Raw genomic sequence first — 55,727 nt, 5'->3', positions numbered from 1 at the left:
TCGGGAATGAAGCCGGAACTCAGGCGCTGGAAGGATTCCGGGAAAGGCCCCACGGATTGCCCTGCCAGCAGCGCCAGCGCCAGGCCCTTGAAGACCAGCATGCCGGCCAGGGTGACGATGAAGGACGGGATGCGCGAGAAGGCGACGAACCAGCCCTGCAGTCCGCCGATGAGTCCGCCGCACACCAGGCAGACCAGCGTGGCGGGAACGAAATGCCACTGGTACTGCACCATGAGCACGGCCGCCAGCGCACCGATGAAGCCGCTGACCGATCCCACCGACAGGTCGATGTGGCCGGCCACGATCACCAGCAGCATGCCCAGCGCCATGATGACGATGTAGCTGTTCTGCAGCAGCAGGTTGGTGAGGTTGAGCGGCTCCATCAGGGTGCCGTCGGTCATGTACTGGAAGAAGCCCATGATGGCGACCAGCGTGATGAGCATGCCGTACTCGCGCAGGTGGTGGCGGGCGTGCTCCAGGGGCGAGCGGCCGGTGCGCGCGGGCTGGGCGGCGGAGGCGGCAGCGGGCGCAGCCGCGGTGGCGGAGGATTTGGGCGTGGAGGTCATGGAAGACATGTCAGTGGGCTTTCACGATGGCGCTCATGATCTTTTCCTGCGATGCCTGGGCCGTGGGCATCTCGGCGACGAAGCGGCCTTCGTTCATCACGTAGAGGCGGTCGGTGATGCCCAGCAGCTCTGGCATCTCCGAAGAGATCACGATCACGCACTTGCCTTCGGCGGCCAGCTGCGCGATGAGGGTGTAGATCTCGTACTTGGCACCCACGTCGATGCCGCGCGTGGGCTCGTCGAGGATGAGGACTTCGGGGCGGGTGAAGAGCCATTTGCCCAGCACCACCTTCTGCTGGTTGCCGCCCGAGAGGTTGAGCGTCTTCTGGTCCACGCCGGAGGAGCGGATGCGCAGCTGCTCGCGGAAGCCCTGGGCCACCGCGTGCTCGCGGCCGCTGTCGATCACGCCGGCCGAGGAGACGCCCTCCAGGTGGGCCAGCGAGATGTTGAACCGGATGTCCTCGTTCAGCACCAGGCCGTTGCCCTTGCGGTCTTCGGTGACGTAGGCCAGGCCGTGGCGCACGGCCTTCTCCACGGTGCCGACGTCGATGGGCTGCCCGTCCAGCAGCACTTCGCCGCTGATGCGCCGGCCCCAGGAGCGGCCGAAGAGGCTCATGGCCAGCTCGGTGCGGCCGGAACCCATCAAGCCGGCGATGCCGACTATTTCTCCGCGCCGCACCTGCAGGTCGATGCCCTTGAGGAAGGGCGCGTCGGGCCGCTGCGGGTGGTAGGCCTGCCAGCCGCGCACCTCGAAGGCCACCGGGCCGATGTCGGGCGTGCGCGGCGGATAGCGGTCCGCCATCTCGCGGCCGACCATGGCCTGGATCACGCGGTCCTCGCTGACGGGCGCTGCGCGGCAGTCCATGGTTTCCACCGTGCTGCCGTCGCGCAGCACCGTGACGGAGTCGGCCACGCGCGAAATCTCGTTGAGCTTGTGCGAGATCAGGATGCAGGTGATGCCCTGGCTTTTCAGTTCCAGCAGCAGGTCCAGCAGGGCCTGGCTGTCGTTCTCGTTCAGGCTGGCGGTGGGCTCGTCCAGGATCAGCAGGCGCACCTGGCGCGACAGCGCCTTGGCGATCTCCACCAGTTGCTGCTTGCCCACGCCCAGCTGGCCCACCAGGGCCTCGGGCGATTCCTGCAGGCCCACCTTGCGCAGCAGCGCCTGCGTCCTGTCGTGCGCCTCCATCCAGTCGATGACGCCGCGGCGGGCGGTCTCGTTGCCCAGGAAGATGTTCTCGGCGATGGAGAGCAGGGGCACCAGGGCCAGTTCCTGGTGGATGATGATGATGCCCAGGTGCTCGCTATCGCGGATGCCCGCGAAGCGGCGCTCCTCGCCGTCGAAGACGATCTCGCCGCTGTAGCTGCCGTGCGGATACACGCCGGACAGCACTTTCATCAGCGTGGACTTGCCCGCGCCGTTCTCACCCACGATGGCGTGGATCTCTCCGGCCTGCACGCGCAGGTCCACCCGGTCCAGGGCCACCACCCCGGGGAAGGTCTTGCGGATGTTCCGCATCTCTAGAAGCATGGTCTCGGCGTCCGTTGGCATCGCTGGCGTGCCCCCGCACCCGGTCTGCAAGACCCCGGGGCGCGGCACGTGGCACGGGAAGCGCGGCCCGCAGCGGGCCGCGCGCGGCGGATCACTTGATCTGCGATTCCTTGTAGTAGCCGCTGTCCACCAGCACCTTCTTCCAGTTCGACTGGTCCACCAGCACCGGCTTGAGCAGGTAGGAGGGCACGACCTTCACGCCGTTGTTGTAGGTCTTGGTGTCGTTGATCTCGGGCTGCTTGCCCGACAGCACCGCGTCCACCATGTCGGCCGCCACCTTGGCGAGCTCACGCGTGTCCTTGAACACGGTGGAGGTCTGCTCGCCCTTCAGGATGGACTTGACCGAAGGCACCTCGGCGTCCTGGCCGGTCACGATCGGGCAGGGCTGCTGGGCGGTGCAGTAGCCCACGCCCTTGAGCGACGAGAGGATGCCGATGGAGATGCCGTCGTACGGCGAGAGCACGGCGTCCACCTTCTCCTTGCCGTAGTAGGCCGAGAGCAGGTTGTCCATGCGGGCCTGGGCCGTGGCGCCGTCCCAGCGCAGGGTGCCGACCTTGTTCATCCCGGTCTGCTTGCTGCGCACCACCAGCTTGCCGCTGTCGATGTAGGGCTGCAGCACGCTCATCGCGCCGTCGTAGAAGAAGAAGGCGTTGTTGTCGTCGGGCGAGCCGCCGAAGAGCTCGATATTGAAGGGGCCCTTGCCCTGCTTCAGGCCCAGCTTGTCCACGATGGACTGCGCCTGCAGCACGCCGACCTGGAAGTTGTCGAAGGTGGCGTAGTAATCGACGTTCTTCGAGCCCTTGATGAGGCGGTCGTAGGCGATGACCTTCACGCCCTTGTCCGCCGCGCTCTGCAGCACGCGCGAGAGCGTGGTGCCGTCGATGGAGGCTATAACGAGCACCTTCGCGCCCTTGGTCACCATGTTCTCGATCTGGGCGAGCTGGTTGGGGATGTCGTCTTCCGCGTACTGCAGATCGGTCTTGTAGCCGCGCTCCTTGAGCACCTTGGCCATGTTGTCGCCGTCCGCGATCCAGCGGGCCGAGGACTTGGTGGGCATGGAAATGCCGATGCTGCCCTTGTCCGCGGCATGCGCCAGCGGCAGGGAGCCGAGGGCGGCGAGTGCGAGGGCGGCGGCGGTGGTTTTCAGAAAAGTGCGCTTCACGGGAGTCTCCTGGTTGTTATCGGTGTGCGAGAGGGGTTGGGATTCAGTACTTGCGCTTGGGGAATTCCTGGGCGGCGGTTTCCATGGGGAAGATGCCTTCCTCGGTCACGATGCGCTTGGGCACCGTCTTGCCGGCCTTGATGTCCTTGACCGCGGCCATCAGCTGCGGGCCCAGCAGGGGGCTGCATTCCACGGTCACGTTGAGCTTGCCGGCCATCATGGCCTCGAAGGCGCCCTTCACGGCATCGATGGAGATGATGGTGATGTCCTTGCCGGGCTTCATGCCGGCTTCCTCGATGGCCTGGATCGCGCCGATGGCCATGTCGTCGTTGTGCGCGTAGAGCACGTTGATCTTCTTGCCCTCGGCCTTCAGGAAGGCTTCCATCACTTCCTTGCCCTTGGCGCGGGTGAAGTCGCCGGTCTGCGAGCGGATGATCTTGAATTTCGGGTCGGCCTTGACGACTTCCTCGAAGCCCTTCTTGCGGTCGATGGCCGGGGCCGAGCCCACGGTTCCCTGCAGCTCGACGATGTTCACGTCGCCCTTGCTGTCCTTCATCTTCTCGACCAGCCAGCGGCCGGCCTTGCGGCCTTCTTCCACGAAGTCCGAGCCCATGAAGGTGACGTAGAGGGACGTGTCCTTGGTGTTGACGGCGCGGTCGGTGAGCACCACCGGGATCTTCGCGGCCTTGGCCTCGCGCAGCACCGGCTCCCAGCCCGACTCCACGACGGGCGAGAACGCGATCACGTCCACGCGCTGGGCGATGAAGGAGCGGATGGCCTTGATCTGGTTTTCCTGCTTCTGCTGCGCGTCGGAGAACTTCAGCTCGATCCCGGCGTCCTTGGCCGCCGACTTGATCGATTCGGTGTTCGCGGTGCGCCACTCGCTCTCCGCGCCGACCTGGCTGAAGCCCAGCACGATGGGCTTTTGCGCCCAGGCGGCCGCGGGCAGCAGGGCGGCCACGGGTGCGCAGGCCAGGGCCGCGGCCAGCGTGCGTCGGGTCAGTTTCGTCATCGTTGTCTCCTGTCTTTATGGTGATGTGATGAGGGAAGGGGGAAAGGAGGAAGGGGAAGGGCGTGCCTCTCAGCCCAGCATGTAGCCGGTGCGGACCGTGGTGAAGAACTCCGCGGCGTGGCGGCCCCGGTCGCGCGGGCCGTGGCCCGGCTCCCGGCGATCGCCCTGGAAATCCGCGCCGGCGGTCGGCAGGTTCACCATGGTCATGGCCGCCCGGGCGTGCCGCTTGAAGTGCATGGCGTGCTTCAGCGAGGTGGTGCAGATGCCCGCGCACAGGCCGCGCGGCGTGTCGTTGGCGAGCTCCAGGGCGTGTTCGTAGTCGTCCGCGCGCAGCACGCAGGCCACCGGGCCGAAGACCTCCTCGCGGGAGATCCGGTGCTCGGGGCGCGCGGTGAAAAGCGCCGGGCTCAGGTAGTGGCCGGGCGTGGGGCGCTCGATGCGCTCGCCGCCGAAGACGTGCTCCGCGCCTTCCTGGCGTGCGGCCGCGATGTGCTCGATGTTCTGCGCGAGCTGGCGTTCGTCCACCACGGGCCCCATCCCCGTGCCGCGTTCCAGCGCATGGCCCACGGGCAGCGCCGCCAGGCGCTGGCGCAGCCGGGCCACGAAGTCGTCGTGCACGCGGGCCTCGACCACGATGCGGCTGGAGGCCATGCAATGCTGTCCGGCGGAGCCGTAGGCGCCCTGCAGCGCGCAATCCGCGGCCTGGTCCAGGTCGGCGTCGGCCAGTACCACCAGCGGGTTCTTGCCGCCCAGGTCCAGCTGCACCCTGGCGCCGCGCGCCGCGACCGAGCGCAGGATGCGCGCGCCGATCGGTCCCGAGCCGGTGAAGCTCAAGGCATCGACCAGGGGATGGTCCACCAGGGTCTGGCCCACTTCGCGGCCGCTGCCCATGACGAGGTTGAATGCGCCCGCCGGCAGGCCGCTGCGGGCGATGATCTCGGCCAGCGCCCAGCCGCAGGCCGGCACCCGTTCGGCCGGCTTGAACACCACCGTATTGCCGAAGGCCAGGGCCGGCGCGATCTTCCACGCGGGAATGGCGAAGGGAAAGTTCCAGGCTGCGATCACGCCGACCACGCCCACGGGTTCGCGCGTCACCTCCACCTGCACGCCCTGGTGCATCGACGCCATCAGCTCGCCGGGGATGCGCAGCGCCTCGCCCGCGAAGAACTTGAAGATGTGGCCGCTGCGTACCACTTCCGCCACCGCCTCGGGCAGGGGCTTGCCCTCTTCGCGGGCCAGCAGCGTGCCCAGCTCTTCCTTGCGGGCCAGCAGTTCGTTGCCGACGAGGTCCAGCACGTCCGCGCGCCGCTGGGGGGCGCTGCGGCTCCAGTGGCGCAGGGCATCCGCAGCGGCACGCACGGCCTGGCCGGCCTGGTTCCGGTCGGCGCGGGCGTACTCGGCCACCACCTCCCGGGTGTCGGACGGATTGACGCTCACCCCGGTGGTGGTGCCGATCTCCCAGCGCCCATTGATCAGGTGCCGGGGCGTCTGCTGCATGTCGCCAAGCTTCATGAACCCTCTTTGCTACGGTTGCGCTGCAGTCTATGGAGGTTTTTTATATCAATCCAATAGTTTTTTGGGCAAAATACATATCAATCCCGGCATTCAGGAAAACCCCATGAGCACCTACAACCACTGGTTCATCCGCGCGCGTCTCAAGACCCGGCAGTTGCTGCTGCTGGTGGCCCTGGCCGAGGAGGGCAACATCCACCGCGCGGCCCAGGTGCTCAGCATGACGCAGCCGGCCGCCTCCAAGCTGCTCAAGGACCTGGAAGACGTGCTGGAGGTGCCGCTGTTCGAGCGCCTGCCCCGCGGCATGCGGCCCACCTGGTATGGCGAGACCATGATCCGGCATGCGCGCATGGCGCTGGCGAGCCTCAACCAGGCCCATGACGAGATCGGCGCGCTGAAGACGGGGCACTACGGCCAGGTGGGTATCGGCGCCATCACCTCGCCGGGCCTGAGCCTGCTGCCGGCGGCGGTGGCCCTGGTCAAGCAGCAGCACCCGAGCCTGCGCATCACGCTGGACATCGAGACCAGCCCGGTGCTGCTGGAGCGGCTGGAGCAGGGGCGGCTGGACATCATGGTGGGGCGCGTGCTCCCCGGGCCGGAAACCGGCCACCTGCGCTACGAGCCGCTGACGGACGAGCCGATCTGCGCCATCAGCCGCCCCGGCCACCCGCTCTCGGGCATGAGCGGCCTGACGCTGCGGGACGTGCTCTCGGCCAACTGGATCGTGCCGCCCGCCGGCAGCGTGCTGCGGCACCGGTTCGACCTGATGTTCCAGCAGGACGGCCTCGCCCCGCCCACGGACATCGTGGAGACCTCCGCGCTGCTGTTCATCACCCGCATGCTGCAGCAGAGCGAGATGATCGCCGTGGTGGGCGCGGACGTCGCCCACTACTACGCGGCCCACGGCATCGTCGCCGTGCTGCCGATCGCCATGCCCTGCCACATGGACGCCTTCGGCATCGTCACCCGCACCGACCGCCTGCTCTCGCCCGCCGCCAAGGTGATGATGAAGGCGCTCAAGCAGGCCAGCTTCGTGCAGTACGGCCGCAAGCTGGAGGTGGACGAGTAGGCCGCAGCCCCCGATGAGGGCCTACGCGAATGTGCGCTTTGCCACGGCCTCTGCACAGGCACGGCCCCGCCAGCAACCGCCGCGCAAGGGCCGCCCCGCCGCGCCGGCGGTGTCCCCCTTCCCGCCGGGTGCAGCCCGGCGAGAGAAGGGGGAAGGCGCGCAAGCGCCTCAGGGGGTTGCCTCTATCAGACCCAGCCGGCGTCCACCTTGAACTCCTGCGCCGTGCACATCGCGGCGTCGTCGGAGCCCAGGAACAGCACCATGCGCGCGATGTCGCGCGGCTGCAGCTTGCCGGGCAGGCACTGGTTGCGCGCGAGCTCCTTCTCCCCTTCGGCGTCGAGCCAGAGCCGGATCTGGCGCTCGGTCATCACCCAGCCGGGGGACACGGTGTTGATGCGGATGCGGTCCTGGCCCAGCGTGCGCGCCAGGCCCCGGGTGAGCCCGTTCACCGACGACTTGGCGATCGCATAGCAGGGGTAGCCCGATCCCTTGCCCTGCCAGCCGGTGGAGCCCAGGTTGACGATGGAGCCGCCGCCGAGCCGGCGCATGCCCGGCACCACCGACTGGATCGCGAAGAAGGCCGGGCGCTCGTTGATCGCCATGCGCTCGTCGTAGTACTCGGGGGTGACGGACTCCAGCGTGTGGCGGTCGTCGCTGGCCACGTTGTTGACCAGCACGGAAACATCGCCCAGCTCCGCCGCGGCGTCGCGCAGGGCAGCGCGCAGGGCATCGATGTCGCGCACGTCGCACTCGCGCCACCAGGGGCGCGGCAGGCCCGCGGCCTCCATGTCGCTGGCCAGTTGCCCGCTGGCCTCGCGCGCCACGTCCACGAACGCCACGCGCGCACCCTGCTCGGCGAAAGCCGTCACGATGGCGGCGCCGATACCGCTGCCACCACCCGTCACGAACACCACGCGTCCGCGCAGGCTGGGAAACACCGACAGGGCGCCGGACGGCGAGGCGGCGGTGCCGGAAGAAGAAACAGGTGCAACTTGAGACATATAAATTTCGGTATCGATTGATAGAAAAAATAATGGTTACGTGCATCAATTTGCGTTGATAAGATGCGCCGCGTCAAGAGGCCCGCGACAGACGGGCGCTGAAACAACGTCTGGAGATGCGCATGCACCCCCCCGAAATGCCTTCCGACAACCCACCGGCCGTGCCCTGGCCCACCCCCGCGATCGGCGCGGTGCGCTGCGTGCGGCCCATGGCCTCCCAACTGGGCGAGGGCTTGCTGTGGTCCGGGCGCGAACAGGCGCTGTACTGGGTGGACATCCTCGCCCGCGAACTGCACCGCTGCGATCCCGCAGGCGGCGCGCACCGCTGCTGGACCTTCGAGGAAGAGGTCTCCGCGCTGGCCGAGCGCGCCGGGGCACCCGGCCTCGTCGTCACCCTGCGCCGCGGTTTCGCGCTGTTCGACCCGGCCACGGACGCCGCGCCGCGCTACCTGCACCAGCCCGAACCGGATCGCGCCGGCAACCGCTTCAACGACGGCAAGTGCGATGCCCAGGGGCGCTTCTGGGCCGGATCGATGGATTTCGCCTGCGAGGCGCCCACCGGTGCGCTCTACCGCTTCGATCCCGATGGCCGCTGCACGCGGCACGACGACGGCTTCGCGGTGACCAACGGCCCCGCCTGGTCGCATGCCGGCGCTGCAGGCGGTGCGCCGGCCATGTTCTTCAACGCCACCGCCGAAGCCTGCACCTACCGCTACGACTTCGACCCCGGCACGGGCGCGCTGTCGAACAGGACGCTGTGGAAGCAATGGGCCGGCGAGGACGGGCTGCCCGACGGCATGACCACCGACGCGCTGGGGCGGCTGTGGATCGCGCACTGGGGCGGCGCGTGCGTGACCTGCCACGATCCCGTGAGCGCCGCCGAACTGTGCCGCGTTTCGCTGCCGGTGAGCCAGGTCACCACCTGCGCCTTCGGCGGCCCCGACCTGCGAACGCTCTTCATCATCTCGGCCCGCACGGGCCTGTCGGATGCCCGGCTGGTGGCGGAGCCCCTGGCCGGATCGCTCTTCGCCGTCTCCGTGGACGGCCCCGGCCTGCCGGCCCACCGCTTCGGCGGCTGACCTCCTGGAGACGCCCATGAACGACACCCTTCACCCCGTCACCTGGCTGCACCATGCCGGCCAGCACCTGGGCCTCGTGCCTTCGCTGGGCGGCAGCGTCGCGGCCTGGCAGATCGACGGACCGGACGGGCGCCGCGCCGACCTGTGGCGCTCGTGGGACGGCCGCACGGCCGACCTCTACCGCATGGCCTCGTTCGCCATGGTGCCCTGGTCCAACCGCATCAGCTGCGGCGGGTTCTTCCATGCGGGGCGCTTCCATCCGATGCAGCCCAACCGCGCGGGCGAGCCGTACCCCATCCACGGCGACGGCTGGCTGCAGCCCTGGAGCCTGCGCCAGCCGGCGCCGGACACCCTGGAGATGGCCCTGCACTCGGACCGCTTCCAGGGCAATCCCTACCACTACGAATGCGTGCAGACCTTCCGACTGGTGCCGGGCGGGCTGGACCAGAGCGTGCTGGTGCGCCACCTCGGCCCCGAGCCGCTGCCTTACGGGCTGGGCCTGCATCCCTGGTTCCCGCGCACGCCGGACACGCGCATCTCCGCCCCCGTGCAGGGCGTGTGGCTCTGCGGCAGCGATCCGCTGCCCACGCGCCACACCGAGTGGTTCCCCGAGGGCTGGAACCTCAATGGCGGCATATCGGCCCACGGCAACCTGATCGACAACGCCTACACCGGCTGGGGCGGCACGGCGCGCATCGCCTGGCCCGAGCGCGGCCTGCAGCTCACGGCGCGCATGCCGGACTTCGAGCGGGACGGCGGCGCCGGGCGCCACTTCTGCCTGGTGTACCGGCCGCCCGAAGGGCCGGCCTTCTGCTTCGAGCCCATCACCCAGCCCATCGATGCCTTCAACCAGCCGGGGCAGCCGGGCCTGCGCGTGCTGGAGCGGGGGCAGGAATTCACGCTGCGCGTCGAGTGGCGCTACGGCCTGCTGGGCGACGCGGCGCCCGGCGGCGTCCCGCCGTCCGGCCGCGTGGCAGCGTCCGGGCCGGCGCCTGCGGCCGGGACTTCCGCGCCGGCCAGCGCGCCGGGGGCCGCACCAGGCCGCACCGGCGATCCGCGCGCGGTGCGGAAAGAGTCCAGGCTCGCCTCGCTGGCCGTTTCGTAGCGGCTGCTGCCGCCGGCGCCGGACCCTTCCGCGCCGTCCGCCCCTTCCGCACCGTGCGGCGCAGGGGCCGGCTGCTCCCAGGTCCTCGCGGGCTGCAGGCGCTGGCCCGGCTCGCGCCGCGGCACGGGCTCGTAGAGGATCCACTGGCCCACGGTGCGCATCGCTTCCGCACCGCGGTTGTTCTGGTGCTTGAGGAAGAAATCCAGGCCGCGCTCTTCCTGCAGCTTGCCCTTCTCGCGCAGCAGCAGCAGCGTCGGCTCCCACATGGCCTCGTTCTGCAGGAAGGCGTCGAAGGCCGCATCCTCGGCCCGCGCACCGTCCTCGTCGCCGGCCGCACGGGCCAGCGCGGCCAGCGCGCGGTGGGTGTCCAGCAGCGGTGCGGCGGGCGCGCGCATGGCCTTGTCCGCGAACATGGCGGCGAAGCCGTTGCCCTGCGCGAATGTCCGCGTCTGCTCCATGAAATGCGACAGCTGGATGTCCGCCAGCAGGTGGTGCAGCGGCTCTTCCACGTCGCTGCCCAGCTTGCCGGTGCCGTAGTGCGCCCAGCCGTCCCATTCCGCGCGCACGTGGCGCTCGAATTCCGCGAAGCGCGAGTAGTCCGTGGCGCGGTCGCTGCGCACGGGGTCGATCTCGTCGCCGAAGAGAAACAGCGTGCAGAAGTTCGTCGTGGCATGGTTCGCCACCTCCACGGCGTAGCCCGCGTCGAGCCCGCCCAGCCCGGCACTGGCGCGCTGGGCGGTGCCGGCGCCGTTGCTGCGCAGTGCCTCCGCGATCTGCACGCTGGCGGTGGCGCGGGCCGAGACCTCCACCCGGGAGGAGGCGGTCGCATCGCGATAGACCGTGGTCATGTAGCCGGCGACGGTGGTGGCGGTGCGGCCATTGTCCTGGCGCATCTTCGCGCCCAGGCTGGCGGCCACCCCCGCACGCCGGCCCCGGCCCGCGACCTCGCCCACGCGCAGGCCCGCGCTGGCGGATACATTGGTCTCGGTGCCGGTGCTGGAGCGCCGGGCATCGTCGATCAGGCCCGCGCTCAGTTCCGGATGGTGGCCCAGCAGCTCGCGCAGCCAGTCGTGGCGTGCCGGCGCGCCATCGGGTCCCGGCTCCGCCAGGCGCAGCAGGTGTTCGTAGGCATCCAGGAATTCCACGTTCAGTTCCGGCTCGCGGCCCTTGCCCAGGCGCGGCAGGCGCAGCTGGATGCCGTTTTCCAGGCCGCGCTCGCCGCGCCAGCGCCAGTCCGCCGCGAGGGTGCCGCCGAGCGTCGCCTGGTCGGTGCCGAGGTTGGTTGCATAGCCGGTGTTCGCGCCCGCGCCCACCTGCACCTGGCCCGTGCGCTGCTCGCCGATCTGCAGGTACATCCCGGTGCGGCCCATGTAGAACTCCATCACGGCGTCGCGGTTGCGCTGCGCGCCGGCGATCAGCCGCACGCCCAGGCCGAACACGGAGGACCCCAGCGCCACGGCCGCGGACAGCGGCCCTGCGTTCAGGCCCCAGGCCTGCTGGCCGATCAGGCGCAGGCGATCGCGCCATTCGAGCTGGCCGATCATGTCCCGCGTCAGGTCCAGCAGGGCCTGCGCATGCGTGGCCTGCCCGGGTGCGCCGTCGCGCAGCAGGCGGGCAGCCTCCTGCGCGCTGGCGCGGAACTGCGCGCCCTGCTGCAGCGCATAGCCGTGCCAGGACACGGGCGTGCCGCCGGGCGGCGGCGGTGGCGGTGGCGAGGAAGGCCCGCCCGCATCCCCGGGCAGGCCCTCGGCCAGCAGCGCCAGCGCTTCGGCGGCGGTGTGCGGGCGGCGTTCGAGCCGCTGCCAGGCGGTCTCCAGCAGGGGCACGCTGCCTTGCGACAGCTCCGACGGCGGCACGCCCTGGCCGAGCGCCGTGCGCTCGAAGTGCGCGCGCAATTCCGTGGCGCGCGCCGCTATGCGCTCTCGCGCGGCGGCGTCGATCACCAGGGTGGTGCGGTCCGTGCCCTCCGGTGCCCATTGCACGGTTTCCGCCAGGGCCTGCCAGGCGCATTCCGCGGGGCCGGGCAGCCGGCCCGGCGCACGGTCCGCACGCAGGCCGCCCAGCATCTCGGAGAGCTGGCCGGCGGCCTTTTCCAGGGCTGCGTCCGCCCGGCGCCGCGGCGTGGGCAGCGCCGTGGCGGAACCCACCTCCAGCGCCTGCGGCAGGGAGCGCAGCGCATTGGGCTGCCCGCCGAAGGCGCGCGGCTGCGCGCCGTGCCGTGCCAGGTCGTGCAATGCGTCCGCCAGCCGCTGCAGGTGGCCGTTCGCCCGGTCGTAGGCCGAGCCGGGTGCGTTGCTTTCATAGCCATTGCGCAGCGCGTGGTAGGCCGCGCGCTCGTCCACCGTGCAGGTGGACAGTGCCTTGGCGGGCTCTTCGGCATGCAGGGCCCGGCGGGCGGCGCGGCGGGCGTGGCCCAGCCACGTGCGCAGCCCGGCGTCGTCCGGCGCGGCGGCGCGCAGCAGTGCATCGGCGCGCAATGCCTGGCGTGCGGCTGCCAGGCGCTCCGGGTGCGCGGCCGGGCTGCCTTCCGGACGCAGCAGGTGCGACAACACCTGCAGCCCCCGGGGTACGCGCGCCAGGTGGTCCACCGTGCGCTGCGCCGCAGGCGGCAGGACGGCCGCGCCGCGCCGGGCGGCCTCCGCGCCGGGTGCGGGCGCCAGGTCTTCCCAGCGGAGCCGGCGCAGCGCGCCGAGGGCCTGCAGGGCCTCGGCCGGATCGCCGCCGGCCGCCACGGCCAGGGCCTTCAGCCCCACGGCCACCACGCCGGCAGCGGGAATCGCCCGGTCGCCGAACGGCGCCGTGTCCAGCCCCTCCGACCAGTCCCGCAGTGCGGCCTGCAATGCCGCGCAGGCGGCGGCCTCCGCGGGTGTGCCCGGGGTGCGCAGGCCGGGCAGCGTATCGATCTGCCGGCCGGCCATTTCCTTCTCGCACGCCTTCAGCGCGGCCGCCGCCGCTTCGCTGGCCGCCCGGGCGGCATCCCGGGCCGCCTCCAGCGTGGCGCGCCGCTCCCGCAGGCCGCCCAGCAGGGAGCGCAGGTCGCAGGCTTCGTCATCCGCGTCGAACAGATCGCGCGCCATCGCCACGGCGGAGCGCTCCAGCCGCTCCAGTTCGGCCTGCACATCCTGCCTGCGCTGCTCCAGGCCGTGCCGGATGCCGGTGCGTATCGTGTGCAGCGACCGCAGCTCCTGCAGATGCTGCCGCAGCGCGGCGACGTCCTCGCCGGTGCCTGCGTCGCTGCGGTCGGCCTCGGTGCGTGCGGCCAGCAGCGTATCCAGCCGGCCACGCACGGGCGCCGCCACGGCCGCTTCGGCCTGGGCGATGCGCTGCTCCAGCGCGCTGGCTTCTTCCGCCAGCCGGGCGATGCTGGCGTCCAGGGCCTGCTGCTGCGCGGCGATGGCCGCCTGCCGCTGGCGCAGCGGCACCGGCCGGTCCGCGGCGTGCGCGATGCGCCGGCCGGCGCGCTGGGCATCGGATTCCAGCCGCTCGATGTGCAGTTGCACCAGGTGCTCCAGCGCGGTGGCCTTGCGGGCCGCCACCTCGGCCTCGTGCAGCCGCTGCGATGCCGCGAAGGCACGGGCCTGCGCCGCGCCCACGCTGCGCCACGTGCCCCGGTCGGCCGGGGCGTCCCGCTCGATGGGGCGTGCGCCGGCGGCGGCCGTATCCCGGAAGCGCGTGAGTTCGTCCAGCCCCACGGGTTTGCCGGCCCGCAGCCCGAGCGCGGTTCCTGCCGTGCCCAGGAACTTCCGCAAGGCCTTGGTCGCCTTGCGCGGGACCGTGGCGCCCGGGGAAGCGGGCTGCGCAGCCGTGGTGCCGGATGTATCGGCATCGGCCGCCGCGGGCAATGGTTCCGCCAGGTACTTGCGCACCCGGCCGGCCAGGCCGAACTGGGGCGCGAGCGCTTCCCTGCGCGCTGCCGCGCCGTCGAGCTGGTGCAGTTTGTGGTGGGCCTGCTTGCCGGGCGCGGGGGCGCCGGCATGTGCCGCATTGCGGGCATTGCCGGGGACAAGCAGGGTGGTGGTGTGGGGGCGCAGGGAAAATTTCGGCATGGCGTCCGTCGGTCACAAGGGGCGTCGTGCGCGATCCCGGCGCAAGGCCCGGGAAGGGAGTGGCTGGACGCCGCGCGCCCGGGGGGGCATGCACCGTTGGCTGGCCACGACACCCGCGATGATGGAGCCGGTGCCGGTGCGCCCTCCGGTGTCCGGCCGAAGCGCCTTCCGGCGGCGCGAAGCAGGGACTTGGACGCAGGCGCGAGCGCGAGCATGGCCGGCGTGCTAAGTTCCGTCCCGACACGGACCAACCGGTAACAAAAAAAGACGCACCATGACGAGCCAACTGCAGGAGAAAATCCGCGCGCTGCCAGGCAACCGGCTGGCGGGCATGCGCCGCGGCATCGAGAAGGAGGGCCTGCGCGTGCTGGCCGAGGGCGGGCTGGCGCTCACGCCGCATCCGGCGGCGCTGGGTGCCGCGCTCACGCATCCGCACATCACGACCGACTACAGCGAGTCGCAGATCGAACTCATCACCGGTGCGCGTAGCTCGGTGCAGGAGTGCCTCGACGAGCTGACCGAGATCCACCGGTTCGTGCTGCGTACCCTGGCGCAGTCCGGCGAGATGCTGTGGGTATCCAGCATGCCCTGCGGATTGCCGACGGACGAAACCATTCCCCTGGCGCGCTTCGGCGCCTCCAACGTGGGCCGCGCCAAGAGCATCTACCGCATGGGCCTGGGGCACCGCTACGGCCGCCGCATGCAGACCATCTCGGGCATCCACTACAACTGGTCCATGCCCGGCATCGCGAGCGACGAGTATTTCGGGCTGATCCGCAACTTCCGCCGCCAGGCCTTCCTGCTGCTCTACCTGTTCGGCGCATCGCCCGCGCTGTGCGACTGCTTCGTGCAGGGCCGCCAGCACGGCCTGCAGCGCCTGGGGCCCGGTTCCCTGTACCTGCCGCACGCCACCTCGCTGCGCATGGGCCGCCTGGGCTACCAGAGCGATGCCCAGGCCACGCTGGCCGTGAGCTACAACGGGCTGGACGGCTATGCCGACTCCCTGCACGAAGCCCTGACGCGGCCCTATCCCGCCTACGAGGCGCTGGGCGTGCGCAACCCCGGCGGCGACTACAACCAGCTGGGCACCAGCCTGCTGCAGATCGAGAACGAGTTCTACGGCACCATCCGCCCCAAGCGCACCGTGCGCCCCGGCGAGCGCCCGCTGCACGCGCTGCGCGACCGCGGCGTGGAGTACGTGGAGGTGAGGCTCATGGACCTCGATCCCTTCGCGCCGGTGGGCATCGAGGCGCCGACCATGCGGCTGCTGGACATGTTCCTGCTGCACTGCCTGCTGTCGGACAGCCCGCCCGACACCCCCGCCGAGATCGCCGCCCTCAAGCGCAACCAGCACCTCACGGCCGAGCGCGGCCGCGAGCCCGGGCTGTGCCTGGAGCGCGGGGGCCGCAGCGTGCCGCTGGTGGAGTGGGGCGCCGAGATCCTGGCCGAATGTGCACCCATCGCCGCCGCGCTGGACGCGGCCCAGGGCACGGATGCGCACGCGCAGGCCCTGGAGGCGGCAAGGAACCTGCTGCGCGAGCCAGGCGCCACGCCGTCCGCCCGCGTGCTCGCACGCATGGCCGGCGGCCACGGGCAGAGCTTCCTGGGCTTCACGCTCGAGCAGTCCCGTGCGTCCCGCGACACCCTGCTGCAGCAGCCCTGGGCGGACGAGCAGCAGGCGCGCTACGAGCGCATGGCCGCCGTGTCGCTGGCCGAGCAGAAGGCCATCGAGGCGGCAGACACGCTGGACTTCGAGACCTGGCGCAAGCGCTACATGGCCATCGGCGCCGCGGCGTCGTCGGCGGGCGCGCCGCTCGCGCAGACCGTATAGGTCCCCCTGATACAGGCCCCTTGGCGGGCCTTTTTTTTCAGCGGCCGGCCGCCTGCGCCGCGCCGCGGATGCCCGCCAGCGTGCCCGTGGGGGTGATCGCCTCTGCATCCAGCAGGCAGTGCAGCACGCTGGGCAGGCCGCTCGCGCGGGCGCGCGCCAGCGCGGGCGCGAAATCCTCGGTGCGTTCCACCCGTTCCCCGTGGCCGCCGAAGGCCTGCGCATAGGCGCGGAAGTCGGGGTTGCGCAGTTGCGTGGCGCTCACCCGGCCGGGGTATTCGCGCTCCTGGTGCATGCGGATCGTGCCGTACATGCCGTTGTCCAGCAGCACCACGATCACCGGCAGGCCGTACTGCACGGCAGTGGCGAACTCCTGCCCGTGCATGAGGAAGTCGCCGTCGCCCGAGAACACCACCACCTCGCGCTGCGGCCACAGCCGCTTGGCCCCCACGCCGGCCGGCAGCCCGTAGCCCATGGAGCCGCTGGTGGGCGCGAGCTGGCTGGCAAAGGCCGTGAAGGGCCAGAACCGGTGCACCCAGGTGGCGAAATTGCCCGCGCCGTTGCAGAAGATGGTGTCCGGCGGCAGCACCTCGCGCAGGTGGCGCATCACCTCGCCCATCTGCAGCGGGCCCGGAATGCGGATCGGCGCGGGATCGCTCCAGGCCAAATAGTCGGCACGCGCCTCGGCGGCATGCGCGGCCCATCGCACATCGCCTTCCGGCCGCACCGCGGACAGGGCGGCGGTGAAGGCCTGCGGCGTGGCATGGATGGCCTGCGCAGGGCGGTACAGCCGGCCCAGTTCGTCGGCATCCGCATGCACGTGGACCAGCGGCTGCGCCGGCACGGGAATGTCCAGCAGCGTGTAGCCCTGCGAGGGCACTTCGGAGAGCCGCCCGCCCACCAGCAGCACCAGGTCGCTGTCGCGGATGCGCCCCAGCAGCTTCGGATTGGCGCCCAGGCCCAGGTCGCCGCCGTAGCAGCGGTGGCTGGCGGGAAACAGCATTTGCCGGCGGAACGAGCAATACACCGGCAGGCTCCACGCCTCGGCGAAGGCCGTGAAATCGCGCACGGCGGCTTCCGACCAGCGGCTGCCGCCCAGGATGGCCACCGGCCGCCCGGCCGAGGCCAGCCGCCGCGCCAGTTCGCGCAGCACGTCCGGGCCGGGATGCGTCTCGGCCACCGCATGGGGCAGGGCATCGGCGGCCTGCACCGCATCGGTCAGCATGTCTTCCGGCAGGGCCACCACCACCGGCCCGGGCCGGCCCGAGGTGGCGACATGGAACGCGCGCGACAGCAGCTCCGGCAGGCGGCGTGCGTCGTCCACCTGCACCACCCACTTGGCCATGGTGCCGAACACGGCGCCATAGTCCAGCTCCTGGAAGGCCTCGCGGCCCAGCGCCTCGCGCGCCACCTGGCCCACGAACACGATCAGCGGCGTCGAGTCCTGGTGCGCGATGTGGATGCCGGCCGAGGCGTTCGTGGCCCCGGGCCCGCGCGTGACGAAGCAGATGCCCGGCCGGCCCGTGAGCTTGCCCTGCGCCTCGGCCATCATGGCCGCACCGCCTTCCTGGCGGCAGACGGTGACGGCGATGTCGGCATCGTGCAGCGCGTCCAGCACCGCCAGGTAGCTTTCGCCAGGCACGCAGAAGAGCTGGCGCACGCCGTGCAGGATGAGCTGGTCCACGAGGATCTGGCCGCCGGTGCGGAGCGTGGCGGCGGCCGGAGCGGAAGAAGAAGAGGGCAGAGAGGTCATGGATGGGAAGGAGGGGAATGCGCCACTATCGCCCAGTGCGCGTGCGCTGACCAGGGGATGCGTTCCGTTCGGTGGAACAGCCGGGCCCGACGCGCCGGCGTACTGGCTGCCGTCCGCTGTCTCAGCAGTGGCCCCGTATCATCGTGCGATGCCCACCGCCGCCCAGATCCTCGCCTTCCTGCTCGCCGCCGTCCTCATCACCGCCACGCCGGGGCCGGACAACCTCATGGTGCTGGGCATGGGCATGTCCCGGGGCCGGGCGCAGGGCGTGGCCTTCGGCCTCGGTTGCGCCGCGGGCTGCCTGAGCCACACGCTGCTCGCCGTGCTCGGCGTGAGCGCGATGATCGCGGCGTCCCCCGCCGCATTCACCGTGCTCAAGTGGGTGGGCGGTGCCTACCTCGTCTGGCTCGGCGTGCAGGCCCTGCGGCATGCCGGCAGCGGCGGCAGCCTGCGCACCGACGTGGCCGCTCAGGCCGCCCAGCCGCTGCGCACCCTGTTCGCCAGGGGCATGCTGGCGAACGCGGTCAATCCGAAGGTCGTGCTGTTCTTCCTCTCGTTCCTGCCGCAGTTCGTGGTGCCGTCGCAGGGGGCGGTGGGGCTGCAGCTGGGCGTGCTGGGCCTCGTGTTCACGCTGCAGGCGGCGGTGCTCTTCGGCCTGCTGGGCTGCTTCGCCGGCACGATCGGCGGCTGGCTGCAGCGCCGGCCGCGCGCCGGCCTGTGGCTGGACCGCATCGCAGGCACCGTCTTCATCGCGCTGGGCCTGCGCATGGTGGCCTCGCGCTGAGCGCGGGCACGCCGCTCAGGCGCGCGGCAGCGTGATGGTGACGGAGGTGCCCTGGCCGGGGCGGCTTTCCATGCGCACCTGCCCGCGATTGGATTCCACCAGCGATTTCACGATGCCCAGGCCCAGGCCGACCCCGTCCTTGCGGGCGCGGGCCGTCTCGCCCTGCCAGCCCGGCTCGAACGCGTGGGCGACTTCTTCCGGGGCCATGCCCATGCCGTTGTCCGCCACCGTGAGTTCGACCGATCGCGCGGCGTGCGGCGAACTGCAGGTGCCGGACAGGCGTACCGTGCTGCCCTCGGGCGAATATTTCAGCGAATTGCCGATCAGGTTGCCCAGCACCCGCACCATCTGGCCGTAATCCACGCGCACCAGCGTGTCGGGCACGGGCCCCAGCAGGAGCGCGATGCCGCATTTCTCGGCGATGGGCGCCATCATCTCGACCGCGTCATTGGCCAGCGTCGCCAGCGGCAGGGCCTGCACGGTCGATACCGAATCGGACGGCCGGAGCAGGCCTTCCACCAGCGAGGCCATCATGCCCACGGCCGACAGCATGCGCTGCACCACCTCGTCCGGCGGCGCCTCCGCGCTGCGCTGGATGCGCGTGGCGCTGAGCTGCAGCACCTGCAGCGGCGTGCGCAGGTCGTGCGCGACCACCGCCAGCACCCGTTCGCGCGCCAGCGCCTGGGCGCGCGCCGTGGCGGCGGCCTCCTGCGCGGCAGCCAGGGCGGTGCGCAGGTCCAGCTCGCGCGCCGCGGAAACGGCCAACTGGCGGATGGTTTCCAGTTCGTCGTCCGTCCAGGCGCGCGGGTGTATGTCGATCACGCAGAAGCTGCCGATGTTCTGCCCGTGCGCCTTCAGGGGCACGCCCACGTAGGCGCGCACGCCCAGGCTTTCCACCGTGGGCACGGTGCGCCATTGCGGCTCGGCGTGCGTGTCGCGGATGACCAGCGCGTCGTCCCGGTCCAGCGTGAAGTGGCAGAACGTCAGGCCCTCCATTTCGCGGGCACGGGCCAGCGCCTCGGGAAAGCCGGACTGGCTCTTGTAGAAATCGCGCCGCCCATCGACGACGGAAATGAAGCACGCCGCGGCGCCCACCAGGCGGGCCGCGGTCGCCGTCAGGCTGTCGAAGCCCGGTTCCGCGGGGGAGTCGAGCAGGCCCGTGGCCACCACGGCCTCCAGTCGCTGCGGCGCGTGGCGGGCCGCCAGGGCAGGGGCAGCGGAATGCACACCCTCCAGGGAAGCGTCGGCCGGCTCGGGGGGAGAGGTCGCAATGGCGTGCATGGGCCGAGAATAACTCGGCAGCAATACCGTAGGGCGCCCGGGGCCGCGAAATAACTGTCGCGCCGGCTGCTGGCGCGGGCTTTCAGTCAGCGGGAGTCAAGGCCTGCCTGCCGGAGGGAGCGTCAGCGCCGCCTGCGCGTCTTCGCACCACCAGTGCGCGGCGGCAAAGAAGCCTTCCCAGACGCAGCCGTTGCAGCCGCGGCCGCAGCAGGTGGTGGGCGGCTCGGGCGGTGGCCGCAGCGCCACGCCGCGGGCCAGCGCCAGCGCCTGCAGTCCGGCGAAGGCCCGTGCCGCGTCGTCTGCGGTGCGCAGGGGCGCGAGGCCTGCCGGAAGCGCCTGCGGGCCGTGCGGCGTGGTCACCGGGAGGCGCCGCGCCAGCGCTGCCAGCCCCAGCGCCCCATGAAGGCCAGCCCGAGCACGAGTGCGAACCAGCCGACCACGTGGATCTGCCCCATGAGATCGCGCACGCTCAGCGAACGCGCGTAATAGGGCGCCAGCAGGATCACGATGCCGATGAGCGCGCAGGTCACACCCTTGAACAGCATTTCGGACGCCTGCCGCCGGGTGGTCTCGGAAGCAGGCGGCGGCGTGGGAGAGGCGCGGGTCATGGGCGGGTCTGGGACAATCGGTGGAACAACGGGTGGCGGGGCAGTGCGCCGCATGCGCGATTATCGGTGCGGCTGCGCCGGCGCCCCGTCCATCCCCCTTCTTCCAACGCACCACCTGAGTCCCTCCCATGGCCATCCAATGGTTTCCCGGCCACATGCATTCCACGCGCAAGGCGATCGGCGAGCGCATCAAGGACATCGACGTCGTCATCGAACTGCTGGACGCGCGCCTGCCCGGCTCCAGCGCCAACCCGCTGCTGGCCGAACTCACGGGCCACCGGCCCACGCTCAAGGTGCTGAACAAGCAGGACGTGGCCGATGCCGCCCGCACGCCGGCCTGGCTCGACTGGTACAACGCCCGCCCCGACACCCGCGCCATCGGGCTGGATGCCTCCGACACCGCACCGGCCCGCCGCCTGATCGACGCCTGCCGGCAGCTCGCCCCTCAGCGCGGCGGCATGGCCAAGCCCATGCGCGTGCTGATCTGCGGCATTCCCAACGTGGGCAAGTCCACCCTGATCAACACGCTCACCGGCAAGACCCAGGCCAAGACCGGCGACGAGGCCGGCATCACCAAGCTCGAGCAGCGCATCGTGCTGGACGATGATTTCTACCTGTGGGACACCCCGGGCATGCTCTGGCCGCGCATCACCATTCCCGAGAGCGGCTACAAGCTCGCCGCGAGCGGCGCGGTGGGCCGCAATGCCTACGACGAGGAAGAGGTGGCGCTGGAACTGCTGGCCTACCTGCAGCGCCACTACGCGCCCCTGCTGGATGCGCGCTACCGCCTCGGGCTGGATGCGGCAGCGATCGCGGCGCTGCACGACGACGAACTGCTCACGCTGATCGCGCGCAAGCGTGGGGCGGTGATGTCGGGCGGGCGCGTGAACCTGCAGAAGGCGGCAGAACTGGTGATGACGGATTTCCGCAGTGCCATCCTCGGGCGCATCACGCTGGAGACACCGCCCGAATTCGAGGCCTGGAGCGCCGCGGCGCAGGTGCAGGAAGCCGCCCGGGCCGCCAAAAAGGCCGAGCGCGAATCGCGCCGCAAGGGAGGGCGGCCCGCCGGCGGAGCCGAACGCGGGGAAGACGCCTGACCCAAGGCGCAGGCGTGCGCCAACGAAAAAAGGGCTGCCATGTCCCGCATTGCAGCCCCAATGCCGGTGAACCGGCTCGCAATGAAAAAAACGGAAAAACCGGGATGCAGCCCTCCTCAGAACGAGTGGCCCATGCCGAAGTACATCGCGCGCTGCGATGCACCGGCGCCCGGGCCGTTGACGGTGACGTCGGCCGCGTAGTTGGCGGTGGAGCTGTTGTTCACGCCGCCCAGCGATGCGTACAGGAAGGTGCGCTTGGACAGGTAGTAGTCCGCGCCCACCATCAGCAGCGTGGCGTTGCCGTTGCCCCGGTTGGCGCTGACGCGGTAGCCCGCGCCGATCAGGGTCAGCGCAGGCGTCACGTCGTAGCGCACGCCCAGCCAGCCGTGCTTGAGCTTGCTGGGTGCGCCGGCCGCGGCGTCGGGGGCGGAGATGGCCTCGTAGGCGGCGAACAGCTTGGCCGCGCCGATGCGGTAGGTACCGCCCAGGATCGCGTCCTTGGAATAGGTGTAGGCATCGCTGTAGTTGCCGCTGGCATCGCGCCGGCTGTTGAGCATGGCGCGCACTTCGAGGTCGTTCGCGGCATAGGTCAGCGACAGGCCTTCGTTGCGCAATTGCTTGTTCGAGCCCGGCTGCTCGCCCATGCCCAACTGCACGTTGGCGGTGAAGCCGCCGAAGTTGGGGGTGGTGTATTCGATGACGTTGTTCACGCCCGGCCAGTTGCGGCCGCGCACCAGCGTCGCGCTGCTCATGAACTGCTGGCCCGTGGGATCGATGTTCCACACGTCGTTGCTGTTGAAGAGGTTCTTGCCGAACATCAGCGTACCCCAGCTGGCACTGCTCAGGCCCACCAGCGAGCGGCGGTTGAAGAACGCCGAGCCGGTCGTGCCCTTGGTGGCGCTGAAGCCGCCTTCCAGGTTGAAGACCGCGCTCAGTCCGCCGCCCAGGTCTTCCTTGCCGCGGAAGCCGATCATGCTCGTGCCCCACTGGTTGTCGGCAGCGCGCGTGAGCGAGTTCGTCTGGCCGGTGACGGGATCGGCGATCTTGTTGATGTATTCCACGCCCGCGACCACGCGGCCATAGAGCGTGACGTTGGACTGCGCGTGCGCCGCGCCGGGCAGCGTGCCGGCGGCGGCCAGCAGCGCGGCCGCGGCCGCCAGGGTTGTCTTGGAATGCGTATTCACAGCGTTTATCTCCGTTGTAGTAACTTTGCTGATCGAAAAAGAAACCGGGCTGCGCCCGGCAGTCACCCCACCCGTGGCGCGCATCCGCGCCGGCCGATCCGGGCGCGGGGCATCGCGCCGGAAGCCTTGGAGCCACCGCCCTCGCGGGCAGCACCTCGCGGCGCGGCCTTGTAAGCCCCGCCTTCAAGTTCATATATGAACTTTTTGTTCATTGAGGAACAATGTAAAAACTTGCAGCCTGCAGCGCCAATGAGGGGATACCCTGCTGCCGTGGCGACGGAGCCACGGCAAATTGCCGGCACGCCACCGTGCGATTGCCCGGAGAATCCGCACCAGCGCGCCGCCGGCCCCTTCCGGAGCAGGCCTTCCCATCCCATTTCCCGCCATGACAGAAGAAACCGATCGCTACCGTGCTCCCGCCCTGGACAAGGGGCTGGACATCCTCGAGCTGCTGGCCGGCCAGCCCCATGGACTCACCCGCGCCGAGATCGTCAAGGCCATGGGCCGCAGTCCGGGCGAGATCTACCGGATGCTCGAGAGGCTGGTCGCGCGCGACTACGTCACCCGCTCACCGCAGGGCGACCGCTATGCGCTGAGCCTCAAGCTCTTCGTGCTGGGGCACAGCCATCCGCCCATGGAGCGCATGGTGTCGCAGGCCCTGCCGGTGATGGAGGGCTTCGCCACGGCGGCGCAGCAGTCCTGCCACCTGGGCGTCTATAACCGGGGGGATATCACGGTGGTGGCCCAGGTCAACGGACCGGGCAACTGGGGCCTGTCGATCCGGCTGGGAGTGCGGGTGAGCCTGATCGACACGGGCTCGGGCCACGTGATGCTGGCCTTCCAGACCGAGCAGCGCCGCGCCGAGATGCTGGCCGAGCACCAGGCCACGCAGGGAGCGGGGGGTGAAGCGCCCATGCAGCCGGCGGAACTGCACACCATCCTGGAGCATGTGCGCACGCAGGGCTGGTGGCAGGGCGACAGCCAGCAGGCCTTCGGCGTGATCGATATCTCGATGCCCGTGCGCGGGCCGCAGGGCCAGGCGCTGGCGGTGCTGACCTGCCCCTTCATCCGCCGCCTGGACCGGCCGCTGGAAGCCGACCTGCAGGCCGCGCGCGAGCAATTGGCGCAGGCGGCGGAGTCCCTGTCGATCCGCTGAAGGCTCCGGCCCGCCGTAGCCTGTCCGGCGGCTTTCAGGGTGCACGAAAGTGGGGGGCGATCGTGTGGGGCGATCAGTCGCCGCCGCTGTCCCCCGTGCCGCGTTCGGTGACGATCCTGCCTTCCTTCACGTAGCGGTCGAACTCATGGCGGGGCAGGGCGGCGACGCCCGCCGCGTTTTCATCCTTTTCCTTCCAGCTCAGCGTGACACTGTCGTCCGCATGGGTGAGTTCCACCGGGCCTTCGGGAATGGCGATGGGCATGCCGTCGCCCTCCCGGTAGGTCACTTCGCCGTGGATGGTCGCGTGTTCTGCGTGCATGGGTCGGTCCTCCTCGCAATGCATGGGTGGGTGGGCCGGCCGCGCGGCGTGCGGGGCCTTCTGAAATGCCATTACACCGGTACGCCCGGGGGAGGCCGTGTCGGACCACGCCGCCAGTGCGCGCCCGCGCTCATCCGTGGCGGGCCGCCTGCCGGGCCAGCCGGGCGTCGTGCCACATCGCGGCGCAGTTCGCGCCCGCCACCGCCAGGCCGGCGGCGCAGGTGGCGCCCCAGCCGCCGTGCTGCCATGCCGCCGAACCCAGCGCGGAGCCCAGGGCGGCGCCGGCGAAGTAGGTCGTCATGTACACGGCGTTGAGCCGCGAGCGGGCCTGCGGCGCCAGGGCGTAGATCACGTTCTGGTTGCTGATGTGCACGCCCTGCAGCGCCAGGTCGATCGCCAGCACCCCCACCAGGAACCACGGCAGGCTGGCGCCGCCCAGCCACAGCGCCCCCCAGCTGGCCGCCAGCAGCAGCACGGAGGCCCGGGTGGTCCACTGCTCGCGGCCGCGGTCGGCCATGCGGCCCGCCCAGTTGGCCATGAGCGCGCCGGCCACGCCCGCCAGCCCCACCAAGCCGATCTGCGCGTCTCCCAGCCGGTGCGCCGGTCCGGCCAGCATCAGCGCCATCGTGGAAAACAGCACGCTCACCGATCCGAAGGACAGCCCGCCCAGCAGGGCCCGGCTGCGCAGCCGCGGGTGCTGGCGCGCCAGGGTGGCCAGCGAGCGCAGCACCTGCCCGTAGCTGGGCGGGTTCGGCGTGCGCAGTGCCGGCAGGGCGAACCACAGTGCCACGGCCACGGCCAGGATCGCGATCCCGCCCACGCGGTACACCAGGCTCCATCCGCCCACGCCCGACAGCAGCCCCGCCACGCTGCGTGCCGCCAGGATGCCCACCAGCAGGCCGCTCATCACCAGCCCCACCGCGCGGCCGCTGCGCCCCGGCGCGGCCAGCGCCGCGGCCATCGGCACCAGCACCTGCGCCGCCACCGAGAACAGCCCCGTCATCAGCGTGCCGGCGGCCAACGCGCCGAAACTGCCCGCGAAGCCGCTCAGGAACAGCCCGCAGGCGGCCAGCGCCATCAGCGCCACCACCAGGCGCCGCCTCTCCAGCTTGTCGCCCAGCGGCACCAGCAGCAGCAGGCCGGCCGCATACGACACCTGGGCGATCGTCACGGTGAACGCGGCACGGGATTCGCTCACGCCCAGCTGCACCGCGATCGAATGCAGCAGGGGCTGGTTGAAGTAGTTGGCGCCGGCGCAGAGGCCGCAGGCCGTGGCCATGAGCAGCAGTACCGGGGTGGACAGCCCTGCAGGGGCCTGGGCGTGCGGGGCGGTGCCCGCGTGGGTGGCTGGGGAACTGGATGGCATGGGACGTGAATCGGTCAGCAGGAAAAGGCGAAGGCATGGGGCACCGCGGCACCGTGGCCCGCGGGCATGGGGTGGATTCGCTTCACGCCGCCGGCAGCACTGCCGTGGCGTCGATTTCGAACAGCATGCCATCAAGCGCGAGGCGCGGCACGGGAATCAGCGTACACGCCGGCAGGGCGGCGCCGGCCCAGCGGGCGAGCAGGGCCGCGCCGAAGGAGCGCAGCCGTTCTTCGGAATGGTCCACCACCAGCACCGTGAGGCGGGCGACGTCGCGCGGCGCGGCGCCCGCCGCGGCCAGCGCGGTGCAGAGGTTGTCCAGTGCCTGGCGCACCTGGGCATCGAAACCCTCGGCCAGCCGGCCTTCCGCATCCTCACCGCCCTGGCCGGCGACGTGGATGGTGCGGGCCGGCCCCTGCACGATGGCCAGGTGGGAATAGCCGTTCGGCGCAGGATCGTAGAGCCCGGGCGGATTGGCGAAGGACAGCACGGGATGGGCAGCGGGGGAGGCATTCGGGGCGGGTGCGCAAGGAGTCATGGGAAAGCCTTGAGGTTCAGGAAAGGGCGCCTGCCGGTGAGGCCGGCGACCGCATACCCTGCAGTATCGAACCTCAACTAAACTTGAGGTCAACCGCTTTTTTCCACCCTGCCGATCGCTCGCTACCGCTTCATGCCGCACACCTCCCGCAGCACCCCTTCTTCCGCCCCTGCGGTCCTGGCCACGCCTCCGGCCGCCCCCCTCATCGACGACACCCCTCCCCGGCGGGCAGGCCGTGCCGACATGCCCGAACTCACCGTGGGCGAAGTCGCAGACCGCAGCGGGCTGGCCGTGTCGGCGCTGCATTTCTACGAATCCAAGGGCCTGATCGCCAGCGTCCGCAGTGCCGGCAACCAGCGCCGCTATCCACGCTCCGTGCTGCGGCGCGTCGCCGTCATCAAGATCGCGCAGCGCATGGGGCTGCCGCTGGCGACCATCGCGGACGCCCTGCAGGCCCTGCCCGAGGGCCGCACGCCCACCGTGGCCGACTGGCGCCGGCTGTCGGCGACCTGGCGTGCGGAACTGGACGAGCGCATCGCCACGCTCACGCGCCTGCGCGACCAGCTCGACGGCTGCATCGGCTGCGGGTGCCTGTCCCTGCGCGCCTGCCCGTTGCGCAATCCGGACGACACCCTGGGGGCTTCGGGCGCAGGGCCGCATTTTTCCCCTGATCCGGCCGCACGCCGGCGGGCGCGCTGAGGGCCAAGGGTCGCGGTGGCTCGAAGAGCCGGGCGTGCGGGAGGGGAGGGAAGGCGTCAGGACGCCGGGGGCGGCCCGCCGCCGGTGGAGCCTGTCTCGCTGCCGTGGTCCGGCGTCGACGTAGGGGATCGCGCGCCGGCCGCGGCGCGGCGTTCCCCGGCTGCCGCCGCATCGCTCTCCGCGGGGGCTCGGCGCCCGTGCAGCAGCCGCTGCGCCAGCGGCTCCGCAGCCAGCACCAGCAGCGCCATCAGCGTGCTCAGCAGCGCAGTGGCCTCGCGGCCCAGGCCCGCGGCCACGCCGATCGCCGCGGTGAGCCAGATGCCGGCGGCAGTGGTGAGCCCCCGGATCTGGTGCGCGCCGTCGCTCTTGAGGATGGTGCCCGCGCCCAGGAAGCCCACGCCCGCGATGATGCCCTGCAGCACGCGGCTGTTGTCCGCGGGCGCGATGCCTTCCTGCTCGGCCACCAGCACGAACAGCGCCGCGCCCATCGACACCAGCATGTGCGTGCGCACCCCGGCGGCCTTGCCGCGGTGCTCGCGCTCCCAGCCCAGCAGCCCGCCCAGCAGCCCGGCCATGCCCAGGCGCACCACGATGCGCGTGGCCTGCTCGAGGTCGGGCAGGTCGGAGAATTCGCCCGCCGTCGTGGCCAGGATCACTTCCCACCAATCCGTCATGCGGCGCCCCCGCACCGGCATGCGCCGGAAGGTGCCTGGAGTCTGCGGCCGTCCGGGCGGCGGGGTGCGGTGCTGTGCATGGCGGAAGTCAAGTCTTCGGAAGTGGCCCCGACTGTGCGCCGTGGGCAACCGGCATTCCGGCAGCACCCGTCGCGACAGAGGGTAGGACGGCACCTACCGGGCGCGGCAGGGCCTGCCTGCCAGGTCCTGCATGCGCGCTCCCAGATGGATTCCGGTGTCAGCCTTCCGGGGCCGCCGCGTCGCCGCAGCGGACCCAGTCGAGGCACAGCACGCGCGCCTGCCAGTCGTGCAGGTCGGGCGCCGCCGCCGGCACCTCCGCTGGGGCCGGCGCAGCCGGCGGGCCGGGCAGCGGCACGCCCTGCAGGCCGCTGTCCACGACCAGCATGTCGCCCGTTGCGGGATGCGGCAGTGCCAGCCGCCAGGCGTGCAGCCAGAGCCGCTGCAGGCCCAGCTGCTGCGCCCACCAGCGGTTCAGCGGGCCCTTGCCGTGGGTGGCGTCGCCCAGGATCGGGTGGGCGATGTGCTTGAGGTGCCGGCGGATCTGGTGGCGGCGGCCGGTTTCCGGCAGGGCTTCCACCAGCGAGGCCCGCGTGGTGGCGAAGCGCGCGTCGCTGGCCTCGGGCAGCTCCAGCCGCGCAAGGCAGCGCAGCGCCGTGCGGGCCGGCTGTACGGCGGCATCGGGCGGCGCATCGTCCGGGCGCAGGGCATGGTCCACCATCACCCGGTCCGGCGCATGGCCGCGCACCAGGGCCAGGTAGCGCTTGTCCACCCGGTGGTGCTCGAAGGCCTGCGACAGCGCGCGGGCCGCCTCCGCGTGCAGCCCCATCACCAGCACCCCGCAGGTGCCCTTGTCGAGCCGGTGTACCGGGTACACGCGGCGGCCCAGCTGGTCGCGCAGCGCCTGCATCACGAAGCGGGTCTCGCCCGCGTCCAGTCCCGTGCGGTGCACCAGCCAGCCGGCGGGCTTGTAGACGGCGACGAGGTCGTCGTCCAGGCGGAGGATGGACAGGGGCGGATGGCGGGGGGCAGTCTGAAGCGGCATCGGGCGCGCAGCATACCCCGGCGCGCGCACCGCGGCCCGGCCGTTCAGCGCAGCACGCGGCAGTTGCCGAACTCGCAGCGGATCGCGAGCGCATCGCCGCTGTCGCAGGCCACGGTATAGGTCTCGAAGCCCGGCCCCTTGGCGGCCAGCGCCGCGACGGGCTGGGCGCTGCAGGCCTGCGCGCGTGCCAGCTGCTGGGCGCTGAAGCTGTCCACCCCCAGCGCGATGGCGGGCAGCGCGGGCCCGGTCACCGTGCCGGGAGCGGGCTCGGCGGGCGGCAGGGGCAGTGGCGCAGCGGGATAGGGCCCGGCCGCATGGCCGTGCGCCTGCATGCAGCTGTCCACCGCGCGGCGCCGTCGCTCCAGCGGCTGCAGGCCCTGGGTGGCCCCGAGCGCGCCGCCCGCCACGGCCCAGTCGCGCACCGCATCGTGGCTGCCGCCCGCGGACCAGGCGAGCGACGCCAGCACCAGCGCGCCGGTCAGCATGCCATCCAGCGTCTCGATCACCACGCCGATCTGCTGCGCATAGCGCTGGCATTCGGCCAGGTCGGCCGCATGGCGCTGCACCTCGGCCGGATCCGTGCCGGACGGCGCGGGCACGGCGCTGGCGCATCCCGCGAGCGCCAGGGCGGCCGCCAGCAGGCCGGTGCAGGCCAGGCGTGCAGGGGCCTTGCGGCCGGGGCGGAAGGGGCGGGTTGCGGGCATGTGGGGCTCCTCGGGCGGAGTGGGGTGACGGGCAGCGGGGCGGTACCGGATGCATGGCCCGCCGACTGCACCATTGTTCCGCGCCGCGCGCGAGCGCGCCAGCCCCGATGTCGCGGACAATCGCGCCCCTATGACCACGACGACTTCTGCCCCCGCCGCCACGCGCACCCTGCTGCCCCAGACACTGCTCATGGCCCCGTCGCCCGGCGACCCATCCCCCCTGGTGCTCTACCACGGCCGCTGTGCCGACGGTTTCGGTGCCGCGCTGGCCGCCTGGCGCTATTACGGAGGCGAGGTCGAATGCGTGGGCCTGTCCCACGGCCAGGCGAAGTCGGTGGAGGACCTGCCGCCGCTGGAAGGCCGGTACGTGTACATCCTGGATTTCTCGTTCCCGCCCGAACTGCTGCGCGCCATCGACGAACGCGCCGCCCGCCTCGTGATGCTGGACCACCACAAGAGCGCCGCCGAACAGCTCACCGGCTTCGCCTGCCGCTGCGGCGTGGTGCACTTCGACATGGACAAGTCGGGCGCGCGCCTCGCCTGGGATTTCTTCCATGCGGAGGCGCCGCTGCCCGACCTGGTGCGCTACATCGAAGACCGCGACCTCTGGAACTGGAAGTACCCCGAGACGGCCGGCTACGTCGCCGCGCTGGACATGGAACCCTTCGACTTCGCGCGCTGGGACGCCATCGCCCACTTCACGCCGGAGCAGACGCAGGCCTTCGTCGCGCGCGGCGAGGCCATGGACGAGAAATTCCGCCACCTCGCCGCCGACGTGGCCGGTGGCGCGCAGCCGCTGGTGTTCGATGGGGAACAGGGCCTGATGGTCAATGCCCCGGGCGCATTCCACAGCCTGATCGGCGAGATGCTCTCCCAGCAGTCCGGCACCTTCGCGCTGATGTGGGTGGTGGGCAAGGACGGACAGGTCAAGGTCGGCCTGCGCTCGCAGCGCGGCTACGACTGCTCGGTGCTCGCCACCCGCATGGGCGGCGGCGGCCATGCGCAGGCCTGCGGATTCCGCATGGGGCGGGATCGGTTGCCGGAGTTGCTGACGGGCGTGTTCCAGTCCGGTGCGCCAGCACAGGGCTGAGACGCGGCACCGCCACGGCTGCGTGGCCGGACCTGGGCGCGTCTTTCACGCCAGCCGCAGGTCCTTCGGTTTCGCTCCCGGGAACACCCGGGCCAGCGCGTTCCCGTTCAGCCCGTACATGCGCCCGAAGATCCCGCCCAGCACGCCGCGGTAGTCGTTGAGCACCGGATAGTCGCGGTTCTGGAACAGCGTGGTCGCGGTGAGCGCCTGCTGCTCGCCCGCGATGCGTCCGCCGGCGATGCCGCCGCCCAGCACCCACATCACGCTGCCGTGGCCGTGGTCCGTGCCGCGGTTGCCGTTCTCGCGGAAGGTGCGGCCGAACTCGCTCACCACGACCACCGTGGTGCGGCCCCAGGCCGGGCCCATCTCGTCGGCGAAGGCGGCCAGGCCCCGGCCCAGCTCCTCGAAGCGGTTGGCCAGCGCGCCCGTGGCGTTGCCCTGGCCCACGTGCGTATCCCAGCCGCCCACGTCCACGAAGCCCAGGTTGTAGCGCGACTGCATGAGGCGCGCCATGCGCCGCGCCGTGCCCTCGAAGCCCTTGGTGCTGAGCGCGTTGCGGCTGGCGGCATCCATCTCGCCCTGCATGGTGCGCGCCACCTCGTCGCGCGTCTGGAAACCCTCGGCCACGGGCGCGGCCAGCGGCGTGCCCTGGTACATGGAGGCGATCAGCCCTGCCTGCCGTTCGTCGATGCCGGGCTTGGACAAGCCGGCCGCGGCCAGGGCCGTGTTGGGCACGTCGTAGCCGCCGCGCAGCACCAGCGGCAGCGTGTCGGTGAAGGCCATGGGCGAGAGATGGTCGTGCCAGCGCGGCTGCGCTCCGAGCTCCGTCGCCAGCCGGTTCAGGAAGCCCGAGCGGTAGTCGCGCCGCGCGCCCACGGGCTGGCCCAGCTCGATGCTGTCCTGCGTGTCGAAGTGGCTGCGCGTGAGATCGTCGGTGCCCGAGAACGGCACGAAGGCGACCTGCTTTTTCGCGTAGAGCGACTGCAGCGAACCGGCCAGCGCCGGGTGCAGGCCCCAATCGGCGGTGAGCTGCAGGGCGCCGCCCTCGGCGCCGGGACGGGCGATGGCAATGTTCGGGCGGCTCTCGTAGTAGAAGTCGCTGGAGGTGGGCACCAGCAGGCTCGCGCAGTCATAGCCGCCGCGCAGGAAGACGAGCAGGAAGCGCGCGTCCGTGGCGCCCTGCGGCGTGGCCGCCAGGCTGGCCTGCAGCACGCCCGGTGCGGCCAGCGCGGCGAGCGCCTGCAGGCAGCGCCGGCGCGTGGGTGCGATCCCGGCAAGGCCCGGCACGGCATCGGCCGCATCGCGGGGCAGGGAAGAATCTCGGGGGGAAGCGGGTTGCGTCATGGCAGGCCTTTCCTGGGTCATCGGGCCGCTGTGGGCGGTTGCATTCGCAACGCCCGGGGCGGCCGTCAGGCGTACATGAATTCGGGGGCGGACAGCAAGAAAGTGTTCCATTCCGTGGGCGAGCCGGCACGCGCCAGCGCCACGCGCGTGGCCGGTGCCAGCTGCGGCTCCATGGCCCGGAAGGCGGCGTTCTGCGCGATCGCGGGGGGCTGCACCTTCGGCGGCGGTGCCCCTTCCGGGCGGTAGAGCGCGCCGGTGCCGGCCCCGCCCAGCGCCCGCGCGATCTCGAAGCGCACGGCCATCTGGCCGGAACTGGTCCAGGCAGCGGCGTCCAGCGGATAGCCGTCCGGCGTGACGCGGCCGTAGAGCGGCTCGGCCAGGCGCTGCAGCCACGAGAGCGCCGGATCGGGGTTGGCCAGCACGCGGTCGGAGTAGCCCAGGCGCAGGCCGGCCATCACGTACTGCACGGGGTCGCGCAGCCGGGTGCCGAGCGAGGACTGGAACGCCTCGCTCATGAACAGCGTCTGCAGCACCGCGCCGATGTGGCCGTCGGTCTGCTGGAAGCGCTCGGCCATCGCCTGCAGCAGCGCGGGCGGCGGTGTGTCGCCCACCAGGTAGGCGGCCATCTTGCGGGTCACGAAGCGCGCGGTGGCCGGTGCGCGGGCGAGCCGGTCCAGCGCCTCGTCCAGCTCGGCCATGCCCTGGCCCTGCAGCGGCTGGCCGAGCAGCTCCTTCGGATCCCAGTCATGGCGCTGCGGATGGAACTCGTACAGGCCGCGGCGCACGTACTGGCGCGCCCATTCGGGCTTGAGCTTCGGCGGCGGCTCGTCCAGCGGGCGCAGCGACACGCCATGGCCGGTGAGCACGCGTGCCATCTCCTGCACGTCGTGCTGGCTGTAGCCGCCGTCCACGCCCAGCGTGTGCAGCTCCATCAGCTCGCGTGCATAGTTCTCGTTGATGCGGCGCGCGGCGTTCTGCGCGTTGTCCAGGTAGCGCAGCATGGCCGGATGCCGCACCGTGGCGCCCAGCAGGTCGCGGAAGCGCCCCAGTGCATGCGGGCGGATGGCGCGGTCTTCGTAGTCGCCCACCATGGCGCGGATGTCCGCCTTGCCGGCAAACACGTTGAAATGGTTCATCCAGAACCAGGTCATCTTCTCCTGCAGCTGCGCCGGGGAGTACACGGCCCGCAGCACGAAGCGCCGCTCGGCCTCGCGCTGCAGCGCCCGCATGTCGCGCTGGTAGGTGTCCTGGGCGGCCTTGCGGGCGTCTTCGGTGGATTCGTTCTTGATCGCCTGCTGGCGGGCCTGCATGTCGATGGCCAGTGTTTCCATCGGCGTGCGGGTGATGGCCATGGCGTCGATCTGCGCCTGCGCCTCGGGCGGCAGCGGGGCGTTCGGCGCCGGGCGCAGCAGTGCCGCCACCGTGGCCGCGGGGCCGACGCGCTGCAGGCCCTCCAGCGCCGCGGCATTGGCGCCCCAGGTGAGCCGGTCCAGCAGGCGCGCGCCCTCCGCGGGGGAGCGGGGCGCATCGCGGTCGCTTTCGGCGGCGAAGGCACCGGGCGGCGCGGCCAGCGTGAGCCCGGCGGCACCGCACAGCCCCACGGCGGCGGTGGCGAGCCATTGGCGGCGCCCGATGGTGGGGAGCCCGGGTTCCGGATCTTCGGGGCCGCGCAGGGACGCGGCACGGGCAGCAGCGGCGTTCACGAAGGACAGCATGGTGTTGGAGGAAGAGTGGCTGTGGCGCGCATGGTGCGCCGCCGCGCAGGGGCCCGCAAGGGGGCTGGCGAGGTTTTACCCGGCGGACACAGATGTATCGCCGCGTGCCCTGCATCTCATCAGGAGAAAAGCGTGAAATCCATTTTCTGCAATGGATTGTTTGCTATTTTTTAGATAGCAAGCGGCCGGCGGCCGCGCCGGCGCCGTCAGCGCTCGGGTCCGACCGGTCCGGTGCCCAGGATCAGGTCCTTGAGCCGCTGCGTGGCGCGCGCGTCGTCGATGCGGCCCTGCAGGTGCTGCATGACGATGTCGTTGATGTGCTGCTGCACCGAGCGCGGGGACAGCGCCGAGAAAGAGGCGAGCACGGTGCGCCGCATGTTGGCGCTGCGCAGGTCCCGGATGGCCTGGCGGCCGCACGCGTCCGCGCCGGTGTCGGGCACGTCCACGCGCGCGGGCGCCGCGCCGCTGGCGATGCCCATCTCGCGCTGGAAGTCCGGGTCCATCGCCATGCGCATGAAGGCCCGCTGCGCGGCCGGGTCCACCTGCGCGCCGCGCACGAAGCCGATCTGGTCGCCGATATAGAGCACCATGCCCTGCGTGTCCGGGAAGCGCGGGCACAGGTAGTCCTGCCCGGCCTCCATCCCGCGCTGGCGCAGTTCGCCGTTGAGCCAGCTGCCCTGCATCTGCAGCAGCGCCTTGCCCTGTTCGACCAGGCCGCTGGCGCTGCTCCAGTCGCGGGAGGCCGCGTTCGCGCGCAGGTAGGGCCGCAGTTGCGCCATGCGCGCGAAGATGCGCATCACCACGGCCTCGTCGTAGGCGCGCCGGTCGTGCTCCAGGAAGAACCGGCGGTAGAACTCCGCGCCGCCCGCGCCGGCCGCCACGGACTCGAACCAGAACGAGTATTCCCACGCATCGGCGCCGATCCCCACCGGCACGATGCCCGCTTCCTGCGCGCGGGCGAGCAGCGCCAGCAGTTCGTCCCAGGTATCGGGCACGGTACCGCCCAGGCGGTCGAGCAGCGGCTTGTTGAACCACAGCAGGTTGGTGGAATGCACGAACAGCGGCGCGGCGATCCAGTGGCCGCGAAAGCGCGCCCATTCCTGCAGTGCGTGCGGCACGACCTCTTCCCAGTCCTGCTCGCGCGCGATGGCGTCCAGAGGCAGCAGCAGGCCCTTGGCAGCCAGCGGCGGCGCACCTTCGCCTGCCGTCATCACCGCGGCGGGGCGCGGCAGGCGGTGCTGGAAACGCTGGGTGAACACCGACAGCGCGCTGTTGCCGTTGCCGCAGACCGGCTCCTCGATCGTCCAGTGCAGGCCGTGCCGCGCCAGATGCCGCGCCAGCACTTCGCTGCGCTGGTGCTCGCCGGGCGAGGCCCAGCAGTGCCAGATATGGAGTGCCGATGGCTCGGCTGCCCGCGGTGCGGGCCGGCCCGGTTCACGTGCCTTGATGGGCGGTGCGCCCGTGGCCGCGGCGGTCCAGGCCGCCAGCAGCAACCCGGCCATCCACCCGGTGGCCCGGGCCGTCCTGCGGCGGGAGCGGGAAAAGGCGGCTGAGCCGCGGGCCGTGGCGGAGTGCATGGACAAAAGCGCGTCGGGGTTGGAAGGGTGGCGCGGATTCTAGTGCCCGGTCCACCGGTCCATGCCCCGGGGCGCCGGCGCTGGCCGTGTCCCGCGCCCGGTCAGGACATCGCCAGCCGGTGCGTGGACGCCGCGCTGCCGGCGAGACCCGGCACCCGGAAGACCGACACCGATTGGTCCAGGCGCCGGGCCTGGTCGCGCAGGCTGGCCGCCGCCGCCGCGCCTTCCTCCACCAGCGCTGCATTCTGCTGCGTGGCCTGGTCCATCTGCGCCACGGCCTGGCCCACCTGCTGAACGCCGTCGCTCTGCTCGGCGCTTGCCACGCTGATCTCGCCCACGATCTCGCTCACGCGGCGGATCTCCGTCACGATCTCGGACATGGTGGTACCCGCCTGGGAGACCAGGCTGGCCCCCCGGTCCACTTTCTCCACGCTGCCCAGGATCAGCGCCCGGATCTCCTTGGCCGCCTGCGCGCTGCGCTGCGCCAGCGTGCGGACCTCGGCGGCGACCACGGCGAATCCGCGCCCTTGCTCGCCCGCGCGCGCCGCCTCCACGGCCGCGTTCAGCGCCAGGATGTTGGTCTGGAAGGCGATGCTGTCGATCACTCCGGTGATGTCCGTGATCTGGCGGGAACTGGCGCTGATCTCCTGCATGGTGTCCACCACCTGCTCGACGATCTGGCCGCCGCGGTTCGCCACGTCGGTGGCGCCGGTCGCCAGCTGGCTCGCGGCGCGGGCGTTGTCCGCGTTGTGGCGGACCGTCGCGCTCAGCTCCTCCATCGCCGATGCCGTCTCCTGCAGGGCGCTGGCCTGCAGCTCCGTGCGCCGGCTCAGGTCCGCGTTGCCGGAGGCGATCTCGCCGGATCCCGTGGTGATCGAATCCGAGGCGAGCCGCACGTCGGTCACGATGTGCGCCAGCGTCGAATGCATGCTCGCCAGCGAGGCCAGCACGCTCCCGGGCACGACCGCGCCCTGGCGCTGCATGGGGGAAAGGTCGCCGCTGGCCACCTGCTCGGCGATCTGCCGCAGCTCCGCGGGCTCTCCGCCCAGTGCGCCGGTCAGCCGGCGCGTGATGACGAGGCCCGCCACGGTGGCGATGACGAATGCCAGCACGGTGGCGGCGATCATCGCGGCCCGTTCCGTCCCGAGCCGCTCCTCGGCGTCGTCGGCCAGTTCGTGGGCCTTGCTCCGGGACAGCTGTGCGTACTCGGAGGTGACCGCCGCGAACTGGTCGAGCAGCGGCCGGCATTCGCGGTTCAGCTTGGTGATGGCGGCTTCGCGCTCGCCGCGCGCCGCCAGGTCGATGATCCCGAGCGCGATGGGCGCATAGCTCTGCTCGATCCGGTCCATCTGCGCTACCAGCGCGCGCGCCTTGTCGGAGGTGTCCGTGGCCTGCGCCATCAGCTGCTTGAGTTCCGCCATCGATTTCTGGACCTGGGCATGGGCCTGCTCGCCGCGCGACTTCTCGGTCTGCACGTCGGCGGGCGTGGTCGCCAGGACGATGTTGCGCGCGGCGATGGCGCGCTCGTCGATGGCGGTGCGCAACTGGGCCGTGATCGCAGTGCGCGCCCCGATGCCGTGCACATAGCCCTGGAAGCGCGTGGTCGCATCGCCCAGCGCCGTGAGGCCGAACAGCGACATGAAGAGGATCAGCACCCCCATCGTGCCGAAAGCCACCGTCAGCTGCGTGCGCACTTTTGCATCTTTGTTCATAAGGTTCTCCCGAAAAAATGATTCCATCAGAAAACGATGGTCCCGCATTTCAGTAGAAGCCCCGAATTCCGCAAAAGATCGCGACGGCGAATTGGCAAAAATACCACACCCACAAAGTGGTTATTGAGAATCAGTGGCGTTGGGCCGGCTCGGCGCCCGCCTGGGGCGATGCCTCCTCGAAGCGGTCCACCCGCCGCAGCGGCTTGAACATCCAGGCCCAGGCCCCCACCACCCCGAGAGTGCACAGCCCGCCCACCACGGCGGCGGGCACGGTGCCCAGCCAGGCCGCGCTGGTGCCGGCGCGGAATTCCCCCAGCTCGTTGGAGGAGCCGATGAACAGCATGTTCACCGCGCTCACCCGGCCGCGCATGGCGTCAGGCGTGGAGAACTGCACCAGCGAGCCGCGGATGTACACGCTCACCATGTCCGCCGCGCCCGCGACCACCAGCGCCGCGAACGACAGCCAGAACACGGTCGAGAACGCGAACACCAGGTTGGCCACGCCGAAGATGACCACCGCGATGAACATCGTCGCGCCCACCCGGCGGTTGAACGGCCGCAGGCTCAGGTAGAAGCCCATGCCCACCTCGCCCATGGCCATGGCGCTGCGCAGTGCGCCCAGGCCTTCCGGTCCCACGTGCAGCACCTCGTGCGCGTAGATGGGCAGCAGCGCGATCACGCCGCCCAGCAGCACGGCGAACAGGTCCAGCGAGATCGTGCCCAGGATGATGGGCCGCGACCGGATGAAGCGGATACCTTCGCCGAAGCGCTCGCGCATCGTGCCCAGCACCGGCCCTGGCGGGGCCGCATGCGCCACCGGCACCCGCAGCATCAGCGCGGCCCCCACGGCGAACGCCACCAGGCACACGGCATAGGTCAGCTCGCCGCCGCCGGCCGCGTACAGCAGGCCGCCCAGGAACGGGCCGGCGATGGCCGCCGTGCGCATCAGCATGGAATTGGCAGCGATGGCCGAGGCCAGCCGCTCCCGCGGCACCACCTGCGGCAGCAGGCTCTGCAGCGCAGGGGCCGAGAACGCGCGCGAGGCGCCGAACAGCACCAGCACCGCATAGATACCCGCCACCCCCGCCGCGCCATGCCCGGCGAGCCACCACAGCGCGGCGCTGCATACGGCCCCCACGGCCCAGCTGGCGCACAGGATGCGCTTGCGCTGCACGCGATCGATCAGGTCGCCCGCGGGCAGCAGCAGCGCCAGCATGGGCAGGAACTGCGCCAGCCCCACGCAGGCCAGCGCCATGGGTTCGCGGGTCAGGTCGTACACCTGCCAGGCCACCACCACCGCCTGCACCTGCGTGGCGAACATGGCGGCCACCCGCGCCACGATGAACGCGAGAAAACCGGGATGCTGGTAGATGCTGGAGGCGCGTGGCGCCAGGGCGGAAGGGGCCGGGGAGGGCGGGGAGGGCGGGGGCGACGGAGGAACAGGCACGCCCCGCATGCTACCCCTTCGCGCCCGCCGCCGTCCGGAATCCGCCGCCGGGCCTCGCCGTGTTCTGCCTGGATACACTCCCCGCCGCGGCCGCGTTGCCGCACCGATCCCGCCACAGGCTCCGCACCATGCACTCCCTCCCGATCGCTGCCGTCCTCCCGGGCTCCCGTGGCCTCGCCGCGGCACTGCTGCTCCTCGCCGCCTGCATGCTGCCGCCAGCGGCACACGCGAAGGAAGAGGCCTGGGGCCGGCGCGTGGTCGCCACCCAGGAAATGCCGCCCGATGCGCTGGCCCGGCTGGCACGGTTCCAGGAAAAGAAAGGCGTGGTCGCCGCTGCGGGATTGCCGCCCGGCGGCATGCCGTTTGCCGACACGCAGTCCTATACCGGGCAGGAGATCGACCTGCCCGCCAGCGGCAACCCCTACACCGTGGTGCTGCGCATCTCGGGCGTCGCGCTGGCCGACGGCGAGGCCGGGTCGCGCTGGATGGCGGGCTGGTCCATCGACAACGGCGCACGCCTGAACGTTGTCCCGGAGATCGTGGCCAAGGGCCTGCGCGCGGGCCAGCCGGTGGAAATGGCCGGCGCCGCGCCGCCCGTGAGCTTCAAGACCGACCGCAAGCTCGCACCCGTGGCGGAATTCGCCGCGGCCCGCAATCTGCGCATCGACCGGGTGCGCATCGAGGTCTGGTCCGGCATGCGGCCCTCTTCGCTGCTGGAAACCTTCATGGCCTGGATCCCGCTGTTCTTCGGCCTCACGTTCCTGGCGCTGTTCCTCTGGTGGCGCAGGCGGTGATGCGCTCCCGCCGGCCCGCGGATCACAGGTCCAGTGGCTGGCCCGGCTTCCACGCGTCGGCGCGCCGCGTTGCCTCCGCCGCATCCTGCGTGCCCAGGGTGCCTGCCAGCCGCATCTGGGCGGCCCGCGCGCCCAGGGCGCTGTGGCCCGCCGGCAGCAGCACGTCGTCCCGGCCCGATGCCGCATGGGCGCGGGCCGCGAGTTCCATCAGCATGCAGGCGGTGATCGGCCGCTGCACCACGGTGTCGCCGCCGCGTGCATACAGCGTGCCCAGGCTGTAGAGCCCGGCGGCATCGCCCTGGCGCGCTGCGCGCAGGTACCAGTTCTCCGCGGCCGACAGCTGGCGCGGCTCGCCGTCCCCGCCGCGCTCGTACATCGCCCCCAGCCGCACCGCCGCGAGCGCGGAGCCACTGTCCGCCGCCTGCACCAGCCAGCGCACCGCCTCCGGGCGGTCTTTCGGAATGCCGTGCGCCTCGGACAGCATGGTGCCCAGCAGCACCATGGCCCGGGCGTTGCCCCCTTGCGCCATGGCACGTACCGCGGGCAGCTCTGCCGCGCCCTGGCCGCGCAGCCAGGCTCCGTGGATCGCGTCGATGCGCGCGTCCGTGTCCTGCGCCTGCCCCGCCTGCGCGATGTGCGCGGCGCGGGCATCCGCCTCCAGCCGCGCCGCCCGTTCGGCGGCCCGCGCCCGGTCGTGGACCGACTTCCAGGCGAGCAGGCCGGCGAGCACGGCCACGCCGCCGGCCAGCACCAGCCAGGTCCAGGGCCAGTCGCGCGCGCCGCGGGATGGGCGCGACGGCATGCCGGCCGCACGGGGCACGCCGGAACCGACCGAAGGGGCGGCTGCCGCAGCGGCCGGTGACGAAGCGCGTGAAGGTGCGGATGACGGTGCGGGCGTGGCGGCCACTGCGCGAGGGCCTGCAACACCCGCCGCTGACCCGGGCGTGGATCCGGGAGCGAGGGCCGCCGCGGGGGGCATGGCCTCCTGCGCGCCATCGATCGGCACCAGCGACCATTCCTCTATCGCCGGCAGTGTTCCGGTGCGCTCCGCGGGCGTGCGGCGGTGGTCTGCGGGCGAGGAGGGGCCTGGTGCCATGTGTGCGTCCTTTGCGGGTGGCGTTGCCGCGGCGGTGCTGCTGCAGCGGCCGTGCGCGGTGGAATGGCCGCGATTGTCTCTCCTGCGGAGCCGCCTGCGCGGTCATCGCCCGGGTTGCCGTGGGCCAGCCGCCCGGCGTCAAGTCCGGTGGGTGCCCAGCCGCCGGGCCGCCAGCGCCGCCGGAATCTCCGCCTCCGCCCAGGTGCCGGGTGCCAGTCCGTCGAGCGCGAAGGGGCCGATCGCCGCGCGCACCAGCCGCAGCGTGGGATGCCCCACCGCCGCCGTCATGCGCCGCACCTGCCGGTTGCGGCCTTCGCGGATCACCAGCTCGATCCAGGTGTCCGGAATGTGCTGCCGCACGCGGATCGGCGGCTCGCGTTCGCCCACGGGCGGCGGCGCATCCAGGCGCCGGGCGCGCGCCGGCAGCGTCGGGCCGTCGTTCAGCTGCACCCCGCGCTCCAGCGCCTGCAGGGCCGCCGCATCCGGCACGCCCTCCACCTGCACCCAGTAGGTCTTCTCCATCTTGAAGCGCGGGTCGGCGATGCGCGCCTGCAGCCCGCCGTCGTCGGTCAGCAGCAGCAGCCCCTCGCTGTCCGCATCCAGCCGGCCGGCCACGTACACGCCCGGCAGGTCGATGAAATCCTTCAGCCCGCGCCAGCGGCCCTCGGGCGTGAACTGGCTCAGCACGCCGTAGGGCTTGTGGAAGCGCAGCAGGCGCGGCGGCCCGGCCCGTTCCGCCGGTTCGCGCCTTGCCCCCGGCCGCGGGCTGCCGGGCCCGGGCCGGCCGCCGCCAGGCCGCATCGGCGGCGGGGTGCCATGTCCTCGGCGCGTCATGCCGGCAGGAACAACGCTGGATCCACCATGGTCCGGTTGAGCATCACGCCCCAGTGGAGGTGCGGCCCGGTCACGCGGCCCGTGGCGCCCACCTTGCAGAACGTCTGCCCGGTGGCGAGCGTGTCACCCACCTGCACGTCGATCGCACTCAGGTGGCAGTACATCGTCAGCAGGCCGCCGCCATGGTCGAGCCAGACAGTGCCGCCGTTGAAGAAATAGTCCCCCGTGTCGATCACCTTGCCCGGCAGCGGCGCCACCACCGGCGTGCCGGTGGCCGCCGCGATGTCCATGCCGCTGTGCGGATTGCGCGCCTGCCCGTTGAACACGCGCCGCAACCCGAACGAACTGGACCGCCGCCCGGGTACCGGCTGGTGCATCGCCAGGTCCGCGGCGCGCGGCAGCGGCGTGGAGAAGGTGGCCATCACCTGCTGCTGGTGCGTCCGTTCGCGCTCATAGCGCGCGTTGTCCTCGGCGGACAGGTCCACCGTGCGCGGCGCCACCGTCAGCCGCTGCTCCTTGTAGCGCTTGGGCTCCACGCGGTAGGTGATGTCACGCGGGGCCTCGCCGCCGGACTGCACCCGCACCGACGCCGTGCCCGTGGGCGCCGACAGCGCGATGCCCACGATGGCCGTCCACTCGATGGCATCGCCTAGCACCAGCAGCGGCACCTCGCCCGCATGCGCCTGGGGCCGCTGCGCCGCCGGGCCCAGCGACAGGCGCGCCACGCCGCCCGGCACCTGCAGCGCCCGGGGCCAGACGCCTTCCGTCGCACGGCCCGCGACCGGTCCGGCCTGCACCGCACCCGCCCGCACGGCGGCTGCCAGCGCGGCGCCGGCAACCAGCGCCGCGCGGCGCGAGGGCATCCATGGACCGGCGATAGCGCCGGAAGGCCCGGCGGTGTCCGGGGAGGGCAGGGAAGGGCAGGCGAAGCGGAATGATGGCGAAGGCATGGTCTGCAGGAGGTCAGTCGATGGCGCGCGCGGCGCCCGTCCGGGTAGGCCCGCCAGTGTAGGCGGCAGGAGGCGCCGGACTACAGGGCAGGCCCGCGGCGGCTTCGACAATCCCCTGCCATGCAGACATCCGGCCGCACGCTGCACACAGCGCTGATCACCTTCATCGCGACCGCCGCTGCGGCGCTCCTGGCGCTCAATTTCACCGCGGGCGAACCGCAGGTCCGCCAGCAGCTGCCGCGCCTCTACGGCACCTCCAGCCCCCAGTTCGAGCGGGCCATGGGCAACCTGCTGGGGCCCTCCATCGTGGACGGCAACGACGTGATGGACCTGCAGAACGGCGACCGCATCTTCCCGCCCATGCTCGCCGCCATCCGTGCCGCACGCCGCTCCATCACCTTCGAGACCTACATCTACTGGTCCGGCGACATCGGCAAGCAGTTCGCCGACGCCCTGAGCGAGCGCGCCCGCGCGGGCGTCAAGGTGCACGTGCTGCTCGACTGGGTGGGCAGCGCCAAGATGGAGGACAGCTACCTCGACGAGATGCGCGCCGCCGGCGTGGAGATCGAGAAATTCCACAAGCCCCACTGGTACAACCTCGCGCGGCTCAACAACCGCACGCACCGCAAGCTGCTCGTGGCGGACGGCGTGGTGGGTTTCACCGGCGGCGTGGGCATCGCGCCCCAGTGGACCGGCAATGGGCTGGACCCGGACCACTGGCGCGACTCCCACTACCTCGTGCGCGGCCCGGCCGTGGCGCACCTGCAGGCCACCTTCCTCGACAACTGGCTCAAGGTCACCGGCCGCGTGCTGCACGGCGATGCCTACTTCCCGAAGCTCGCGCCCGCCGGCACGCAGCGCGCGCAGATGTTCTCCAGCTCGCCATCGAGCGGCAGCGAGAGCATGCAGCTCATGTACCACATGGCCGTCACCGCGGCCGAGCGCAGCATCGACCTTTCCGCGGCGTATTTCGTGCCCGACGAACTCACCCGCACCCTGCTGCTGGATGCACTGCGCCGCGGCGTGCGCGTGCGCATCGTCACCCCGGGCGAGCACACCGATACCGAAACCGTCAAGGCCGCCTCGCGCGGTACCTGGGGCCCGCTGCTGGAGGCGGGCGCGGAGATCTACACCTACGGCCCCACCATGTACCACTGCAAGGTCATGATCGTGGACCAGCGCCTCGTATCGGTCGGCTCCACCAACTTCGACAACCGCTCCTTCCGCCTCAACGACGAGGCCAACCTCAACGTCTATGACGAGGCCTTCGCCCGCCGCCAGACCGAAGTCTTCGAGCAGGACATCCGCCAGTCCCGCCGGGTCACGCACCAGGAATGGCTGAACCGGCCCCTGCGGGAGCGGATCGCCGAGCGCTTCAGCGGCCTGCTCGGGTCGCAACTCTGAATCAGCCAGGAATCTCCGGCTCCACCAGCTGCGCCAGCAACTGCAGCGACTCCTGCCACCCCAGATAGCAGGCCTCGACGGGAATCATGGCGGGAATGCCTTCCTGCACCACCTGTAACTCCGTACCCACGGACACGGCGCGGAACTCGACCGTGGTGCGCATCTCGCCAGGCAGTCCCGTCGCATCGAAGCGGTCGGTGTGCACGATGCGCTCGCCCGGCACCAGCTCCAGGTACTCGCCGCCGAATGCATGCACCTGCCCGTTGCCCCAGTGCGTGAACTGCATGCGGTAGCGTCCGCCCACGCGGGCATCCATCTCCAGCACCCGGCCGGTGAAGCCGTGCGGCGGCAGCCATTTCACCATCGCGTCCGGCTCCAGGAAGGCGCGGTAGATCCGCTCGGCCGGCGCGCGCAGCACACGGTGCAGGGTCACGGTGCCGGTACCGGCAGGGCTATCGGGGGTGGAAGCAGGCATGCGTCTCTCCTTGCGCAGGGGGAAAGCCGCCAACTTAGCTGCCCGCCGATGCTCCTTCAAGCGGGGCTTCCCGGGGATGGGGGGCTCGCGCCGCGGGCGGGGCCGAGGCGATGAACCCGGCCACATCGTCCAGCACCGGCGCCACCCAGCGCAGCGGCCACGCGAAAGCGCCCACCAGCGTCGTGTGGCTGGCGCGCGGATAGAGCTGAAGCACCACGGGCACGCCGGCCGACTGCAGCGCCTGCGCCAGCTGCAGCGTGCTGCGCTGGGGGCTCACCAGCCGGTCCTTCTCCGGCGCGCCCAGGAAGGCCCGCGGCACCTGCGCGGGCACGGCCGGGTGGGCGAACTCGATGGGCTGCGCACGTGCCGGGTAGTTGGGGTGGAAGAACACCGGCTGCGCCTCCGGGTTGTCCGTGGGAAAGAAGTCGTACGGCCCCGCCAGCCCGATCCAGCCGGCCAGCTCGCGCGGCGCATGCCCCGTGGCCGCCAGCCAGCGCGGGTCCAGCGCCACCATCGCCGCGTTGTACCCGCCCGCGCTGTGCCCCATCGCGAACACCCGGCGCGGATCGCCGCCGAGCTGCGCTGCATGCTCCAGCCCATAGGCCACCGCCAGCGCGCTGTCGGCGATGAAATCCGGATACCGCACCTCCGGGTACAGCCGGTAGTCCGCCACCAGCGCAAGCACCCCGCGCGACGCCAGTGCCTGGCCCAGGAACAGGTAGTCGCCCCGTTCCCCGCTGTTCCAGGTGCCGCCGTAGAAGAACACCACGACTGGCCAGCCGCCGGCCGGGGCGGCCACCGAGGGGCGGTACACATCCAGCCGCTGGCGGGGAAGGGGGCCGTAGGCCACGCCGGTGTCCACCGCGGCGGCGCTGCGCGGCGTGAGTGCGTTCAAGGTGCCTACGCCAGAGCAGGCACTCAGACCAGCGGCCAGGGCCAGGAGGCCGGCCAGGCGGGCGGCGCGTTTCCAACATGTTGCAGAGGGTGTGAATACAGGAGCCACGTGAGTTTTCCATGCAAGGACTTCACTGTTATGTACGGTTTTTGATGGATTTTGGATCTTTGAGAGAAAAAATTTGTTTCATCCCCTTGACGAAGGTTGTTGGAATGGCGCTATTTGTTTAAAAATTTTGCATTTGATGTTAATTTATAAATTAAATTTATCGAGTGAATTTATTTTCATCTTGCTTCTGCGTGTGATGAACGGGGTAAAAGGTGGGGAATAATATTTGCGGAAGACGTGCAGTTCTCTTGCACACTCACTGCAAATGAAATTCATCAACGAAATAAATGAACCCATAGTCGTGGCGGTTGCCAGGGATAGATATTTGTCTCCCATTCACCCATTTGCCGACGGAGTGCATCTGCCTTCCGTTCCCGCTCCTCGATATGGACAGGATATTACCTATGGCTGTCGAGCGTCGGCGCCGCAGCGGCAGAGTGTGGGGGACACGGTGGATGTGCTGAAACCCAAGATGGAAAAATTGCTGGGAATTTTTGCCAGGGCAGATACGACCGGGGTGGCGCGAACGCTATTCTCCGAGTTTCTTAGAGAAAATCGGAAGGGCGTTGAGTATTTTGAAGATCCACGTTTGACTGGGTTGGTCTCCAGTCATGCCAACATGGAGTATTTTTGCAGTGCAGCGCTGTCCGCTCCCAATTCCCCCCATAAAACTCCTGGCAGGATTCGTATTCATCAGGCACTCAAGAATGCTGACTGGAACATCAGGAACTTGCAGGTGCCGATGGACTTGGGGGTACCTGCATTCAATGCCGGCAGCCAATTTTTCGCAACCCAGGACTATGGCAACGGCCTCGGTCTGATGATCAACGGCGTCCAGCATGTCTATGTGATAGCCACTGCCTACGGGTATGATCGTGAGAGAAGTCGGTACCAAATTACACTAAAGTTTGTCTTGTACGACGTTTTTGGCCTGGATGATGATGACTTGAGAGAGTATGGCGCTCAATCCGATGGTGGTTTTTCTTTCGCTCAAAGTGTCGGTATCACGGCGTGGTGGCAACTCCAGCACCAATTCGCCTGCCCTCCGTTGGTCACCCGGGTGGTATTGACCAGAAGCTACGAAGTGCCTGCAGTATGAAAGAAATGATGCAACGACATTCTTGCGACCGGTGGGGCGCACTTGGTTTGGCTTCCATCATGCTTGGCTTGGCGATCGTGCCGTTTTTCTATCTCGGTATCGGTGCGTGGCAGGAGTTGTCGATCATCGCGAGTGCCACTGTTTTCCTGGCCGCCTTGGTTTGCCTTGGTTTCATTTGCCTGCGACTGCTGCCCCGTCGAAATCCCACCTGGGCCGGAGCGACCCGTCTGTGGTGGCTCGAGGCAGCCGCGTGGGTCATATTGTTTTATCTGGGAGCCATGCTGACAGGAATGCGCCTGCAGACCGGGTTTGCGCGGTTGGGAAGCTTCGCTCTGGTGTGGCTGGTGGCTAGCACAGCGATGTTTCCGCTGGTGGCTTGTTTCTTCCGTGGGTCGGTTTTGATGCAGCGTGCCTCCGCTTGGCGTTTTTCCGCGCTCGCAACCGCAGTCTGGCTGCTCCTGGCCTCCAATATCGCCACGGCATTCATTTTCATGCCACAGAAGTTCGTCTGACAAAGCCATCGGCCGGGGCGCGCGGCCTCGCCTCGGGAACACAGGGAGGGAAGGGTAGCTGCCCGAGCCGCTTCGTCAGGATGAAGCCGTGGGCACCACCCGCACCCCATAAGCCGCGTCGCCCTTCGCCCACTCCACCAGCCGGTCGATGTTGGGATGCTTGCCGGGATGCGCCTGCGCATCCGCTGTGTGCTCCGCATACCACTCCAGTCCCAGCGTGGCGGCTGCAGGCGTGATGCGGCCGCCGTACAACTGGCCCAGCGCGTGGTACACGGCCAGCGAGCCGGCCTGGCCGGGCTTGTTCTCCAGCGTGGCGACAGTCCCGCCGTCGGGCCCCAGCAGATGCAGGGCGGAAAGGTGGGCCACGGAGGGGAGTTGCTTCAGGCGCTCGGAGAAATTCATGCTGAGAAAAATGGAGGAAGAAAAACGACCGCCGGATCGTACCTCCGCCCTGAAAGATGCGTGCCCGACCTCAGCGCAACGCCAACCCCGCCGTCCTGATGGCCTGCGCATAACGCGGCTGCTCCGCCCGCAGGCTCTGCGCGAGGTCGCCGGGCGATCCGCCGGCCACCTGGAAGCCCTGGGATTCCAGTTGCGCGCGCACGTCCGCCGCCTGCAGCACGGTAGCGATGTCGCGGTTGATCTTCTCCACGATGGCGGGCGGGGTGCCGGCCGGCGCGAAGTAGCCCTGCCAGCTTTCCACCGAGAACCCGGGCGGCCCGCCGGCTTCGGCCACGGTGGGCACCGCGGGCAGGGCCGGGGACCGGTAGCTGGTGGTCACGGCCAGGGGCCTCAGCTTGCCGGCGCGCACGTGGTCGGTCACGGCGGCCAGGGTGATCAGGGTCGCGTCCGTGTGGCCGGCCAGCACGTCCACCGTGGCCGGGCCGCCGCCGGGGTAGGGGATGTAGTTCACCCGGGCGCCGGTTTGCTGCGACAGGATTTCGTGCGCCACGTGGGCGATGCCGCCGTTGCCCGGCAGCCCGAGGCTGATGCTTTCGGGCCTGGCCCGGGCCCGCGCCACGTAGTCGGCCAGGCTGGTGATGCCGGTGCCCGGATGCACCACCAGGATCTGCGGATTCACCACCGCCTTGATGATGGGCGTGAAGCTCTTGTCCGTGTCGTAGGGCAGCCCCCGGAACAGGATGCCGTTGAGCGTGAGCCCTTCGCCCTGCTGCAGCAGCGTGTAGCCGTCCGGTGCTGCCTTGGCCACCCGGGCCGCGCCGATGGTGCCGCTGGCACCGGCCACGTTCTCCACGATCACGCTCTGGCCCCAGAGTGCGCCGAGCCGGTCGGCCAGCGTTCGTGTGAGCTTGTCCGCGCTGCCGCCGGGCGCCACCGGAACGATGATGCGCACGGGCTTCGATGGGAACCCGGCTGCCGCGTCCGATGCCGCGTGCGAACGGGAGGCGTGCAGGGCGGTGGCGGCCAGGGCGGCCAGCGCGAGGGCTGCCGTGGCAGCGGTGAACACGGTTTTGCGGGAGGGGAGCATGTGCGGACCTGGGGACGAATGGCAAGGGAAACGAAACGGCCCGGACGGGCCGGGAGCCTGCGTTCAGCCTAGGCCTGCATCCCCCGCGGGGGAACGAAGATTCGCGACTATGGATATGACGCCAGCGTGCCTGCCCGGCGGGCCGTGCGGGCCGCATATCGATAGCCGGTTTCCTTCGTTGGCGAACGGTGCACCGGGTGCCTAACGTATGGGTCGCTCTTGCCAAAGGCCCCCCATGACCCAGACATCCCTCTCCCTCGACTTCTCCGGCAGCGACATCGCCAGCCGCCGCGCTGCCGCCGTGGCGGCCTTCATCGCCACCGCGCGCCGCCTGGTGCCCGACCCCGAAGCCGCCACGCCCGACCAGCTGCGCGCCGTGGCCGCGGCCCTGGAGCAGCTCGGCCTGCAGCGCGAACTGTTCCCCGCCGCGCATTTCCCGGTGTCGGAGGACAACCCCGCCCAGGTGTACCGCCTCAGCGAAGAGCCGGGCGGGCGCCATGCGCTCTACATCTCGGCCGGCCTGCCGGGCAAGGCCCAGCCGCCGCATGACCACACCACCTGGGCCATCATCGCCGGCATCTCGGGCAACGAACGCAACGTGTTCTACGAACGCAGCACCACGGCCGATCCGGCGCGCGACGCGCTCGCGGCCGGGAAGACCGTGGACGTGGTCCCGGGCATCTCGGTGCAGCTCTCGCCCACCGACGTGCACACCATCGAACTCGTGGGCGACGAGCCCGGCCTGCACCTGCACTTCTACGGCCGCGCGCTGGACCGCATGCCCGGCCGCGTGGTGTTCGAGACGCGCGAGGGCGGCACCTACCGCACTTTCGGCCCCCCGAAGTCCATACGCCATGCGCTCATCACGCCGCAGGCGCTCAAGGCCGCGCTGCACGACGGCGAAGAGATCGCCGTGCTCGACGTGCGAGAGACCGGCGTGTTCGCGCACCGCCACATCCTGTTCGCGGCCTCCGCGCCGGCGTGGCGGCTGGAGCTGCTGATCGACCGGCTGGTGCCGCGCCGCGGCACGCGCACCGTGCTGGTGGACGGCGACGGGACGCTGGCCCACGAGGCCGCCGCCAAGCTGGTGCGCCTGGGCTGGCGCAACGTCTCCGTGCTGGCGGGCGGCACCGATGGCTGGGCCGCCGCGGGCTACGAGGTCTTCAGCGGCACCAACGTGCCCGGCAAGGCCTTCGGCGAAGTCATCGAGCATGAGAAACACACGCCCTGGATCGATGCGGGCGAGCTGCACGAGCGCATCGCGCGCGGCGACGACATCGTGGTGGTGGACAGCCGCACGCCCGAGGAATTCGCGGCCTTCAGCCTGCCCTTTGCGCACAGCGTGCCGGGCGCGGAACTGGTCTATCGCATCGGCGAGCTGGCGCCCGACCCCGGGACCTTCGTGGTGGTGAACTGTGCGGGCCGCACGCGCAGCATCGTCGGTGCGCAGACGCTGATCGACGCCGGCATCCCCAACCGCGTGGCCTCGCTGCGCAACGGCACGATGGACTGGCTGCTCACCGGCCGCACGCTCGCCCACGGCCGCAGCACGCCGCTGCCCGAGCCCTCGCCGGCGACTCTGGCGGCCGCCCGCGAGCGCGCGGCCGCCGTGGCGCAGCGCGCCGGAGTGCAGCGCATCGATGCCACCGGCCTGGCACGCCTGGAGGCCCAGGCCCACGAGCGCACGCCCTACCGCTTCGACGTGCGCACGCGCGAGGAATACGAGGCCGGCCACCTGGAGGGCTGGCGCTGGGCCCCCGGCGGCCAGCTGGTGCAGGCCACCGATGAATACGCCGGCACGCGCGGTGCCCGCATCGTGCTTGCCGACTGGGACGGCGTGCGTGCGCTCACCACCGGGGCCTGGCTCGCGCAGCTGGGCGGCCACGAGGTATTCGTGTTCGCCCCGCCGCCCCTGGCCACGCTGGAAACCGGCCCCGAGCCGGTGCGCGTGCTCGCGTCGCACACCCCCGGGCCGCTGGTCTCGCCGCAGCAGGCCCGGGCGCTGCTGGAGCAGGGCCATGCCGCCGTCTTCGACGTGGACCGGCGCACCGCCTTCGAGCGCCAGCACATCGCCGGCGCGCGCTTCGCCGTGCCCGACCGCCTCGCGGCCTTCGTGGCCGACCTGCCCGCCGGCCAGGCCGTGCTGCTCACCTCGCCCGACGGCCTGCTGCCCCGCACCGTGGCGCCCGAGCTGGCCGCCCGCACCGGGCGCGACGTGCGCGCCATCGCCGGCGGCACCGCGGCCTGGGCCGCGGCCGGCCTGCCGGTGGAAACGGGCGATGCCGGCGTGCTCACCGGCGATGACGACCACTGGTACAGCCCGTACGCGCACCGCGACCTGTCATTGCGGGACGCGGGCTTCCGCGAGTATCTGGACTGGGAACTGGGCCTGGTGGCGCAGCTGGAGCGGGAAGGGCAGACGGGCATCCGCCTGGTGGCTGCGGCCGCATAGCCCGCGCCCGCGGGGGCGCGGCCCGCCACCGGGCGGTCACCGCGTGGTCACCGCCGCATCATGGCCCGGTCTGCTGCAGGAACCACCGCCTCGCCTGTGCCACCGCCTCCGGGTGGCGCTGCTTGCGCGGGCACACGAGGTAATAGCCTGCATCGGTGCGGAGCTTCTCCGCGCAGGCCTGCACCAGCCGGCCCGCGGCCAGGTCCTGTGCCACGAAATGCTCCTGCACCAGGGCCAGGCCCTGGCCCATCAGCGCCGCATCGATCGCCAGCGTCGTCTGGTTGAAACGGATCGCCTGCGCCGTGTCCGCGGGCAGGACGCCGGCGGGTGCGCACCGATCGAAAAATTCCTCCCAGGACGACTGCCCGTCGTGCAGCAGCGTGGTGCGGCCCGCGCCCGCCCACCGTGCCTGCGCCTGCGGGTTTCCCACGGCCACGAGGCACTCCTCGAACAGCAGGTCGGCCTGCAGTCCGGGGCCGAAGGGCGGCCGGCCGTACCGCACGGCCAGGTCGATCGCCTCCGTCTGGAAGTGCGAAATCCGCTCGGTCGCCAGCACGCGCAGCTCCGTCGCCGGATGGGCCTGCGTATAGGCCCCCAGCCGGGGCATGAGCCACTTGGTGGCGAAGGTCGGCGTCACGCTTACCGTCAGGTGCCCGGGCTCGGGCCGCAGGCCCCGCGTGGCCTCAGCGATCAGGTCGAACGCGCGGCGCACGCCGACCACGTAGCGCTGCCCGTTGGCCGTCAGCGCCAGCGTGCGGGGATGCCGCTCGAACAGCTTCATGCCCAGCTCCGCCTCCAGCGCGCGGATCTGCTGCGCCACCGCGCCCTGCGTCACGCCCAGCTCCTGCCCGGCCAGCCGGAAGTTCAGATGGCGGCTCGCGACCTCGAAGGCACGCAGGGCATTGAGCGAGGGCATGCGGCCCAGGGGAGTGGTCATGGGTGTAGATTTTCTACTGAATCGGAACAGCTGGGCTGCCGCAATCTCCCGACCTGAAAGCACCGCACGATTCCACAATCGGTGGGCGCCCACTGGCGTGCGCAAGGATGGCCATGATGACGAAGGAGATGATGATGGCAGTAGAAAAAAAAGTGGCACTGGTCACCGCGGGCGGATCCGGCATCGGGGCGGCTGCGGCACGCCGGCTGGCGGCGGACGGCTTCCACATCGGCATCCTCTCGTCGTCCGGCAAGGGCGAGGCGTTGGCCGAGGAACTCGGCGGCGTGGGCGTGACCGGATCGAACCAGTCGCTGGAAGACCTCGGCATCCTGGTGGAGCGCGCGGAGCAGCGGTGGGGCCGCATCGACGTGCTGGTCAACAGCGCCGGCCATGGCCCCCGGGCCCCGCTGCTGGAACTCTCCGACGAGCACTGGCTGCAGGGCATGGACACCTACCTGCTGAACGTGGTGCGGCCCACGCGGCTCGTGGTGCCGCGCATGCAGCGGCAGGGCCGGGGCGGAGCGATCATCAACATCTCATCGGCCTGGGCGCTGGAGCCCAGCGCGCTGTTCCCGGCCTCGTCCGTCATGCGCGCGGGCCTCGCCGCGTTCACACGCATCTTCGTGGACAGCTTTTCGCGCGACAACATCCGCATGAACAACGTCCTGCCGGGCTGGATCGACAGCCTGCCCGAGTGGGAAGAGCGCCGCGCGTCGGTCCCGCTGGGGCGGTACGGCCGGGTGGGGGAGGTGGCGGCGACGGTGGCGTTCCTGGCGTCGGAGGGGGCGGGCTACATCACGGGGCAGAGTCTGCGGGTGGATGGAGGGGTGGTGCGGGCGGGGTGAGGTTTGGTGGAGGGCGGTTGGTCGGTAGCCAACTAATTTAGGCAGCGGTAGTCGGCTTAAGGCTGGTTGCTGACTTCGAGATTTCAGCGCCGAGTGACCGCCGATCGCGAAACCAGCCATTCACGTTTGCCAAGCGCGTCGGTCCGCTGTACACCCAGAACCGGTCAACCATCGACATCTCGTCGCCAAATTTCGCGACTGGCTGCTTGTGCAGCCGATGAGTTGGCGCTCTGCGCCCGTTGCGGTCTTAGGCTGGTCTCGATTCGGCGCTGCCAAGCTGCCCTTCAACGTTGAAGCTGAACCTCGACGGCTTTAACCTTAGCCGTGGTGATCGTGTCCATAGTCTTGTATTGACGCCTTCGTCTCAGGTTCAGCTACGAGCCGAGCAATTCATTGATCCCGGGGCGCTCCAGAAATCGGCCCATGTCGTCCGGGCCGCGGAACGGGGCCAGATCCACAGGCCCGAAGAAGGGGTCTTTCACGCGTAGGCAGGCATACAGCGGATGCTGGTTGTTGGCGCCTATGGACTGAAAGACCTTGCCTGCAGAGGCTGTCACTTGCACTTTGGCGTCGGGTGTCGCCAGCGAAGCGATCGGCACAGGCACCTCTGACTTTGCCGACAATTCCACCTTGGCCGCCTTGTCTTCTGAGATCAAGACGGTGGTCCTAGCTGCCGTGTGCACGGCCTCGACAATCAGCCAGTCCTTCTTCCAGCGCTTGTGTTTATACAGGCCCAGCACCGCCGCCGTCACTTCCGGCCGGTTGCTCAGGCGGTGCACGTGCAGCCCGCTGGCGAGGAATAGGAATGCCCCGTTGCCGGTGAACTGGACGGACATGCGCAATTCGCTTACCGCCGTCGCCGATGCACCGGCGCTTGTACGCAGCTGCACCCCGTTGCGCGAGGTGAACTGCACGTCGGACGCGCTGTCCGCAACGTCCACCTTGCATATGATGTGGAAGTCGCTGAGCCGGGCTTCACGCCGGAATCGGCCCTCTTCAAATACACCCACATCCCCCACTTCGATCGGGTCGCCGGGCAACCAAGTGGCAAAGAACCCGAAGTTCTCATACATCTCGGTTTGGTAGGTTTTTACAGGGCTGCCCATAGGGCCTCCTTCAGATCAAAGGTAGTGAAACTCAACCGCGCTGCGCACGCACGTCGAGCAGGTGAACCAGGCGTACATCTGGCCTTCTCAATAGCTGCGCCGAGACGTTGCGTGCGGCCATAAAATCCAGCAGCTTGTCCTGCCGCTCGTCTCGCTCTTCTACCGTGACAGCCGAATCGGCTTCCACCACGCCGGTAGCCTCGAATACCGCGGCATCACCGGCGTCGATCGCCTGACGCAGAACGCCCAGGTTTCGATCTGGCCAGGTTGGCTCATGACTGGCCCGGTATCCCACTAAGGCATGACTCGCCGTGCCTACGGTCAAGACTACGATCAGCGGATTGAGGGCAGCCGCTTCCAGCAGCGCCGCAAACATGCAAGCCATATCCAGGCAGGTCGCAGCGCTGCTCTGGTAAATCAGCGCCGGTGTCCGGATCTTCTGCATCCCCGACGGCGTTCCATCCCGTGCCTCTATTTCGTACACGAAACGGTGACGTTTGAACTGATCGTAAAGCGCCCGGCAGACCCGGAAGTCACGGTCACGGCCGGTAGCCTTCAAGAAGGCATCGCGGTCAACCTTGCGTGCACGGTTCACCTCGTCCTGAACAAGCCCGTCCGATGTCAGGACATGCTGAATCAGGCCTGAGCCGTCGGTCATCTGCCATAGATGCTGCTCTTTGGCGGTCCACTGCGTGGTGCCAACTTGGCGGGCGGCTACGGCCGCCGAGCCTTTGTCACGCGCCATTTCCACTGGCTGCACCATGCCGCCCTTGAAACTATCAATTTGCTGCTGAACCGCCACCAGCAGGTCGGCCTCGTTCTTCCAGGAGATGGCTCCATGTAGGGTGGGCTCGGTGGCCTTTGCATTCGGGTCATATTGCATGCGCAATGACGGAATGCAATGCGCATGGGCCATTGCCAATGCGAGGTGCGCCTGCACCGAATTACGCCCCAACAGGAACACGCACAAGGCTGAAGACCACATGCGTTCCAGTACCCGGACGTTGTCCATGGCGGGTTGTTTGCGGCCCAGGTCAATCCGCTTCACGCTGTAGCCAGCACGGTTGAGCAACTCTTCCACTTCCCCAGCCGCATGTCGCATAGCCGGCTGGTCATCAAGCAACAGCGCAGCCTCGCTGCCGCGCCGCAGGCCGTGCAGTGGCGGCCGAGCATCCTGGGCGTCCCGCATGAAGCGACGGATGGCCTCCACATGCAGCTTGTTATCCTGTTCAGGCGCTGCTCCATCAAAGGGTACGGCATCACTTGGAAACCGAGTGATGTGACGTTCCAGCACTACGCGATCCACGAATAACAGCCTAGGGACGCGGGCTCGCCTCGCCAAGTCGAGCTCCTCGGCAATGTAAGGCGAGAAACCCGCAGCTTCTGCTTGACTGGCGCGGCGTGGAATGACCGAAATGAAGCCCGCCGTCTCGAACATGTAGCGTTCGAGCTTGGGCACACACCACACATTGCTCTTTTGGTCGGCACGCAGCGCAACCTCATCCCTCACCAATTGATCAAGGAAGTAGGTGTTGATGGCGACGTCTCGATAGCTGTGGCTGAAGTAGTAGTGCATTAACAGGCGCTGGCTCCGCGACCGTATTGTGATCGGTTCGCGGGCCACCGCCGGTGGCTCGGTGCTGTGGCTGTAGTGCAAGAAGCGGATTCGTTGCCGCACCTGATCCAACAGACGTGGTGCCTGCAGCGGCGGAAGCGCTACCGTCGGGACCGGCCTGGCTGGCCGCGGAGAAGCCCCCGACGGTGTGATGGACGAAAGCGTCAGCCCAAATCCAATGGCGATGGCATATCCCATGGTCGGGGCACGCGGCGCGCCTTGACCTCCACCGAACTGCTGGTTTTCCCGGGCGGAGCGCCAGGGTTGATGATCGCGCCTGAAGTTGCGACAACTAAAATGACTGCCCACTTGGAGGAGACTTTGATGCCGACTAGGAAGCGCTTGTTCGTCAGCTTTGACTTCGACAACGACGAGATCCTCAAGACATTTCTGATCGGGCAGTCGAAGCACGCTGACACGCCGTTCGACGTGGCGGATGCGTCGATCAAGGAGCACCTGACGGGCGACTGGCAGGACAAGGTTAGGGGAAGGATCAGTCGGGCCGACGTGGTCTGCGTGCTGTGCGGCACCAGGACTCACACCGCCAACGGTGTCTCGATCGAGTATGCGATTGCTAAGCAGCTAGGCAAGCCGCTATTCCTGCTAAAAGGATACAGGGATGTGGACTGCACACGCCCAAAGAGTGCAGAGAACGAGAAGATGTACAACTGGACTTGGGAGAACCTTAAGACCTTGATCCATGGTGGACGGTGATGCCTCAGGTCGATCTTGATGTTCTGTGGAACGAAATTCCGGGGCGGTCTCAAACCTGAAGTGCAACACCTCGATTGAGAGGGAGTTTCTGTTTCAGTGAATGGTAGCGTCCTGCCGCTGCGCAATGGCCTGCATGAACTGCTGGAACGCTTGATAGGGAGAGCGCCATCCCAAGGTCTCGCGAGGGCGGTTGTTCATGAGGTCAGCAATCGAATCGAGCGCAGCCTGATCGTGAACGCCCAGGTCGGTACCCTTGGGCAGGAACTGGCGCAGCAACCCGTTGGTGTTCTCGCAGCTGCCGCGCTGCCATGGGCTGTGCGGATCGCAGAAGTACACGCGCACGCCCGTGGCTTGGGCGAGTTCGC

49 protein-coding genes and 1 pseudogene (1 of these 50 running past the window's edge) are annotated in these 55,727 nt (G+C 70.2%); 16 read left to right on the top strand and 34 right to left on the bottom strand.

All coding sequences use genetic code 11. The annotated features are described in order from the left end of the window. The 5 genes from mmsB to T336_RS0115520 form a co-directional block, all read right to left on the bottom strand. Nucleotides 1-575 carry the beginning of a multiple monosaccharide ABC transporter permease gene (gene mmsB, locus T336_RS0115540; protein WP_026433247.1) on the bottom strand. The gene continues 670 nt to the left of window position 1, outside the view, so 575 of the gene's 1,245 nt are visible here — the first part of the coding sequence; its start codon is at nt 573-575; its stop codon lies off the left edge, out of view. A gap of 1 nt (nt 576) precedes the next feature. Beyond that, on the bottom strand, nt 577-2,094 hold the full coding sequence (gene mmsA / locus T336_RS0115535) for a multiple monosaccharide ABC transporter ATP-binding protein (RefSeq protein WP_026433246.1): 1,518 nt from the start codon (nt 2,092-2,094) through the stop codon (nt 577-579). Between the two features lie 112 nt (nt 2,095-2,206). Continuing rightward, complete coding sequence (chvE, locus tag T336_RS0115530; RefSeq protein WP_026433245.1) at nt 2,207-3,277, bottom strand: multiple monosaccharide ABC transporter substrate-binding protein; 1,071 nt, start codon at nt 3,275-3,277, stop codon at nt 2,207-2,209. A gap of 43 nt (nt 3,278-3,320) precedes the next feature. Further along, the gene (locus tag T336_RS0115525) at nt 3,321-4,289 is read right to left on the bottom strand and encodes an ABC transporter substrate-binding protein (protein ID WP_026433244.1); all 969 of its coding nucleotides are present in this window, start codon (nt 4,287-4,289) and stop codon (nt 3,321-3,323) included. A gap of 69 nt (nt 4,290-4,358) precedes the next feature. Then, nucleotides 4,359-5,801 carry an aldehyde dehydrogenase family protein gene (locus tag T336_RS0115520; RefSeq protein WP_026433243.1) on the bottom strand — a complete coding sequence of 481 codons (1,443 nt, stop codon included), beginning with the start codon at nt 5,799-5,801 and terminating at the stop codon, nt 4,359-4,361. 106 nt (nt 5,802-5,907) lie between these two features. On the opposite strand from T336_RS0115520, the gene T336_RS0115515 reads away from it, so the two are divergent. Continuing rightward, the gene (locus T336_RS0115515; protein WP_026433242.1) at nt 5,908-6,870 is read left to right on the top strand and encodes a LysR family transcriptional regulator; all 963 of its coding nucleotides are present in this window, start codon (nt 5,908-5,910) and stop codon (nt 6,868-6,870) included. 185 nt (nt 6,871-7,055) lie between these two features. On the opposite strand, the gene T336_RS0115510 is transcribed toward T336_RS0115515, so the two are convergent. Continuing rightward, nucleotides 7,056-7,871 carry an SDR family NAD(P)-dependent oxidoreductase gene (locus tag T336_RS0115510; RefSeq protein WP_019701196.1) on the bottom strand — a complete coding sequence of 272 codons (816 nt, stop codon included), beginning with the start codon at nt 7,869-7,871 and terminating at the stop codon, nt 7,056-7,058. A 122-nt stretch (nt 7,872-7,993) separates the two neighbouring features. Between T336_RS0115510 and T336_RS0115505 the strand changes: the two genes are divergently transcribed. Further along, entirely contained in the window at nt 7,994-8,950 is a 957-nt protein-coding gene (locus T336_RS0115505) for an SMP-30/gluconolactonase/LRE family protein (RefSeq protein ID WP_244883967.1), read from the top strand. Next, nucleotides 8,859-9,668: pseudogene (locus T336_RS27410) on the top strand (aldose 1-epimerase); the annotation flags it as partial. The gene T336_RS0115505 and the pseudogene T336_RS27410, both read left to right, overlap by 92 nt. Nucleotides 9,669-9,868: 200 nt before the next feature. Here T336_RS27410 and xopZ read toward each other — a convergent pair. Then, the gene (gene xopZ / locus T336_RS27405; protein WP_026433240.1) at nt 9,869-14,101 is read right to left on the bottom strand and encodes a XopZ family type III secretion system effector; all 4,233 of its coding nucleotides are present in this window, start codon (nt 14,099-14,101) and stop codon (nt 9,869-9,871) included. A 274-nt stretch (nt 14,102-14,375) separates the two neighbouring features. On the opposite strand from xopZ, the gene gshA reads away from it, so the two are divergent. After that, nucleotides 14,376-15,932, top strand: a complete 1,557-nt coding sequence (gene gshA / locus T336_RS0115485; RefSeq protein ID WP_026433239.1) for a glutamate--cysteine ligase — start codon at nt 14,376-14,378, stop codon at nt 15,930-15,932. A gap of 37 nt (nt 15,933-15,969) precedes the next feature. Here the strand turns inward: gshA and T336_RS0115480 are convergent, their stop codons facing one another. Further along, nucleotides 15,970-17,682, bottom strand: coding sequence for a thiamine pyrophosphate-binding protein (locus T336_RS0115480; protein WP_209435974.1), 1,713 nt, complete (start codon nt 17,680-17,682; stop codon nt 15,970-15,972). Between the two features lie 148 nt (nt 17,683-17,830). Here T336_RS0115480 and T336_RS0115475 point away from each other — a divergent pair, with 148 nt between their 5' ends. Beyond that, nucleotides 17,831-18,466, top strand: a complete 636-nt coding sequence (locus tag T336_RS0115475; protein ID WP_026433237.1) for a LysE family translocator — start codon at nt 17,831-17,833, stop codon at nt 18,464-18,466. A gap of 15 nt (nt 18,467-18,481) precedes the next feature. Here the strand turns inward: T336_RS0115475 and T336_RS0115470 are convergent, their stop codons facing one another. From T336_RS0115470 to T336_RS0115460, 3 genes are all read right to left on the bottom strand, one after another. After that, nucleotides 18,482-19,747 (bottom strand): GAF domain-containing sensor histidine kinase, encoded by a 1,266-nt coding sequence (locus T336_RS0115470; protein ID WP_026433236.1) that lies wholly within the window; start codon nt 19,745-19,747, stop codon nt 18,482-18,484. A gap of 96 nt (nt 19,748-19,843) precedes the next feature. Continuing rightward, a complete protein-coding gene (locus T336_RS0115465) occupies nt 19,844-20,107 on the bottom strand; it encodes an oxidoreductase-like domain-containing protein (protein WP_375575520.1) in 264 nt (87 codons plus the stop codon). Further along, nucleotides 20,104-20,355 carry a hypothetical protein gene (locus tag T336_RS0115460; protein WP_026433234.1) on the bottom strand — a complete coding sequence of 84 codons (252 nt, stop codon included), beginning with the start codon at nt 20,353-20,355 and terminating at the stop codon, nt 20,104-20,106. The genes T336_RS0115465 and T336_RS0115460 overlap by 4 nt, the downstream gene beginning before the upstream one ends. A 128-nt stretch (nt 20,356-20,483) precedes the next feature. Here T336_RS0115460 and ylqF point away from each other — a divergent pair, with 128 nt between their 5' ends. Next, on the top strand, nt 20,484-21,452 hold the full coding sequence (gene ylqF / locus T336_RS0115455) for a ribosome biogenesis GTPase YlqF (RefSeq protein ID WP_019700918.1): 969 nt from the start codon (nt 20,484-20,486) through the stop codon (nt 21,450-21,452). Nucleotides 21,453-21,568: 116 nt separating this feature from the next. Here ylqF and T336_RS0115450 read toward each other — a convergent pair whose 3' ends face one another. Further along, nucleotides 21,569-22,636: a porin gene (locus T336_RS0115450; RefSeq protein ID WP_026433233.1), complete on the bottom strand. Its 1,068-nt coding sequence runs from the start codon at nt 22,634-22,636 to the stop codon at nt 21,569-21,571. A 385-nt stretch (nt 22,637-23,021) separates the two neighbouring features. Here T336_RS0115450 and T336_RS0115445 point away from each other — a divergent pair, with 385 nt between their 5' ends. Then, nucleotides 23,022-23,792: an IclR family transcriptional regulator gene (locus tag T336_RS0115445; protein WP_026433232.1), complete on the top strand. Its 771-nt coding sequence runs from the start codon at nt 23,022-23,024 to the stop codon at nt 23,790-23,792. 73 nt (nt 23,793-23,865) lie between these two features. Here T336_RS0115445 and T336_RS0115440 read toward each other — a convergent pair whose 3' ends face one another. The 3 genes from T336_RS0115440 to T336_RS0115430 form a co-directional block, all read right to left on the bottom strand. Beyond that, the gene (locus tag T336_RS0115440; RefSeq protein ID WP_026433231.1) at nt 23,866-24,111 is read right to left on the bottom strand and encodes a hypothetical protein; all 246 of its coding nucleotides are present in this window, start codon (nt 24,109-24,111) and stop codon (nt 23,866-23,868) included. 130 nt (nt 24,112-24,241) lie between these two features. Further along, a complete protein-coding gene (locus tag T336_RS0115435; protein ID WP_026433230.1) occupies nt 24,242-25,477 on the bottom strand; it encodes an MFS transporter in 1,236 nt (411 codons plus the stop codon). A gap of 82 nt (nt 25,478-25,559) precedes the next feature. Next, nucleotides 25,560-26,012, bottom strand: coding sequence for a RidA family protein (locus T336_RS0115430; protein WP_026433229.1), 453 nt, complete (start codon nt 26,010-26,012; stop codon nt 25,560-25,562). 243 nt (nt 26,013-26,255) lie between these two features. Here T336_RS0115430 and soxR point away from each other — a divergent pair, with 243 nt between their 5' ends. Then, complete coding sequence (soxR, locus tag T336_RS0115425; protein ID WP_026433228.1) at nt 26,256-26,711, top strand: redox-sensitive transcriptional activator SoxR; 456 nt, start codon at nt 26,256-26,258, stop codon at nt 26,709-26,711. A 56-nt stretch (nt 26,712-26,767) separates the two neighbouring features. Here the strand turns inward: soxR and T336_RS0115420 are convergent, their stop codons facing one another. From T336_RS0115420 to T336_RS0115410, 3 genes are all read right to left on the bottom strand, one after another. Then, nucleotides 26,768-27,385 carry an MgtC/SapB family protein gene (locus T336_RS0115420; RefSeq protein WP_026433227.1) on the bottom strand — a complete coding sequence of 206 codons (618 nt, stop codon included), beginning with the start codon at nt 27,383-27,385 and terminating at the stop codon, nt 26,768-26,770. Nucleotides 27,386-27,623: 238 nt separating this feature from the next. Further along, nucleotides 27,624-28,448 carry a pseudouridine synthase gene (locus tag T336_RS0115415; protein WP_026433226.1) on the bottom strand — a complete coding sequence of 275 codons (825 nt, stop codon included), beginning with the start codon at nt 28,446-28,448 and terminating at the stop codon, nt 27,624-27,626. 44 nt (nt 28,449-28,492) lie between these two features. Continuing rightward, a complete protein-coding gene (locus T336_RS0115410; RefSeq protein ID WP_026433225.1) occupies nt 28,493-29,152 on the bottom strand; it encodes a glycine zipper family protein in 660 nt (219 codons plus the stop codon). A gap of 130 nt (nt 29,153-29,282) precedes the next feature. On the opposite strand from T336_RS0115410, the gene T336_RS0115405 reads away from it, so the two are divergent. Continuing rightward, complete coding sequence (locus T336_RS0115405; protein WP_051647241.1) at nt 29,283-30,242, top strand: DHH family phosphoesterase; 960 nt, start codon at nt 29,283-29,285, stop codon at nt 30,240-30,242. A 45-nt stretch (nt 30,243-30,287) separates the two neighbouring features. On the opposite strand, the gene T336_RS0115400 is transcribed toward T336_RS0115405, so the two are convergent. From T336_RS0115400 to T336_RS0115380, 5 genes are all read right to left on the bottom strand, one after another. Next, on the bottom strand, nt 30,288-31,586 hold the full coding sequence (locus T336_RS0115400; RefSeq protein WP_026433223.1) for a DUF1501 domain-containing protein: 1,299 nt from the start codon (nt 31,584-31,586) through the stop codon (nt 30,288-30,290). A 65-nt stretch (nt 31,587-31,651) separates the two neighbouring features. Continuing rightward, nucleotides 31,652-33,301 (bottom strand): DUF1800 domain-containing protein, encoded by a 1,650-nt coding sequence (locus T336_RS0115395; RefSeq protein WP_026433222.1) that lies wholly within the window; start codon nt 33,299-33,301, stop codon nt 31,652-31,654. Nucleotides 33,302-33,507: 206 nt separating this feature from the next. After that, nucleotides 33,508-34,878, bottom strand: a complete 1,371-nt coding sequence (locus T336_RS0115390) for an ABC transporter substrate-binding protein (RefSeq protein ID WP_026433221.1) — start codon at nt 34,876-34,878, stop codon at nt 33,508-33,510. A gap of 101 nt (nt 34,879-34,979) precedes the next feature. Continuing rightward, a complete protein-coding gene (locus tag T336_RS0115385) occupies nt 34,980-36,590 on the bottom strand; it encodes a methyl-accepting chemotaxis protein (protein ID WP_026433220.1) in 1,611 nt (536 codons plus the stop codon). A 130-nt stretch (nt 36,591-36,720) separates the two neighbouring features. After that, on the bottom strand, nt 36,721-38,046 hold the full coding sequence (locus T336_RS0115380) for an MFS transporter (RefSeq protein ID WP_051647238.1): 1,326 nt from the start codon (nt 38,044-38,046) through the stop codon (nt 36,721-36,723). A 119-nt stretch (nt 38,047-38,165) separates the two neighbouring features. On the opposite strand from T336_RS0115380, the gene T336_RS0115375 reads away from it, so the two are divergent. Continuing rightward, entirely contained in the window at nt 38,166-38,831 is a 666-nt protein-coding gene (locus T336_RS0115375) for a hypothetical protein (RefSeq protein ID WP_026433218.1), read from the top strand. Between the two features lie 22 nt (nt 38,832-38,853). Here the strand turns inward: T336_RS0115375 and T336_RS25235 are convergent, their stop codons facing one another. The 3 genes from T336_RS25235 to T336_RS0115360 form a co-directional block, all read right to left on the bottom strand. After that, entirely contained in the window at nt 38,854-39,927 is a 1,074-nt protein-coding gene (locus T336_RS25235) for a tetratricopeptide repeat protein (protein WP_156957872.1), read from the bottom strand. A 138-nt stretch (nt 39,928-40,065) separates the two neighbouring features. Then, nucleotides 40,066-40,728: a pseudouridine synthase gene (locus T336_RS0115365; RefSeq protein ID WP_404821591.1), complete on the bottom strand. Its 663-nt coding sequence runs from the start codon at nt 40,726-40,728 to the stop codon at nt 40,066-40,068. Between the two features lie 29 nt (nt 40,729-40,757). Further along, complete coding sequence (locus T336_RS0115360) at nt 40,758-41,624, bottom strand: M23 family metallopeptidase (RefSeq protein WP_026433216.1); 867 nt, start codon at nt 41,622-41,624, stop codon at nt 40,758-40,760. Between the two features lie 207 nt (nt 41,625-41,831). On the opposite strand from T336_RS0115360, the gene T336_RS0115355 reads away from it, so the two are divergent. Next, nucleotides 41,832-43,115, top strand: a complete 1,284-nt coding sequence (locus tag T336_RS0115355) for a phospholipase D-like domain-containing protein (RefSeq protein ID WP_026433215.1) — start codon at nt 41,832-41,834, stop codon at nt 43,113-43,115. Between the two features lies 1 nt (nt 43,116). Here T336_RS0115355 and T336_RS0115350 read toward each other — a convergent pair whose 3' ends face one another. Continuing rightward, nucleotides 43,117-43,590: an SRPBCC family protein gene (locus T336_RS0115350; RefSeq protein ID WP_026433214.1), complete on the bottom strand. Its 474-nt coding sequence runs from the start codon at nt 43,588-43,590 to the stop codon at nt 43,117-43,119. A gap of 34 nt (nt 43,591-43,624) precedes the next feature. After that, nucleotides 43,625-44,593, bottom strand: a complete 969-nt coding sequence (locus tag T336_RS0115345) for an alpha/beta hydrolase (protein ID WP_026433213.1) — start codon at nt 44,591-44,593, stop codon at nt 43,625-43,627. A 265-nt stretch (nt 44,594-44,858) separates the two neighbouring features. Here T336_RS0115345 and T336_RS27400 point away from each other — a divergent pair, with 265 nt between their 5' ends. Together T336_RS27400 and T336_RS0115340 are read left to right on the top strand one after the other, a co-directional pair. Beyond that, entirely contained in the window at nt 44,859-45,692 is an 834-nt protein-coding gene (locus T336_RS27400) for a hypothetical protein (RefSeq protein WP_244883965.1), read from the top strand. Beyond that, nucleotides 45,689-46,204 (top strand): hypothetical protein, encoded by a 516-nt coding sequence (locus T336_RS0115340; protein WP_244883964.1) that lies wholly within the window; start codon nt 45,689-45,691, stop codon nt 46,202-46,204. Before T336_RS27400 ends, T336_RS0115340 begins: the two co-directional genes overlap by 4 nt. A gap of 75 nt (nt 46,205-46,279) precedes the next feature. Here the strand turns inward: T336_RS0115340 and T336_RS0115335 are convergent, their stop codons facing one another. Both T336_RS0115335 and T336_RS0115330 read right to left on the bottom strand, forming a co-directional pair. Beyond that, entirely contained in the window at nt 46,280-46,606 is a 327-nt protein-coding gene (locus T336_RS0115335) for a DUF2322 family protein (protein ID WP_026433211.1), read from the bottom strand. Nucleotides 46,607-46,676: 70 nt separating this feature from the next. After that, a complete protein-coding gene (locus T336_RS0115330; protein ID WP_026433210.1) occupies nt 46,677-47,693 on the bottom strand; it encodes a tripartite tricarboxylate transporter substrate binding protein in 1,017 nt (338 codons plus the stop codon). Nucleotides 47,694-47,928: 235 nt separating this feature from the next. On the opposite strand from T336_RS0115330, the gene T336_RS0115325 reads away from it, so the two are divergent. Then, a complete protein-coding gene (locus T336_RS0115325) occupies nt 47,929-50,145 on the top strand; it encodes a rhodanese-like domain-containing protein (RefSeq protein ID WP_026433209.1) in 2,217 nt (738 codons plus the stop codon). Nucleotides 50,146-50,203: 58 nt separating this feature from the next. Here T336_RS0115325 and T336_RS0115320 read toward each other — a convergent pair whose 3' ends face one another. Then, nucleotides 50,204-51,082 carry a LysR substrate-binding domain-containing protein gene (locus T336_RS0115320; RefSeq protein WP_026433208.1) on the bottom strand — a complete coding sequence of 293 codons (879 nt, stop codon included), beginning with the start codon at nt 51,080-51,082 and terminating at the stop codon, nt 50,204-50,206. A 134-nt stretch (nt 51,083-51,216) separates the two neighbouring features. Between T336_RS0115320 and T336_RS0115315 the strand changes: the two genes are divergently transcribed. Further along, entirely contained in the window at nt 51,217-51,927 is a 711-nt protein-coding gene (locus T336_RS0115315; RefSeq protein ID WP_026433207.1) for an SDR family oxidoreductase, read from the top strand. 374 nt (nt 51,928-52,301) lie between these two features. Here the strand turns inward: T336_RS0115315 and T336_RS0115310 are convergent, their stop codons facing one another. After that, entirely contained in the window at nt 52,302-53,033 is a 732-nt protein-coding gene (locus T336_RS0115310) for a hypothetical protein (protein WP_026433206.1), read from the bottom strand. A gap of 31 nt (nt 53,034-53,064) precedes the next feature. Continuing rightward, complete coding sequence (locus T336_RS0115305; RefSeq protein ID WP_209435972.1) at nt 53,065-54,609, bottom strand: hypothetical protein; 1,545 nt, start codon at nt 54,607-54,609, stop codon at nt 53,065-53,067. Between the two features lie 258 nt (nt 54,610-54,867). Between T336_RS0115305 and T336_RS0115300 the strand changes: the two genes are divergently transcribed. Beyond that, nucleotides 54,868-55,362 (top strand): TIR domain-containing protein, encoded by a 495-nt coding sequence (locus T336_RS0115300; protein ID WP_244883963.1) that lies wholly within the window; start codon nt 54,868-54,870, stop codon nt 55,360-55,362. A 93-nt stretch (nt 55,363-55,455) separates the two neighbouring features. Here the strand turns inward: T336_RS0115300 and T336_RS0115295 are convergent. Next, nucleotides 55,456-55,727: IS30 family transposase (locus tag T336_RS0115295; protein WP_026433203.1), on the bottom strand; the 272-nt coding region annotated here is incomplete at its 5' end.

The sequence above is a fragment of the Paracidovorax oryzae ATCC 19882 genome (genome assembly GCF_000687165.1).
In the GTDB taxonomy this organism is placed as follows: Bacteria; Pseudomonadota; Gammaproteobacteria; order Burkholderiales; family Burkholderiaceae_C; genus Paracidovorax; species Paracidovorax oryzae.
Note: the sequence above shows the minus strand (reverse complement) of the source record. Positions and strands in the feature narration are given on the sequence as shown.

What these genes read in the sequence shown, in the direction of transcription:
- T336_RS0115355 (WP_026433215.1), top strand. Translation starts at nt 41,832, where the DNA reads ATGCAGACATCCGGCCGCACGCTGCACACAGCGCTGATCACCTTCATC.
- T336_RS0115305 (WP_209435972.1), bottom strand. Translation starts at nt 54,609, where the DNA reads ATGCACTACTACTTCAGCCACAGCTATCGAGACGTCGCCATCAACACC.
- T336_RS0115380 (WP_051647238.1), bottom strand. Translation starts at nt 38,046, where the DNA reads ATGCGGGGCGTGCCTGTTCCTCCGTCGCCCCCGCCCTCCCCGCCCTCC.
- T336_RS0115360 (WP_026433216.1), bottom strand. Translation starts at nt 41,624, where the DNA reads ATGCCCTCGCGCCGCGCGGCGCTGGTTGCCGGCGCCGCGCTGGCAGCC.
- T336_RS0115440 (WP_026433231.1), bottom strand. Translation starts at nt 24,111, where the DNA reads ATGCACGCAGAACACGCGACCATCCACGGCGAAGTGACCTACCGGGAG.
- xopZ (WP_026433240.1), bottom strand. Translation starts at nt 14,101, where the DNA reads ATGCCGAAATTTTCCCTGCGCCCCCACACCACCACCCTGCTTGTCCCC.
- T336_RS0115400 (WP_026433223.1), bottom strand. Translation starts at nt 31,586, where the DNA reads ATGACGCAACCCGCTTCCCCCCGAGATTCTTCCCTGCCCCGCGATGCG.
- T336_RS0115410 (WP_026433225.1), bottom strand. Translation starts at nt 29,152, where the DNA reads ATGCCCGCAACCCGCCCCTTCCGCCCCGGCCGCAAGGCCCCTGCACGC.
- mmsA (WP_026433246.1), bottom strand. Translation starts at nt 2,094, where the DNA reads ATGCTTCTAGAGATGCGGAACATCCGCAAGACCTTCCCCGGGGTGGTG.
- T336_RS0115475 (WP_026433237.1), top strand. Translation starts at nt 17,831, where the DNA reads ATGCCCACCGCCGCCCAGATCCTCGCCTTCCTGCTCGCCGCCGTCCTC.
- T336_RS0115390 (WP_026433221.1), bottom strand. Translation starts at nt 34,878, where the DNA reads ATGCACTCCGCCACGGCCCGCGGCTCAGCCGCCTTTTCCCGCTCCCGC.
- T336_RS0115505 (WP_244883967.1), top strand. Translation starts at nt 7,994, where the DNA reads ATGCACCCCCCCGAAATGCCTTCCGACAACCCACCGGCCGTGCCCTGG.
- T336_RS0115470 (WP_026433236.1), bottom strand. Translation starts at nt 19,747, where the DNA reads ATGCACGCCATTGCGACCTCTCCCCCCGAGCCGGCCGACGCTTCCCTG.
- T336_RS0115525 (WP_026433244.1), bottom strand. Translation starts at nt 4,289, where the DNA reads ATGACGAAACTGACCCGACGCACGCTGGCCGCGGCCCTGGCCTGCGCA.
- ylqF (WP_019700918.1), top strand. Translation starts at nt 20,484, where the DNA reads ATGGCCATCCAATGGTTTCCCGGCCACATGCATTCCACGCGCAAGGCG.
- T336_RS0115335 (WP_026433211.1), bottom strand. Translation starts at nt 46,606, where the DNA reads ATGAATTTCTCCGAGCGCCTGAAGCAACTCCCCTCCGTGGCCCACCTT.
- T336_RS0115405 (WP_051647241.1), top strand. Translation starts at nt 29,283, where the DNA reads ATGACCACGACGACTTCTGCCCCCGCCGCCACGCGCACCCTGCTGCCC.
- T336_RS0115480 (WP_209435974.1), bottom strand. Translation starts at nt 17,682, where the DNA reads ATGACCTCTCTGCCCTCTTCTTCTTCCGCTCCGGCCGCCGCCACGCTC.
- T336_RS0115315 (WP_026433207.1), top strand. Translation starts at nt 51,217, where the DNA reads ATGGCAGTAGAAAAAAAAGTGGCACTGGTCACCGCGGGCGGATCCGGC.
- T336_RS0115445 (WP_026433232.1), top strand. Translation starts at nt 23,022, where the DNA reads ATGACAGAAGAAACCGATCGCTACCGTGCTCCCGCCCTGGACAAGGGG.
- T336_RS27400 (WP_244883965.1), top strand. Translation starts at nt 44,859, where the DNA reads ATGAAATTCATCAACGAAATAAATGAACCCATAGTCGTGGCGGTTGCC.
- T336_RS0115510 (WP_019701196.1), bottom strand. Translation starts at nt 7,871, where the DNA reads ATGTCTCAAGTTGCACCTGTTTCTTCTTCCGGCACCGCCGCCTCGCCG.
- T336_RS0115430 (WP_026433229.1), bottom strand. Translation starts at nt 26,012, where the DNA reads ATGACTCCTTGCGCACCCGCCCCGAATGCCTCCCCCGCTGCCCATCCC.
- T336_RS25235 (WP_156957872.1), bottom strand. Translation starts at nt 39,927, where the DNA reads ATGGCACCAGGCCCCTCCTCGCCCGCAGACCACCGCCGCACGCCCGCG.
- gshA (WP_026433239.1), top strand. Translation starts at nt 14,376, where the DNA reads ATGACGAGCCAACTGCAGGAGAAAATCCGCGCGCTGCCAGGCAACCGG.
- T336_RS0115385 (WP_026433220.1), bottom strand. Translation starts at nt 36,590, where the DNA reads ATGAACAAAGATGCAAAAGTGCGCACGCAGCTGACGGTGGCTTTCGGC.
- T336_RS0115520 (WP_026433243.1), bottom strand. Translation starts at nt 5,801, where the DNA reads ATGAAGCTTGGCGACATGCAGCAGACGCCCCGGCACCTGATCAATGGG.
- T336_RS0115350 (WP_026433214.1), bottom strand. Translation starts at nt 43,590, where the DNA reads ATGCCTGCTTCCACCCCCGATAGCCCTGCCGGTACCGGCACCGTGACC.
- T336_RS0115310 (WP_026433206.1), bottom strand. Translation starts at nt 53,033, where the DNA reads ATGGGCAGCCCTGTAAAAACCTACCAAACCGAGATGTATGAGAACTTC.
- T336_RS0115375 (WP_026433218.1), top strand. Translation starts at nt 38,166, where the DNA reads ATGCACTCCCTCCCGATCGCTGCCGTCCTCCCGGGCTCCCGTGGCCTC.
- T336_RS0115435 (WP_026433230.1), bottom strand. Translation starts at nt 25,477, where the DNA reads ATGCCATCCAGTTCCCCAGCCACCCACGCGGGCACCGCCCCGCACGCC.
- T336_RS0115415 (WP_026433226.1), bottom strand. Translation starts at nt 28,448, where the DNA reads ATGCCGCTTCAGACTGCCCCCCGCCATCCGCCCCTGTCCATCCTCCGC.
- T336_RS0115325 (WP_026433209.1), top strand. Translation starts at nt 47,929, where the DNA reads ATGACCCAGACATCCCTCTCCCTCGACTTCTCCGGCAGCGACATCGCC.
- T336_RS0115340 (WP_244883964.1), top strand. Translation starts at nt 45,689, where the DNA reads ATGAAAGAAATGATGCAACGACATTCTTGCGACCGGTGGGGCGCACTT.
- T336_RS0115365 (WP_404821591.1), bottom strand. Translation starts at nt 40,728, where the DNA reads ATGCGGCCTGGCGGCGGCCGGCCCGGGCCCGGCAGCCCGCGGCCGGGG.
- T336_RS0115460 (WP_026433234.1), bottom strand. Translation starts at nt 20,355, where the DNA reads ATGACCCGCGCCTCTCCCACGCCGCCGCCTGCTTCCGAGACCACCCGG.
- T336_RS0115395 (WP_026433222.1), bottom strand. Translation starts at nt 33,301, where the DNA reads ATGCTGTCCTTCGTGAACGCCGCTGCTGCCCGTGCCGCGTCCCTGCGC.
- T336_RS0115420 (WP_026433227.1), bottom strand. Translation starts at nt 27,385, where the DNA reads ATGACGGATTGGTGGGAAGTGATCCTGGCCACGACGGCGGGCGAATTC.
- T336_RS0115320 (WP_026433208.1), bottom strand. Translation starts at nt 51,082, where the DNA reads ATGACCACTCCCCTGGGCCGCATGCCCTCGCTCAATGCCCTGCGTGCC.
- T336_RS0115515 (WP_026433242.1), top strand. Translation starts at nt 5,908, where the DNA reads ATGAGCACCTACAACCACTGGTTCATCCGCGCGCGTCTCAAGACCCGG.
- soxR (WP_026433228.1), top strand. Translation starts at nt 26,256, where the DNA reads ATGCCCGAACTCACCGTGGGCGAAGTCGCAGACCGCAGCGGGCTGGCC.
- T336_RS0115330 (WP_026433210.1), bottom strand. Translation starts at nt 47,693, where the DNA reads ATGCTCCCCTCCCGCAAAACCGTGTTCACCGCTGCCACGGCAGCCCTC.